A 56177-nucleotide genomic window follows, 5' to 3' on the forward strand; every position below is an offset into this window, starting at 1 on the left:
GCGCGTGCAACGCCGGAGGGCGCGGCGCAGGTGCTCGCCGGCGACGGCATGCGCCCCGCCTGGCTCCCCGGCACCTTCGACCGGGTGCTGGTCGACGCGCCGTGCTCGGGGCTCGGCGCGCTCCGACGACGTCCCGAGTCGCGCTGGCGTCGTACGCCCGAGGACGTCGAGGAGCTCGTCGGGATCCAGCATGTGCTGCTCGACTCGGCGCTGGAGTCGGTGCGACCGGGCGGCGTGGTGGTCTACGCGACCTGCTCGCCCGTGGTCGCGGAGACCAGCGACGTCGTGCGGGCCGTGCTGGCCCGCCGCGGCGACACCGACGAGGTGGAGCGCTTCCAGCTGTGGCCGCACCGCGACGGCACCGACGCGATGTTCGCGGCCACCCTGCGCCGACGGGCCTGACCCGGAGGGGACAACGTCGTCAGTCGTCCTGCAGGTGGCGGCAGACAGCGTGCGCCGGCCCCTCGGGGCTGGGATGTGCCGCCACCCTCAGGGCTCAGGTGGAGCGCATCGGCCACCAATTGGGGTGACTTCCGCGCCTGGGCGGTTCACATCCTTTGCTTTGACCAGCATGATGGACTCAGCTCGGCGCACCGGAGGGGTGTGCCGTGTCACGGGGAGCAGGAATCCATGCACGTGCGCAGCATCATGACGGCCCTGGCCGCCACGACCTTGACCCTGACCGTGGGCACGACCCTGGTCAGCAGTCCCGCCCACGCCGCGGGCGGCTCACGCACGCTGTCCGGGCCCGCCACCGGCGACTCCGACGTCTACCTCACCTATGTCGGGTGCGCCGACCTGCTCGCCAACGCGACCGCGCCCGCCTCACGCATCAACCTCGGTCCCTACGCCGCCCCGCTCGGCCGCCGGTCGCTGGGCCTCGTCCCGACCGCCGCCGGCAGCGCGGCCGGACCCTACGCCTCGTTCGACTCGCTCGCCGGGCTGGACTCGTCGGTCGCGGTCGCGGCCACCGGCGGCAGCTCGGGCGTCTCGTGGGTCATGGCCGTGAGCCGGCAGAGTCCCGCCGGCACCGCCTGGCGCGGGCGGGCGGCCGTGTCGGCCCCTGCCGGGTCCTGGACCACCGTGTCCTCCTCCGCACTCACCTACGACTGGGCGCTCGTCGACCTCTCTTCCGGCGCCACCGTCGACCGGGCCGGCTCAGCCACGCCGGCGCAGTTCGCCGCCGAGCACGGCGACGGCCCCGGCTTCGCGGTCACCGGCTTCGGTTGCGACGGCAAGGCCTTCAACCTCGACGCCGTCCGGGCCTCCGGCTCGACCTTCGACTTCGAGGGCGTCTCGCTGTCGACGAGCGTAGCGGCCGGCAGGCAGCAGGTGAAGCCCGACGAGGAGGTCGAGCTCACCGGACGCGTCACCGACGGGTCCGGACGCCTCACGGGCGACCCGCTCGTCCTGGAGTCCCGCTCGCCCGGTGGCCAGTGGGCCACGGTCGGCAAGCCCGTCCTCGCCTCGCGCGACGGCGTCGCGCGGGTCGTCGTACCCGTTGCGGAGACCACAGAGTTCCGCTGGCACCGTCCCGAGAGCCAGTACGCCGACGAGGGCTGGTCCGACGTCGTCACCGTGACCGTGGACAAGCCGCAGGAGACGCAGCCCGGCGACCAGCAGACCCAGCAGCAGGACGGGCAGCAGCAGCAGCCCGAGCAGCAGCCGTCGGAGACCTCCGGGCCGTAGTGACCCCCGCGACCGTCGGCGCCCGCGACTAGGCTCCTTGACATGGCGTCGCCGTTCACCGAGATCGAGGTCGACGACCGCGTCGTCAAGGTCACCAACCCCGACCGCGTCTACTTCCCTCCCACCGACGCGGCGCCGAGCGGCGCGACCAAGCTCGACCTCGTCGAGTACTACCTCGCCGTCGGCGACGGGATCGTGAACGCCCTCTTCGAGCGTCCGTGCATGCTGCACCGCTTCCCCAAGGGCCTGGCGGGCGACAAGGTGCACCAGAAGCGCCTGCCGGCCGGAGCACCCGAGTGGGTCGAGACCGTCCAGCTGTTCTTCCCCCGGTGGAAGCGCACCGCCGACGAGCTGTGCGTGACCGAGCTGGCGAGTGTCATCTGGGCGGTGCAGATGTCGACGGTCGAGTTCCACCCGTGGAACAGCCGGCGCTCCGACACCGAGAAGCCCGACGAGTGGCGCATCGACCTCGACCCGGGTCCCGGGTGCGACTGGGCCACCGTGCAGCGGGTCGCCCACATCGCCCACGAGGTGCTCGACGAGCTCGGTGCCGTCGGCTTCCCCAAGACCAGCGGCGGGTCGGGGATGCACGTCTACGTGCGGATCCCGCCCGACCACGGCTTCCAGGACGTACGCCGCGGCGCGCTGGCGTTCGCACGCGAGGTCGAGCGGCGGGCCGGGGGAGAGGTCACGACGGCGTGGTGGCGCAAGGACCGCGACCCCTCCCAGCTGTTCGTCGACTACAACCAGAACGCGCGCGACCACACGATCGCCGCCGCCTACTCGGTCCGGGGCGTGCCCGAGGCCCGGGTGTCGGCGCCGATCCGCTGGGACGAGGTCGACGACTGCGTGCCCGACGACTTCACCATCTTCACGATGCCCCAGCGGTTCGCGGAGATCGGCGACCTGCACGCCGGCATCGACGACAAGCCGTTCGACATCGCCCCGCTGCTCGAGTGGGCGGCCCGCGACGAGGACGAGGGCGCCGAGGCGCCGCCGGAGCCCGAGGAGTCCTAGGCGCCACAGTCCGCGCACAGGTCGTCCTCATCGTCCTCTCACGCACGCGCCCTAGCCTCGGGCCATGCAGCAGAACAGGTCGGCCCAGCCGCGCACCGGTCGGGTCGCAGTCGTCGTCAACACCGCAGCCCGCCGCGGGGCGCGAGCCCTCCCGCTCGTGGAGGCAGCAGCTCGCGGTGTGTCGGACGACGTGACGGTGCACCCCGTGCACGGCGGGCTCGAGCTCCTCGAGGCGCTGGCGGTCGCCGTCGAGTCCGAGCCCGACCTGCTCGTGGTCGGTGGGGGCGACGGCACGATCGGCTGCGCGGCCGCAATGGTCGCCCACTCCAGCACCGCGCTCGGCGTCCTGCCGCTCGGGACCGCCAACGACTTCGCCCGCACGCTCGGGGTCCCCGACGACCTGGCGGCGGCGGTCGACACACTGGTGCACGGCCACGTCGTCGACGTCGACCTCGGGCGGGTCGACGGGCGCGCCTACCTCAACGTGGCCTCGGTCGGTCTCTCCGTCGCCGTCACCCAGAGGCTGACCCCGGCGATGAAGCAGCGGCTCGGCCGCTTCGCCTACCCGGCGGCCACCCTGGCGGCGTACCGGTCCCACCGGCCGTTCGCCGCCCGCCTGGAGCTCGACGACGGCACCACCCTCGAGCTCGCCGACCTCATGCAGGTCGCCGTCGGCAACGGGCGGCACTACGGAGGCGGGCTCACCGTCGCGCCTCACGCCTCGATCGACGACCACCTCCTCGACGTGTACGCCGTCGAGCAGGGCCGGCTGCGCGACCACCTCTCGGTCGCGCGGCTGCTCCGGACCGGCCACCTCGTCGAGCACGACCGGGTGCACCACCTCACCACCCGGCGCCTGCGCCTGGTCACCGACGAGCCGCTCCCGGTCAACCTCGACGGCGAGATCGCGGCCACCACCACGGCGACGTTCGAGGTCGACCGCAACGCGCTCCACGTCGTCGTACCCGCCGGGAGCAGTGCCGCGCGTCTCGACGGTCCCGGGAGTCACTAGGCTCGCCCTGTGGGCATCCAGATCACACCGAGCATCCTCAACGCCGACCTGTCGCGCCTCGCCGACGAGGTGGCCCGGATCCCCAGTGCCGACTGGGTGCACGTGGACGTCATGGACAACCACTTCGTGCCCAACCTGACCCTCGGCCTGCCCGTCGTCGAGGCACTCAGCAAGCACGCCTCCCAACCCATCGACGCGCACCTGATGATCGAGGACGCCGACAGGTGGGCACCGTCCTACGCCGAGGCGGGGTGCGGGTCGGTCACGTTCCACGCCGAGGCGGCCAAGGCGCCGGTGCGGCTCGCCCGCGAGATCCGGTCGCAGGGCGCCCGCGCGTCGATGGCACTCAAGCCGGCGACGCCGATCGAGCCCTACGAGGCGCTGCTGCCCGAGCTCGACATGGTGCTCATCATGACCGTCGAGCCCGGCTTCGGCGGCCAGAAGTTCCTCGACCTGTGCCTGCCCAAGATCCGCACCGCCCGCGCGCTCATGCGCAAGCACGGCGTCGAGACCTGGCTGCAGGTCGACGGTGGCGTGTCGCTGGAGACGATCGAGCGGTGCGCCGAGGCCGGGGCCGACGTCTTCGTCGCGGGCTCGGCCGTCTACTCAGCCGACGACCCCGACGCGATGGTGGCCGAGCTGCGGGCGAAGGCGGCGGCGGCCGCGTCGTGAGTCGCCCGGCGACGGTCGACGACATCCACGCGACCGCGCGTGCGATGCCGCACGTGACCGTCGCACGCCCGGAGAAGTACCCCGTCTACCAGGTGGGCAGCAAGTCGTTCGTGTTCTTCCGGACCCCACGACCCGACGCCGTGGACCCCGAGACGGGGGAGCGCTACGACGACGTCGTGGTCATCTGGGTCGGCTCCGAGGGGGACAAGCAGGCGCTGCTGCAGGACGAGCGGCTGCCGTTCTTCACGACGCCGCACTTCGACGGTCACGCGTCGGTGCTGCTGCGCACCTCCCGGGTGGGGGAGATCGAGCGGGAGGAGCTCGTCGAGGTCATCGAGGAGGCCTGGCTCGCGCAGGCCTCGGACCGTCGCGGACGCGCCTGGCTCGCGTCGCGCGACCTCGAGCCGTAGGGACCGTTCCGTAGGTTGGGTGCATGACCGAGTCCGTGTGGGACTACCCCCGCCCGCCGCGGGTGGACCCGAGCAACGAGCACGTCGTGGTCACCCACGGTGGCCTCGTCGTCGCCGACACCACCGCGAGCGTGCGGGTGCTGGAGACCAGCCACCCGCCGACGTACTACCTGCCGGCAGCCGACTTCGCCGAGGGGGTGCTCCGCCCGGGGCAGGGCGCCTCGTGGTGCGAGTGGAAGGGGCAGGCGGCCTACTACGACCTCGTGGTCGGCGACGACGTGCTCCCGGCCGTGGCGTGGACCTACCCGACGCCCTCGAAGGGCTTCGAGTCGCTGGTCGGCCACGTCGCGCTCTACCCGGGCCGGGTCGACCGCTGCACCGTCGACGACGAGGTGGTCCAACCCCAGCCGGGCAGCTTCTACGGCGGCTGGATCACGTCGCGGGTCACCGGACCGTTCAAGGGTGGACCGGGCTCCAGCGGCTGGTAGCCGCCCGGCCCGGGCCCTGTTCAGTGCAGCCCGCGGTCGTTGACCTGCTGGCTGCGGAGGTGGGACCCGTGCCGCGCGTGGTCGTCCACCCGTCGCTGGTCGGCCACCAGTGTCTCGCCCTCGAGCTGGTCGGCGCGCGTCTGCACCCGCTCGAGGCGCGCGCTCCAGGTGTCGACGTCGCGTGCCACGTCGTCCAGGCGCGCCGCCGGCAGCACGATCGCGTCCCCCTCGCTCCGGATGCCCGGCTCGACCGACGCGAGCCCCTCCGCCTCGTACGCCGTCAGCGGCCGGGTCAGCCTGATCCGGACGGGATAGGTCTCCTGGTCGACGTCGGCCGGGTCCACCGCGAGCTCCACGATCCCGAGTGCCGGCCTGTGCCTGCGTGTCATCTGCGTCGTCCCCTCAACCGGGACCGGGGTGGCCCCGCTCCTTCGAGTCGAGCACCGTGGGGACGGCGGCGTCCATGGGGTCCGCACCCCATGCCGGTCGGAATGCCGGTCGAACGGGGTCAGCCGGCGAAGAGGGTCAGCCGCTGCCGGATGATCTTGCGGCGCAGCACCACGCGTCGCTTGCCGTCGTTGCCGATGCGGAGCCGGTCGAGCTCCCAGCCGCCGTGCTCGGCGCGCTCGACGAGCACGCGGGTGACGACGTTGCGGGAGAAGTCCTGGGGCAGCACGAGCGTCTCGAACTCCCACTCCACCCCGCGGCCCGGTGGGCGGCGCTGGATCCTGGCCATCGTCTCTCCCTCTCTCCTCGAAGGGGTGCGGTTCAGTCTGCCGACACGTCGTCGAGGGCGTCGACGATCTCCGGCGGCAGGGTCAGCTCCTCGATGCCGAGCGCTCCCTTGAGCTGCGCGGCCGTGCGGGCACCGACGATCGGGGCGGCGACCCCGGGCCGGTCGCGTACCCACACGAGCGAGACCTCCAGCGGCGACCAGCCGAGACCGTCGCCGGCGCGCGCGACGGCCTCCACGATCCCGCGGCCGCGCTCGTCGAGGTAGGCCCCGACGAACCCGGCGAAGTGCTCGGTGGCGGCGCGCGAGTCCGACGGGGTGCCGGTGCGGTACTTCCCGGTGAGCACGCCGCGGCCGAGGGGCGACCAGGGGAGGACCCCGAGCCCGAGGGCCTGAGCGGCCGGGACGATCTCGTGCTCGACGTGGCGGTTGAGGAGCGAGTACTCGACCTGGGTCGACGCCAGCGGCACCCGCCCGGGGACGGCCCGCTGCCAGGTCGCGGCCTGCGCGGTCTGCCATCCGGTGTAGTTGGAGACGCCGACGTAGGACGCGCGGCCCGAGGTGACGGCGAGGTCGAGGGCGCTGAGCGTCTCCTCGACCGGGGTCTCATCGGTCCACACGTGGACCTGCCAGAGGTCGACGTGGTCGACCCCGAGCCGCTTCAGCGAGGCGTCGAGGGTGGTCAGCAGGCTGCCGCGGGAGGTGTCGGTGACGCGTGCGCCCGTACGCCGGTGGATGCCGGCCTTGGTCGCGAGGACCACCTCGTCGCGGGCGACGACGTCGCCGATGAGCGTGCCGATCAGCTCCTCGCTCGCACCGTCGCCGTATCCGGCGGCGGTGTCGACGAGCGTGCCCCCGGCCTCGGCGAAGGCGATCAGCTGGTCGCGCGCCTCGTGCTCGTCGGTGTCACGGCCCCAGGTCATCGTGCCGAGGCCGAGCCGGGAGACCTTGAGCCCGGTCGCGCCGAGGGAACGCTGCTGCATGGTGGTGAGGGTAGCCACGGGTGGTGCGCGGACCGCACGGGACGCGCCCGTAGGCTCCCGCCCTGTGATCGATCTCCTCAAGGCAGTGGTCCTCGGCGTCATCCAGGGGCTGACCGAGTTCCTGCCGATCTCGAGCAGCGCGCACCTGCGGATCTTCCCCGAGCTGTTCGGCTGGGGGGACCCGGGGGCGGCGTTCACGGCCGTCATCCAGATCGGCACCGAGCTCGCCGTGCTGATCTACTTCCGCAAGGACATCTGGCGCATCGGCAGCGCGTGGGTGCGCTCGCTGTTCAAGGCGGAGTACCGCGGCACGATCGACGCGCGGATGGGCTGGTACATCATCATCGGCTCGCTGCCGATCGTGGTGCTCGGCGTGCTGCTCAAGGACGTCATCGAGCGCGACTTCCGCAACCTGTGGATCACCGGCACGACGCTGATCGTGATGGGCATCGTCCTCGGCATCGCCGACCGCGTCGGGCGCACCGACCGGACGCTGGGCAAGCTCACGCTGAGGGACGCGGTGCTGATGGGTCTCGCGCAGGCGCTCGCCCTGGTCCCCGGCGTCTCGCGCTCGGGCGCCACGATCTCCATGGGCCGCTTCCTCGGCTTCGACCGCGAGGCCGCGACCCGCTTCGCCTTCCTCCTCGCGATCCCCGCTGTCGTCGGTGCCGGGCTCTTCGAGCTCAAGGAGATCCCGCACGGTCACAACGACTTCGGGTGGGGTCCCACCATCACCGCCACGGTGGTCTCGTTCGTCGTCGGCTACGCCGCCATCGCCTGGCTGCTGCGCTACGTCAGCACGAACTCGTACACGCCCTTCGTGATCTACCGGATCCTGCTCGGCGCGGGCACGCTCATCCTGCTCGGAGCCGGCGTGCTGACCGCCTGAACGTGTCGGCCAGCAGCACCAGCGCCACGACCTGGGTGACGGCGACGACGGCCACGAGGGCCGGCAGCGAGCGGTCGTAGAGCCAGCCGGCGGTGACGCCGCCGACGATCGCGAAGAGTCCCTGGATCCCCGCGAAGACGCCGTAGGCCGTCGCGCGGCGCGGCGCGTCGACCAGGTCGGCGACCACCGCCTTGACCGTCGAGTCCTGGACGCCCTGGGCCGCGCCCCACGCGACGACGCCGCCCAGGACCGCCACCATGGCCGAGCCGAGGGCGAGGGCCGGCACCAGCGCCACCAGCACCGGCACGAGGAGCAGCACCCGCGGGCCGGTGCGGTCGTAGACCGAGCCGACGGCGAGCGCCGCGACCGCCTCGACGCCCATCGCCGCGGCGTACACCACGGGGACGGCCGCGACGGGCACCAGGTCGTCGACGGCGAGGTGGTAGCCGATGATCCCGAAGGTGACCAACGCACCCGTCGTCAGCGACGCGGCGAAGGCGTAGCGGAAGAAGTCGGCCGGCAGGCCCGACCCGACGGCGTCCGCCCACCAGCTGCGGCTCGGTGGCGGGTGCTCCTGGGCGGCAGGCGGGGGCGTGTCGTCGTACACGCTGGGGTCGGGGACGCGGCGGCGCAGGGTGAGCAGCAGGACCATCGCGACGGCGCCGGGGACGGCGAGCACGGCCATGCCCCACCAGAGGGACGCGACCGCGACGACCGCGGCCACCACGAGCGGTCCGGCGAACGCCCCCACCTGGTCGAGGGCCTTGTGCACCCCGAAGCCGCGCCCACGGCCGACGGCGGTCGCGACGTGGGCGAGCAGCGCCGACTTCGACGGCGACCGGACCGCCTTGCCGAGGCGCTCGAGCAGGATCATCGTGGAGGCGAAGGCCAGCCCGGCCGCGCCGAGCCGCGGCGCCAGCGCTATCAGCGGGACGCATACCGCGGTGAGTCCGTAGCCGACGATCGTCAGGGACCAGTAGCGGCCCGTCCGGTCGGCGATCGGGCCGAACGCCAGGCGCAGGACGAGCGCGATCGCCTCGCCGGCTCCCGTCACGAGCCCGACGACCAAAGCGGACGCACCGAGGGCTGCGAGGACGGGGCCGTAGACCGAGCGGGCGCCCTCGTAGACCATGTCGGCGGCCAGGCTGACGAAGCCGAACCACCAGACCACCCGCCACGCAGTGGGAGCGGTCGAGGTTCGGGTCACAGCCACCCGGACTTCTTGAACAGCGCGAACAACCCGGCGGCCACCCCGATCATGAGGACGATCGCGAAGGGGTAGCCGTAGGTCCAGTGCAGCTCGGGCATGTGGTCGAAGTTCATGCCGTAGATCCCGGCGATCAGGGTCGGCACCACCACGAGGGCGGCGCCGGCGGAGATCTTGCGCATGTCCTCGTTCTGCTGGACCGAGATGCGCGCCAGATGGCCGTCGAACGCGGTCGACAGCAGGACGTCGAGGCTGTCGATCACCTCCGAGACGCGCTGGAGGTGGTCGGCCACGTCGCGGAAGTAGGTCGCGGTCTCCGCCGTGATGGGGATGGGGGTGCGGATCGTCGGGACGGTGTCGGAGTGCAGGGAGAACTTCCGCATCGGCTCGCGCAGCGGCAGGACCGCGCGGCGGACCTCGGCGATCTCGCGCTTGAGGACGTAGATCCGGACGGAGTCGTCGGTGCGGCCGGGGGAGAACACCGACTCCTCCACCTCGTCCACGTCCTCCTCCAGCGCCGCCCCGACCTTCTCGTACTCGTCGACGACGCGGTCGCAGATGGCGTACATGACCCCCATCGGGCCGTGCTCCAGCACCTGCGCACGTTCCTCGAGGTCGTGGCGCGAGTCCGAGAGGTTGATGCCCTCCCCGTGGCGGACCGTCACGATGAAGTCGCGACCGACGAACATGTTGATCTCGCCGGTCTCCACCGCGTCCTCCTCGTCGACGTACCAGAGCGTCTTGAGCACGAGGAACAGCGTGTCGCCGTAGTGCTCGAGCTTGGGCCGCTGGTGGGAGTCGCCGGCGTCCTCGACGGCCAGCGGGTGCAGGTCGAAGGTGCGGGCGATCAGCTCGAGCTCGTCGGGGCTGGGGTCGTGGATGCCGATCCACTGGAAGTCACCCGGGTCGCACGGCACCCGTGCGTGCCCGAGGCTCTGGTCGTCCCCGTTGCCCAGTGGCACCCGCTTGCCCCGGTGGTAGAGGGCGTTGTCCACGATCACAAGGCCGAGGCTAGCCCCACTAACCTCTGGAGAATGCCCACCGTCATCCTTGTTCGACACGGCCGCTCGTCGGCCAACGCCACCGGAGTCCTCGCCGGCCGGCTGCCCGGCGTCCACCTCGACGACGCCGGGGTGAAGCAGGCGGTCGCGGTGGGGGAGCGGCTCGCAGGCGTACGACTCGCTGCCGCGGTCACCAGCCCCCTCGAGCGCTGCCGCGAGACGTGCCGCGAGATCACCACCCGGCAGCCCGAACCGCTGCGGGCCGGGAGCGACAAGCAGCTGTCGGAGTGCGACTACGGCGAGTGGCAGGGACGCCCGCTCAAGGACCTCGCCAAGGAGAAGCTCTGGAAGACCGTCCAGGCGCAGCCGTCGGCGGCCACCTTCCCCGGAGGGGAGTCGATGCGGGCGATGCAGGACCGCGCGGTGGCAGCCGTACGACGCCACGACGCGCGGGTGGCGGCCGAGCACGGCGACGACGCCGTGTGGCTCGCCGTCAGCCACGGCGACGTGATCAAGTCGATCCTCGCCGACGCGCTCGGCACCCACCTCGACCTGTTCCAGCGCATCCACGTCGACCCCGCGTCGGTGTCGATCGTGCGCTACACCGAGTCACGGCCGTTCGTGATCGGCACCAACACCCACGCCGGCGACCTCGCCTGGCTGACCCCGCCCAGGAAGCCCCGACGCACCACCCGCAGCCGGCGCGCGGACGCCGAGGTGGGTGGAGGCGCCGGACCCCAGACAGGCACGCCCTAGGGTGAGTGACATGCCCGTCGTGCACCGCTTCGACCCACCCGAGCGCTTCGTCGCCGGCACCGTTGGCGAGCCCGGCCAGCGCACGTTCTTCCTCCAGGCCCGCGAGGGCGCCCGGCTGGTCAGCGTCTCGCTCGAGAAGCAGCAGGTGCAGGCCCTCGCCGAGCGCATCGACGAGCTCCTCGACGAGCTGATGCAGGCCGCGGGCGGCGACGTGCTGATCCCGGCGATCGCGCCGCGCGACCTCACCGACACCCAGCCCCTCGAGCAGCCGATCGAGGAGGAGTTCCGCGCCGGGACGATGACCCTGTCGTGGGACGGCGCCGACGAGCGGGTGGTGATCGAGGTCTTCCCCTTCACCGAGGCCGCGGTCGTCTCGCCCGAGCAGCTGCAGGAGGACCTCGAGGACCTCCTCGAGCCCGAGCCCGACGAGATCTTCCTGGTCCGGCTCACCGCCGCCGCGGCGCGCTCGTTCGTGGAGCGGTCACTGTCCGTGATCGGCGCGGGGCGCCCCGACTGCCCCTTCTGCGGCGAGCCGATCGACCCGGACGGGCACCTCTGCGTCCGTGCCAACGGCTTCCGGCGCCGTGATCCCTGACAGCACCCTCCCGGCCGGTTTCCCCACCGGGGAGCTGACCCTGCACGGACGCGTGCTGCCGGCGTCCAACGCCACCTTCGTCGGCGAGGTCGGCGGCGTCCGGGTCGTCTACAAGCCGATCGCGGGGGAGCGGCCGCTGTGGGACTTCCCCCACGGCACGCTGGCCGCCCGCGAGGTGGGTGCGTACGCCGTCTCGGAGGCGCTCGGCTGGGACATCGTGCCGCCGACGGTCCTCGGCGACGGACCGCACGGCCCGGGCATGGTCCAGCTGTGGCGTGACGAGGTCGAGGACGCGGCACCCGTCGACATCGTCGGCGAGGGCGAGGTCCCGGCGGGCTTCCGCCACGTCTTCGACGGCCTCGACGCCCACGACCAGGCGGTGTCGCTGGTCCACGAGGACAGCGAGCCGCTGAGGCGGATGGCGCTCTTCGACGTCGTGGTCAACAACGCCGACCGCAAGGGCGGGCACGTCCTGCCCATGCCCGACGGCCACCGGCACGGCGTCGACCACGGGCTGACCTTCCACGTCGAGCACAAGCTCCGCACGGTGCTGTGGGGCTTCGTGGGCGACGCGATCAGCGCGGAGGAGGCCGACGGGCTGCGGGTGCTCGCGGCGGCGCTCGACGGTGAGCTGGGCGCGACGCTCTCCGGGATGCTGACCGACGACGAGGTCGAGACCACGAGGCGGCGGGTCGCCCGGCTGCTGGCGCGGGGGACGTTCCCCGGCCCGCGCTCGTCGTCGTACCCCGTCATCCCCTGGCCCCCCTTCTGAGACCGGCAGCTGTCGGCGAGGAACCAGCCGGCGGCGCGGCCGGGCCAGATCGAGTAGGCCCGCGCCTGAGGAACGAAGGCGCGACCAGGGGCGTATCGAGATCGAGACGGGAAGCGGCGGCCGGCGCCTCCCGGGCGGCGGATAGGCTGCGCGTCATGCGTGCCTGGTCGTCGCCCGACGTTCCCTCACTGCCCGTGACGGGCCCCGTCGTGCGGGTGCACGACACCGCGAGCGACGCCCTCGTCGAGACCCGGCCCGAGGGTCCGGCTCGGATGTACGTCTGCGGGATCACCCCCTACGACGCCACCCACATGGGGCACGCCGCGACCTACGTCGGCTTCGACCTGCTCAACCGCGCCTGGCGCAACGCCGGCCACGAGGTGACCTACGTCCAGAACGTGACCGACGTCGACGACCCGCTGCTGGAGCGCGCCAGCAAGGTCAACGTCGACTGGGCCGAGCTCGCCCAGCGCGAGACCCAGCTCTTCCGCGAGGACATGGAGGCGCTGAGGGTCCTGCCGCCCGCGCACTACACCGGGGCGGTCGAGTCCATCCCGCAGGTGATCGAGCTGATCCAGCGACTCGACGAGGCCGGTTCGGTCTACCGCGTCGACGACGACCTCTACTTCTCGGTGACCGCCGACGACACCTTCGGCGCGGTGTCCGGGCTGGACCGCGACACGATGCTCGAGATCTTCCCCGAGCGCGGCGGCGACCCCGACCGTGAGGGCAAGAAGGACCCGCTCGACTGCCTGCTGTGGCGTGCCGAGCGACCGGGCGAGCCGGCGTGGGACAGCCCGTGGGGCCCCGGCCGGCCCGGCTGGCACGTCGAGTGCTCCGCGATCGCGCTGGACCACCTCGGGTCCACGTTCGACGTGCAGGGTGGCGGCAGCGACCTCGTCTTCCCGCACCACGAGATGTCGGCCGGTCACGCGCAGGTCGCCCACCCGGGCGAGCGGTTCGCGCGCACCTACGCCCACGCCGGGATGGTCGCCTACGACGGCGAGAAGATGTCGAAGTCCAAGGGCAACCTCGTCTTCGTCTCCGCGCTGCGGATGAGCGAGGTCGACCCGATGGCGATCCGGCTGGTGCTGCTGCGCCACCACTATCGCAGCGACTGGGAGTGGACCGACGACCAGCTCTGGGACGCCGTCGACACCCTCGCCACCTGGCGTCGCGCCCTCGCGCTCGGCAACGGTGCGCCCGCCCTCCCGTACGTCGAGCGGGTGCTGGCCGCGCTGGCCGACGACCTCGACGCCCCGACGGCCGTCGCCGCGATCCAGGAGTGGGTCGAGGCGACCCTCGGCACGACCGGCCTCGCCGACACCTCCGACCCGGAGGCCGCGGCGACCATCCACCGGCTCCTCGACGCCGCCCTCGGCCTCTCGCTCTGACGTACCCCCTCCTCGCCGCCCGAGCGGTGCGTGAGGCAGGTTCTTGGGCGGCAGAAGGTGTCTCACTCACCGCTGCCCGGCGTGTCGGCGTACGACGCGCAGACGCGCGGACCCTCAGTCGGTGTCGCGGCGCTTGAGGTAGCGCTCGAACTCGCGGGCGATGGCCTCGCCGGAGGCCTCGGGGAGCTCGGCGGTGTCGCGGGTCTCCTCGAGGGCGCGGACGTAGTCGGCGACGTCCTCGTCCTCGGCGGCGAGCTCGTCCACGCCGCGCTCCCAGGCCCTGGCGTCATCGGCGAGGTCGCCGATCGGCATGGGGGCCTGGAGCAGCTCCTCGAGCTGGCCGAGGAGGGCGAGCGTCGCCTTGGGGCATGGCGGCTGGGCGACGTAGTGGGGGACCGCCGCCCAGTAGGAGACGGCCGGGATGTCGAGCTGGGCGCACGCGTCGTTGAAGACGCCGAGGATGCCGGTGGGCCCCTCGTAGGTCGACTGCTCGAGGACGAGGCGGTCGACGAGCTCGGGCTCGGTCGCGGTGCCGGTGACCGGGATGGGGCGGGTGTGCGGCGTGTCGGCGAGGAGGGCACCCATCGTGATCACGAGCTCGGCGCCGAGGTCGTCGCAGGCGGCGAGGAGCTCGGCGCAGAACTGGCGCCACTTCATGTTGGGCTCGATGCCGCGTACCAGGATGACGTCGCGGTCGAGTTCCGCCGGGCGCGCGACGGCAATGCGCGTGGTTGGCCAGGTGAGCCGTCGGTAGCCGTTGACGTCGGTTCCGATGATCGGCCGGTTGACCTGGAAGTCGTAGAACTCCTCGGGGTCGATCGCGCCGATGACCTCGGCCTTCCACTGCTCGATGAGGTGGTCCACCAGACCAGACGCCGCGTCGGCGGCGTCGTTCCAGCCCTCGAAGGCGGCGATCACCACCGGGGAGACCAGATCCTGCACGTCGTCGAACTCGATCACCTGCCCAGCCTAGGGCGCCGCGCCCAGCAGCCCGTGGTGATTTCACCGGCCGACGCGCCGGGTGCCACCATGTGGGAAGCCTGTCCGAGTGTCGGACGACGTTCCTAGGCTGGCCGTACCGCCGCCCGAGAGGAGCCACCACCAGTGGAGCCGCAGCACCGCCCTGATGCCACCGCCGCCCTGACGGCGATCCTGAGCGAGCGGATCATGGTGCTGGACGGTGCGATGGGTACGGCGATCCAGCGCGACCGTCCTGACGAGGCGGGCTACCGCGGTGAGCGCTTCGCCGACCACCCGAGCGACCTCATCGGCAACAACGACCTGCTCACGCTGACGCAGCCCGACCTGATCCGGGCGATCCACGAGGACTACCTCGCCGCCGGTGCGGACATCATCGAGACCAACACGTTCAATGCCAACGCGATCTCGCTGTCCGACTACGGCCTCGAGGAGCTCGACTACGAGCTCAACCACCAGTCGGCCACGCTGGCCCGCCAGGCCGCCGACGCGGCCGCGACGGACGATCGCCCGCGCTGGGTGGCCGGCGCCCTCGGCCCGACGACCCGGACGGCCTCCATCTCGCCCGACGTGAACGACCCGGGCGCGCGCAACGTGTCGTTCGACCAGCTCGCCGACGCCTACCTCGTCGCCGCACGCGGTCTCGTCGACGGCGGCGCCGACCTGCTGATGATCGAGACGATCTTCGACACCCTCAACGCCAAGGCGGCGATCTTCGCCGTGGAGACGCTGTTCGAGGAGCAGGGTCGCCGCTGGCCGGTCATCGTCTCCGGCACGATCACCGACGCGTCCGGTCGTACGCTCTCGGGCCAGGTCACCGAGGCGTTCTGGGACTCGATCCGCCACGCCCGCCCGCTGGCCGTCGGCCTCAACTGCGCCCTCGGCGCCCGCGACATGCGCCCCTACGTCGCCGAGCTGTCGCGGCTCGCCGACTCGTTCGTCAGCGTCTACCCCAACGCCGGCCTGCCCAACGCCTTCGGCGAGTACGACGAGACGCCCGACCAGACGGCCGCGGTCCTCGCGGAGTTCGCCGACGCAGGCTTCCTCAACCTCGTCGGCGGGTGCTGCGGCACCACGCCCGGCCACATCGCCGCCATCGCCGGCGCGGTCGAGGGCAAGGACCGTCGCGAGCCCGTGACCATCGAGCCGGTGATGCGACTGTCCGGTCTCGAGCCGCTGACCATCACCGAGGACAGCCTCTTCGTCAATGTCGGCGAGCGCACCAACATCACCGGCTCCGCCCGCTTCCGCAAGCTGATCAAGGACGGCGACTACGACGCCGCCCTCGCCGTGGCTGCGCAGCAGGTCGAGTCGGGCGCACAGGTCATCGACGTCAACATGGACGAGGGGATGATCGACGGGGTCGCGGCCATGGACCGCTTCCTCAAGCTCATCGCGGCCGAGCCCGACATCAGCCGCGTGCCGGTGATGGTCGACTCCTCCAAGTGGCAGGTCATCGAGGCCGGCCTCAAGTGCGTGCAGGGCAAGGCGATCGTCAACTCGATCTCCATGAAGGAGGGCGAGGAGCCGTTCCGCGCGCACGCCCGGCTGTGCCGCAAGTACGGCGCCGCTGTCGTCGTGATGGCGTTCGACGAGGACGGCCAGGCCGACAACCTCGACCGGCGCAAGGCCATCTGCGAGCGGGCCTACCGGATCCTCGTCGACGAGGTCGGCTTCCCGCCCGAGGACATCATCTTCGACCCCAACGTCTTCGCCGTCGCCACCGGCATCGAGGAGCACGCCACCTACGGCGAGGACTTCATCGAGGCCACCCGCTGGATCAAGCAGAACCTCCCCGGCGCGAAGGTCAGCGGCGGCATCTCCAACGTCTCGTTCTCCTTCCGGGGCAACAACCCGGTCCGTGAGGCGATCCACGCCGTCTTCCTCTTCCACGCCATCCGCGCGGGTCTCGACATGGGCATCGTCAACGCCGGCGCGCTCGTCGTCTACGACGAGGTCGACGCCGAGCTGCGCGAGCGCATCGAGGACGTCGTCCTCAACCGCCGTGCCGACGCCGCCGAGCGGCTCCTCGAGATCGCCGAGCGCTTCAACATCGCCGCCGGCGCCGAGGAGGAGGTGCAGGACGAGTGGCGCAGCCTGCCGCTGCGCGAGCGGATCGCCCACGCGCTGGTCAAGGGGATCGACGCCCACGTCGAGGACGACACCGAGGCTCTCCGCGCGGAGATCGCGGCGGCCGGCGGTCGTCCGATCGAGGTCATCGAAGGTCCGCTGATGGACGGGATGAACGTCGTCGGCGACCTCTTCGGCGCTGGCAGGATGTTCCTCCCGCAGGTCGTCAAGAGCGCCCGCGTCATGAAGAAGGCCGTGGCCTACCTGATCCCCTTCATCGAGGAGGAGAAGGCCAAGGACCCCGCCCTCGCGGCCCAGAAGGACACCAACGGCACGATCGTCATGGCGACGGTCAAGGGCGACGTCCACGACATCGGCAAGAACATCGTCGGCGTCGTCCTGCAGTGCAACAACTACGAGGTGATCGACCTCGGTGTCATGGTCCCGGCCCAGAAGATCCTCGACGCGGCGCAGGAGAACGGCGCCGACATCATCGGCCTGTCCGGCCTGATCACGCCGTCCCTGGACGAGATGGTCAACTTCGCCTCGGAGATGCAGCGGCTCGGCCTCGAGATCCCCCTCCTCATCGGCGGTGCGACCACCTCGCGCGCCCACACCGCGGTCAAGATCGACCAGAAGTACGACGGCCCCGTGGTGTGGGTCAAGGACGCGTCCCGGTCGGTGCCCACCGCAGCGGCGCTGCTCAGCCCGACCGGTCGCGCAAAGCTCATGAGCGACGTCAAGGCCGACTTCGACTCCCTGCGCACGCGCCACTCGGCCAAGAACGACCGGCCGATGGTGACGCTGGAGCACGCCCGTGCCAACGCGACCCAGGTCGACTGGTCGGGCTACCGCCCGCCCAAGCCCCACATGCTGCTCCAGCAGGACCGCGCGGTCTCGCCGCTCACCGGCGTGCGCGCGAGCCAGCACGTACGGGTGCTCCGTGACCAGGACCTGGCGACCCTGCGGCGTTACATCGACTGGCAGCCGTTCTTCAACGCCTGGGAGATGAAGGGCGCGTTCCCCGACATCCTCAACAACCCCAGCTCCGGACCTGCGGCCCGCAAGCTCTACGACGACGCGCAGGCGATGCTCGACCAGATGATCGAGGAGAAGTGGATCCGCGCGCACGGCGTGGTCGGCTTCTTCCCGGCCAGCTCGGTGGGCGACGACGTGGAGCTCTACCTCGACGACGAGCGCAGCGAGGTGCACGCCACCCTGCGCCACCTCCGCCAGCAGGGCCAGCACCGCGACGGGGTGCCGAACCGGTCGATCGCCGACTACGTCGCCCCCAAGGAGACCGGCCTGCGCGACCACGTCGGAGCCTTCGCGGTGACCGCCGGTGACGGGCTCTCCGACCGGGTGGCGGCCTTCCGCGCCGACCTCGACGACTACAACGCCATCCTGCTCGAGTCGCTCGGTGACCGGCTCGCCGAGGCATTCGCCGAGCGGCTCCACGAGCGGGTGCGCAAGGAGCTGTGGGGCTACGCGCCCGACGAGCACCTCGACAACGTCGGGCTCATCAAGGAGCAGTACGACGGCATCCGGCCGGCGCCGGGCTATCCCGCGTGCCCCGAGCACACCGAGAAGCAGACGCTGTGGGAGCTCCTCGACGTCGAGGAGCACACCGGCATCAAGCTCACCGAGTCGATGGCGATGTGGCCGGGTGCGTCGGTCAGCGGCTTCTACTACTCCCACCCGCAGGCCCAGTACTTCGTGGTGGGGCGGCTGGCGCGCGACCAGGTCGCCGACTACGCCGAGCGCAAGGGCTGGACGCTTGCCGAGGCCGAGCGGTGGCTCTCGCCCAACCTCGGCTACGACCCCGAGGACTGACCGGGCCGGCGTCATCCCGCCCTCGGCCATGCATGTGGGAGGGCGATCTCGGGAACGGGACCCAGGGGCGACCTGCCACGCACGGCGGCGGGTCGCTCGACAGTGGACGGGGTAGCAGATGGAGGAACACCGAGTGAGTGAGGCCGGCAAGGTCTCGGTGGTGCTCGTCGACGACTCCGTCGACGTGCGGACCCTGGTGCGCATGCGGCTCGAGTCCTCGGGGCTGTTCGACGTCAAGGGCGAGGCCGCGGACGGCGAGCAGGCCATCGCGCTCGTGATCCGGGACGAGCCGACGCTCGTGCTCCTCGACGTCTCCATGCCCAGGATGGACGGTCTCGAGACCCTGCCGTCGATCCTCGCGGTGCGGCCCGAGACCGCCGTGGTGATGTTCAGCGGCTTCGGTGGCACCCACCTCGCCGCGGAGGTCCGGGAGCTGGGCGCGATCGACTTCATCGAGAAGTCCATCCCGCTGGAACAGCTCCCCGAGCGCCTCCTGCAGAGCCTGCAGGTCACGAGCCCGGAGCCCGTCACGCGTCCACCGCCGCCGTCGCCGTCGCCCACCGACGCTCCTGCCGAGCTGCTCGGGGTGGATGCGGACGCCACCCGGCTCGAGCAGGAGATCCTGGACGAGCACCTCGAGGGCTTCCGCGCGCTCTTCGACCGGGCCGCGATCGGCATGGCGACCATGACCGTGCACGCCACGATCGTGCGGGCCAACGACGCGCTCGCCGACCTCATGTCGTGCGAGCCGAGGGAGCTGGTCGGGGTCGACTACGGCCGCCTGACCGGTGGGCTGGGCGACGTCCTGGACCACCGCCTCGAGACACTGCGGACCTCGCAGGAGAACGTCGCCACGTTCGAGCACCGCATCCCCGGACCGCCGGGAGCGACGGACGTCCGCACCGCCCTCGTGACGCTCGTCCCGATCCGGGACTCGGTCGGCCAGATGCTCTACGTGTTCGCGCAGGTGCAGGACATCAGCGCCCAGCGCACCGTCGAGGACGAGCTGCACCGCACCGAGGAGAAGTTCCGGTTCCTGGTTGCCGCGGTCGAGGAGTACGCCGTGTTCATGCTCGACACCCGAGGACGGGTGATGAGCTGGAACGCAGGCGCGCGCCGGATCAAGGGCTACCGCGCCCACGAGATCATCGGGAGCGACTTCCGGGTCTTCTACCCCGAGGAGCAGCAGCTGACGGGGCACCCGCAGCACAACCTCGAGGCAGCGCTGCGCGACGGGTCGTTCGCCGAGGAGGGCTGGCGCGTGCGCCAGGACGGCACCCGGTTCTGGGCCAGCGTCGTCATCAGCCCGGTCCACGACGACCGGGGCCTGCACATCGGGTTCGCGAAGGTCACCCGCGACCAGACCGAGCAACGACAGAACGCCGACGACCGGGTGGAGGCCATGGCCGAGCAGGCGCGCCTGCTCGCCGTCACGGCCCACGAGCTGCGGAACCCCACGGCCGTCATCGACGGCAGCGCCCATGCCCTCCAGGTGTCGGAGGGCCAGATGTCGCCCGGCGAGCGCGACCAGCTCTTCCGCGGCATCCGGAGCAGTGCGGAGCGACTGCGCCGGCTCGCCGCCGACCTCACCGCTGCCTCCCAGCTGCAGGGCTCTGGGATGGAGTTCCGGAGGCAGAGCGTGTCGCTCCCGGACCTGGTCCGGGGCGCCGCAGCCCGCCGGGAGGCCGCCAGTCCCACCGCCCACGTCGGGGTCGACGTGCCTGACGGCACCGTCCTCCAGGCCGACGAGGTGCGCCTCGCCCAGGCGATCGACAACCTGCTGGACAACGCCATCCGCCACGGCGCCCCGCCCTACGCGATGGGCGCGCAGGTGCGTGGCGACCACGTCGAGCTCCGGGTCACGGACGCGGGCCTTGGCGTTCCTGACGAGCTGGTCTCCCGCCTGTTCGACCGCTTCGCCGCGGCCGGAGCCACCAGCGGGACCGGCCTGGGCCTGTACCTCGTGCGAGAGATCGCGAGGGGCCACGGCGGCGAGGTCGTCTACCAGCCGCCGGTCCGCGACAGCCCGACGACGTTCCTCATCCGGGTGCCCGTGGCCGCGAACGCCTGACGGGCGTCCGGGTCACAGGACGACGGCCGCCAGCATCACGAGCGGCAGCGAGACCACCGAGGCGACCGAGGTCACGAGCGTCAGGGTCTTGAGCGTGCCCTTGGTCGACAGGCCCAGCAGCGACTTGAACATCCAGAAGAAGTTGCTGTTGACCTGCAGGGCGAACATCGCGCCCGACGCGATGGCGAGGCCGACGGCGATGGGGGAGATGGCCAGCGAGTCGAGGATCGGGGCGATGATGCCGGCCGCGGTGATCGCTGCCACCGACACGGAGCCGATCGCCAGGTGCAGGACCGCGGCGATGAACCACGCCAGCAGGATGCTCAGCACGACGGGAGCGCCCTCGTCGGCCTGGAACAGGTCGCCCAGCACGCTGTCGAGCCCGGTCGCCTCGATGACCGCGCCGAGCGAGCCGCCCACACCGGTGATGAGCAGGATCTCGCCGGTCGTGTGGAACCCGTCCTCCATCGCCTCGTTGGTGTGCTCGCGGCCCGACGAGGCGCGCGAGAGGAAGTAGGCCCCGAGGAGACCGATGAAGAGCGCGATGTTGGCGTCGCCGAGGAAGGCGATGAAGGCGTTGGACCAGCCGCCGAGCTCGGCGAACGCACCGAAGGCGATGAGCAGCAGCGGCACCAGGATCGGCAGCATCAGGACCACGAGCGGGAGCTGGCGTACGCCCTCCTGCTCCCGCGCGGCGGTCGCCTCCGCCTCGCTGCTGGCCACCGCCTCCTGCGAGGAGTCCGCCTCGCCCGTCAGGTAGGCACGATCGGCCGCCTCCTGCTCGGCCATCGCCTCGTCGACCTCCTCGTCCGTCTCCGGGTTCCAGAAGCCGCCGGCCGAGAACAGCAGGCGCATCAGCAACGTGGAGACGAGGGCTGTGATCAGACCGATCACGACGCCGTAGATGAGCCAGTCACCGAGTCGGATGTCGAGCAGGCCGGCGATCGAGATCGCGGCGAGGCCGGGGATGACGAAGACGTAACCGGCGAAGATGCCGCAGCCCAGCGCGGAGGCGAGGACGGGGAGCCCGACCTTGCCGATGAACGGGGACGCCGACCGGGCGACGGGTGCGGCGAGGACGACCTGCACGTCCACGTAGATCGACGGCATCACCACCGCCAGCATCGACGTCAGGGCGTACGGCAGCCGCGCCGAGCCGACCCGCTGCACCAGGAGCGCGACCAGGCGACGGAACGCGCCCGTGGAGTGCAGCAGCGAGCCGATCAGCACACCGAAGCCGATCAGCAGGCCGACCTCCGCCATGATCCCGCCGAAGCCCGTGGTGATCGCCTCGATGGTGCCGGCGAAGCCGACACCGCTGGCCAGTCCGAGGTACAGGGATCCGAGGATCAGCGAGATCACCGGGTCGATGCGGACCTTGATGATGAGTGCGATGACCAGCACGATCGCGATCGTGGTGTGCAGGGCGACCATGGGCTCTCCAGAGAAGTCGTCGTCCCCGAGAGGCTCCCGAGTGGCCTCCTGTCTACCCGTGCCGGGCGGGGATTGACCACCCGGTGTCGAGTGCTGGGCGCCGTCGGGTGGCACCGCCGGCGCTGGATAGGGTCGGGCGCGTGACATCACACCGCAGCCGGGTCGGCGAGGTCGCTGGCGCTCCCACGCCCCTACCGGCCGCGGTGCTCTGGGACATGGACGGCACGCTCGTCGACACCGAGCCCTACTGGATCGCCACCGAGTACGCGATGGCGGAGAAGTACGGCGGCTCCTGGTCGGAGGAGCACGCGATGAACCTCGTCGGCAACGCGCTGCTCGAGTCCGGCGACTACATCCGCGTGCACATGGGGATCGACCGCACGCCGCAGCAGATCGTCGACGAGCTGCTCGACGGCGTCGTCGCGCGGGTCGAGGTGGAGGTGCCGTGGCGACCCGGGGCGCGCGAGCTCCTCACCGACCTGCACCGGCAGGGCGTGCCCTGCGCCCTCGTCACCATGTCGTGGCAGCGGTTCGTCGACCCGATCCTCGCCCGGCTCCCCGACGACGCCTTCGCGACGGTCGTGACCGGGGACCGCGTCGAATTCGGCAAGCCGCACCCCGAGCCCTACCTCACCGCGGCCGCCGAGCTGGGCGTCCACCCGGGGCAGTGCCTGGCGATCGAGGATTCCAACACCGGCGCCAAGTCGGCCGTCGCTGCCGGGTGCACCGTGCTGTGCGTGCCTCACCACGTGCCGATCCTCGAGGGGGAGGGGCGCGTCTTCGTCGACACCCTCGACGGCCTCGACGCGGCGTCGCTGGGCCGGCTGCTGCCGCCCTCGCTGCCCGCCTAGGGGTAGCCGCCGAGCTCAGTCCGCGGACTCGTCGGTCGACGCGTCCGACGCCGGGGCCCTAGCGGCCTCGGGCAGCGGCGGGATCGTGCCGCCCTTGGTCGGGCAGAACTCGTGGAACGAGCACCAGTCGCAGAGGCGGGACGGGCTCGGGCGCCAGTCGCCGGTCTCCTGGGCGAGCCGGATGGCGCGCCACACCGCCTCGACCTTGCGCTCGGTGGCGCGGAGATCGTCCTCGTCGGGCTCGTAGCGCAGGATCTCGCCGTTGCCGAGGTAGACCAGCTGCAGCACCGACGGCACGACGCCGCGCAGCCGCCAGAGGACGAGCGCGTAGAACTTCATCTGGAACAACGCCTTGGCTTCGTAGCCCTCGCTGGGGGCCTTGCCAGACTTATAGTCGACCACCCTGATCCGGCCGTCCGGCGCCACGTCGACCCGGTCCACGAACCCGCGCAGCAGCAGCTTGGAGTCGAGCAGCGCCTCGACGTAGAGCTCGCGCTCGGCCGGCTCGAGGCGGCGCGGGTCCTCGAGGTCGAAGTAGCGGTCGAGCACGGTGCGGCAGGAGGTGAGCCACGCGGCGAGGTCGGGGCCTTCACCGCCGAACATCTCGGCCAGTCCGGGATCTGCCTCGAGCAGCAGCTCCCAGGTGGGCACGAGCATGTCGCCGGCGCGTTCGGGCGTGCGCTCCGCCGCCGGTGCGTCGAAGAGGTCCTCGAGGACCTTGTGCACGACGGTGCCGCGGACGGCGTCGGGGGACGGCGGCTCGGGCAGCCGATCGATGGTGCGGAAGCGGTACATCAGGGGGCAGGCCATGAAGTCGCCCGCCCGGCTGGGCGAGATCGCCCCGAGCACGTCGACCCCGTCGACGGGCGTCGAGATCCGCTCGGCGGGGGACTCAGGCGCTGTCGTGGTGGCAGGAGCCGGGAGGGGGATCGACATGACGCGGCTCAGCCTAGGCGCGGCCACCGACAGCAGAAGCACGGCGGCGGACGACTCGTGCGGGCAGGCCTCCGCTGTGGGCGGGGTTCGTTAGGGTCGAGGCGTGTCCGAACCCACCGATCCAGCGTCCGCCGACGGCGACCAACGGCGCCCGCCGCGCCCGCGCGGCACGCTGCGCATCGGTTCGATCGTCGGCATCGACGTCCTCATCACATCCTCCTGGTTCGTCGTCGCCCTTCTGATCTCGCTGGCGTTCGGGCCGCGCATCGAGGCTGCCCAACCCGGTCTGGGGTTCTGGAAGTACGTCGCCGGCTTCGTGTTCGCGGTCGTGCTCTACCTCTCCGTCCTGCTCCACGAGGCGTCCCACGCGGTCGTCGCCAAGCGCCTGGGCTACGGCGTCAACTCGATCACGCTGCACTTCCTCGGCGGCATGACGGAGGTCGACGGGCAGTCGCGGCGCCCTCGCCACGAGTTCTGGATCGCCGTCGTCGGTCCGCTCACCTCGATCGCGGTCGGCGCCGTGTCCGGTGCCGTGGCCTACGTCATGTCCGACGGGCTCGTCCGCGAGGCGATCATCCTGCTCGCCGGCGCCAACCTGCTGATCGGCGTGCTCAACCTCGTGCCCGGCCTGCCGCTCGACGGCGGGCGCGTGCTCAAGGCGCTGGTCTGGGGTGCCTCCGGCAACCAGCACCGCGGCACCATCGTCGCCGGGTGGGGCGGTCGCATCACGGCCCTGGCGCTGCTGGCCTGGCCGCTGGTGCAGGAGCAGGTCATCGGTGAGCCGCCGAGCATCCTCGACCTCGTCCTCGTGTTCATCCTCGGCCTGTTCCTCTGGACCGGCGCGACGGCTGCGATGGCCCACGCCCGGCTCCGGCAGCGCCTCCCTGCCCTCGTCGCGCGCCCGCTCGCTCGTCGTACGCTCACCGTCCCCGAGGACCTGCCCCTCGCCGAGGCCGTGCGCCGGGCGCAGGAGGCCGAGGCGGGCAGCATCGTCACCGTCACACCCGACGGCACGCCCGTCGGCATCGTCAGCGAGGCGGCGGTCACCGCGATGCCGGCCGAGCGGCGTCCCTGGGTGGCGGTCTCGGCGGTCGCCCGCACGATGGAGGAGGGGCTCACGCTGCCCGCCACCGTCGCGGGGGAGGACCTCATCCTCGCCATCAGTCGACGACCCGCGGAGGAGTACCTCCTCGTCGAGGCCGACGGCCGGATCTACGGGGTGCTGTCGACCGCCGACGTCGACCGCGCGTTTCGCGACAACGGTCGCCGCTGAGGGAAATCGGCCCTTGGAACACTAGGGTTCGCGCCATGTCCGAGCCTTCTCCCGACGTCCCCGCCGAGGCCTGGTCCGGCGTCCACCGCGGCCCCCTGCGTGAGGGCGAGTGGGTCCGCCTGGTCGACAACAAGGGTCGCAAGCACAACTTCGAGCTCGTCGCGGGCAAGCGGTTCTTCTCCAACAAGGGCCACCTCGACCACGACGACATGATCGGCCGCGAGGAGGGCTTCACGCTCGTCTCCTCGGCGGGCGGGCAGTACCTCGTCTTCCGCCCGCTGCTCAACGAGTTCGTGGTCTCCATGCCGCGCGGCGCGGCCGTGGTGTACCCGAAGGACGCCGCCCAGATCGTGGCGCTCGCCGACATCTACCCCGGCGCACGCGTCGTGGAGGCCGGTGCCGGGTCGGGTGCCCTCACCTGCTCGCTGCTCCGCGCCGTCGGACCGTGGGGCCGCGTCACGTCGTTCGAGCTCCGCGAGGAGTTCGCGGACGTCGCCCGGCGCAACGTCCACCAGTTCTTCTCCGCCCCCGAGGGCCAGACCCACCCGGCCTGGGACCTCCGGCTCGGCGACCTCAAGGAAGGCCTGCCGGCGCTCGGCGGCCAGGTCGACCGCGTCATCCTCGACATGCTCGACCCGTGGAACTGCGTCGACGCGGTCGCCGACGCGCTCGTGCCCGGCGGCATCGTCTGCGCCTACGTCGCCACCACCACCCAGCTCTCCCGCGTCGTCGAGACCCTGCGCGTCCACGGCGGGTTCACCGAGCCGCAGCCGTGGGAGTCCCTGGTGCGCGACTGGCACGTGGAGGGCCTCGCCGTGCGCCCGGGGCACAAGATGATCGGGCACACCGCGTTCCTCGTCACCGCGCGCCGGATGGCGCCGGGGGAGCAGCCGCCCCGCAAGACCCGGCGTCCCGCACCCGGCGCCTACGGTCCGGACTACACCGGCCCCCGGCCCGCGGACATCCCGCTGGTCGAGCCCGGGCACGTCGCCGACGACGAGTGAGCGGCATCGAGGTCGTCGACTGGTCGCCGCGGTGGGCCGAGCAGTACGCCGACGTCGCCGCGGTCCTGCGCGAGGCCCTGGCCGCCATCTCACCGGCCAAGGTCGAGCACGTCGGGTCCACGTCGGTCCCGGGGCTGGCGGCGAAGCCGATCCTCGACATCGACGTCGTCGTCGAGGCTCAGGACGTGCCCGGCGCGATCGCGGCGCTCGAGTCGGTCGGTTACGTGCATCGCGGCGACCTCGGCGTCGCCGGCAGGGAGGCCTTCCACGCGCCTGACGAGCCGCGGCGCAACGTCTACGTCTGCACCGCCGGCACCCTGAACGTGCGCAACCACCTGGCCGTCCGCGACGTGCTCCGGTCCCACGACGACCTGCGGGAGGCGTACGCCGCCGTGAAACAGGCGCTGGCGGCCGACCCGGAGATGGACATCGACACCTACCTCGCCGGGAAGTCGGCCGTGCTGCAACAGGTGCTCGAGGCGTCGGGGGAGATGACGCAGGCGGAGCTGGACACGATCCGGCGTCTCAACGGCGGTTGACGCACGCCTCACGCCTGCGTTGCGAAACGGTGATCAACACGGCGAGATATTCACTTCCGTCCCGTGGATCCATAGGTAGTGTCACTGAGCAGGAGGTGCGAGATGACTGAGCCGACCCGCGAGCAACTTGCCACTCAGGTGCGCTACCTGGAGGACGAGGTCACCGACCTGCGCCGTCGTCTGGAGGACCTGCCCGGTCAGTCGCGCGGCCTGGAGACCCGGCTGGCCGACGCGCAGCGGTCCCTGGCGGCTGTCTCGAGCCAGAACGAGCGGCTCGCCCAGACGCTGCGCGACGCGCGCGACCAGATCACCACGCTCAAGGAGGAGGTCGACCGGCTGGCGCAGCCGCCGGCGGGCTTCGGCACGTTCCTCGGGCGCAACGACGACGACTCCGTCGACGTCTTCACCGGCGGGCGCAAGCTGCGCGTCAGCGTGAGCCCCGCCGTCGAGCTCGACGGCCTCGTGCGCGGCCAGGAGGTCATGCTCAACGAGGCCCTCAACGTCGTCGCCGCCCTCGACTTCGAGCAGGTGGGCGAGGTCGTGATGCTGAAGGAGATCCTCGCCGACGGCGAGCGCGCCCTCGTGATCGCCAACGCCGACGAGGAGCGCGTGGTCCGGCTTGCCGAGCCGCTGTGCGCCGAGGACGTCACCATCCGGGCCGGTGACTCGCTGCTGCTCGACACCCGTGCCGGCTACGTCTACGAGGTCGTCCCGAAGTCGGAGGTCGAGGAGCTCGTCCTCGAGGAGGTGCCCGACATCGACTACACGCAGATCGGCGGGCTCACCACCCAGATCGACGCGATCCGCGACGCCGTCGAGCTGCCCTACCTCCACCCCGAGCTGTTCAAGGAACACGAGCTCAAGCCGCCGAAGGGCGTGCTGCTCTACGGCCCGCCCGGTTGCGGGAAGACGCTGATCGCCAAGGCGGTCGCCAACTCGCTGGCCAAGAAGGTCTCCGAGCGCACCGGGGCGTCGGGGAAGTCCTACTTCCTCAACATCAAGGGTCCCGAGCTGCTCAACAAGTACGTCGGCGAGACCGAGCGCCACATCCGCCTGGTCTTCCAGCGGGCGCGCGAGAAGGCCTCGCTCGGTACCCCGGTCATCGTGTTCTTCGACGAGATGGACTCGCTCTTCCGCACCCGCGGTTCGGGCGTGTCCTCCGACGTGGAGAACACGATCGTGCCCCAGCTGCTCAGCGAGATCGACGGCGTGGAGGCTCTCGAGAACGTCCTCGTGATCGGTGCCTCCAACCGCGAGGACATGATCGACCCCGCCATCCTGCGCCCGGGTCGCCTCGACGTGAAGATCAAGATCGAGCGCCCCGACGCCGAGTCGGCGCGCGACATCTTCTCGAAGTACCTCACCCCGAGCCTGCCGCTGCACGCCGAGGACCTCACCGAGTTCGGCCAGGACCGCATGGCCACCGTCAACGCGATGATCCGCGCGACGGTGGAGCGGATGTACACCGAGTCGGAGGAGAACCGCTTCCTCGAGGTCACCTACGCCAACGGCGACAAGGAGGTCCTCTACTTCAAGGACTTCAACTCCGGCGCGATGATCCAGAACATCGTCGACCGGGCCAAGAAGATGGCGATCAAGGACTTCCTCGACAGCGACCTCAACCCCGCCCAGCGAGGCCTCCGGGTCCAGCACATGCTCCAGGCGTGCGTGGACGAGTTCAAGGAGAACGAGGACCTGCCCAACACCACCAACCCCGACGACTGGGCGCGGATCTCGGGCAAGAAGGGCGAGCGGATCGTCTTCATCCGCACGCTCATCACCGGCAAGCAGGGCACCGAGCCCGGTCGCTCGATCGACACGGTCGCCAACACCGGCCAGTACCTCTGAGCTGCGGATGAGCCACGGGGACGACCTCGGCCACGGCGACATCGAGGCCGCCCTCGAGGCTCGGCGCGAGCTCGGTGCCCGCTACGACGCCGAGCTCGTGGACGGCTTCGCCGAGCGCATCGAGCGTGCGGTGGAGCGCCGAGCGGCCGAGCGGGGCGAGCTGCAGCAACGTCGTACGGCCGCCGTGGCCGGTGCCGGTGGCCGCCAGCTGGCCCTCGGCATCATCTCGCTGGTGGCGTTCATCCCGATCAGCATCGTGCTCGGCGTGAACGACCAGTTCCTGGCGCTGCTGGTCACGCTTGCCGGGATCGTCGCCGTCAACGCCGCGCATGCGTGGCAGTCCCGCGGCGACTGAGCAACACGTCGGCCCGGACACCCCTGGGAGGGTGTGGTCGCGGTGCGTGCGCGCACTAGGTTGACGGGATGCGAACCATTCTGATCATCGTCGTCATCGTCGTCATCGTGCTGTTCCTCGTCGGGTTCCTCCGCCGCGGACGCTGACCATCCGCCCCACGTCGTCTCAGCCGGCCACGAGCCGGTAGACGTACGTCCACGGCCGGGAGAGGGCCGGTCCGGGCAGGTAGTCCTGCTCCCGGTCCTCAACCCGCCACCCAGCGGACGCGAGCAGGTCCGGCACGTCGCGGGTCAGGTGGCAGCCGGCAAAGACGGTTCGTTGCACGGGCTCCATCCGACGCTGCCACCGGCGTACGGACTCCTCGGGAGCGAGACCGTGCTCGAGCGCGTGCAGCCGCCCGCCGGCGCGCACCACCCGCCGTGCCTCCCGCAGCGCCAGCAGGGGGTCAGGCACCGTGCACAGGCTGAAGGTCACCAGCGCGCTGTCGTGCGAGTCGTCCGGCAGGTCGAGCCGCTGGCCGTCGAGCCCGGCCCGGACGACCGGGACGTCGCTGGCGGACCGCCGGCCCTCGGAGAGCTCCCAGGCCAGGTCCGACGGCTCGATCGCGGCCACCGACGTCAGCCCGCCGGGATACCAGGGGACGTTGAGCCCACTGCCGAAGCCGATCTCGAGCACCCGTCCGGTGAGCCCGGCGCAGACGGCCCTGCGCAGCTCGTCCAGCTCGGGGCCCCGCAGGCTCCGGTCGGTCAGGCGCGGCAGCACGCGCTCGTCCCACACCCGTAGGCTCATCGCATGACCTCCACCCCGCAGTGTTCTTCGCTTCCCCCGCTGCGCTCCTCCATCGAACAACACGGCGGGGGCCCCGGATGAGCGTACGGCGCGTGATGGGCACGGAGGTCGAGTACGGCATCTCGGTGCAGGGACAGCCGTCGGCCAACCCGATGGTCGCGTCCTCCCAGATCGTCAACGCCTACGCCAGCTCGACGGTAAAGGCGCGGCGGGCGCGCTGGGACTTCGAGGAGGAGTCGCCGCTGCGTGACGCGCGCGGCTTCGACATGGCCCGGCAGGTGGCCGACCCGAGCCAGCTCACCGACGAGGACCTCGGCCTGGCCAACGTCATCCTCACCAACGGTGCGCGGCTCTACGTCGACCACGCGCACCCGGAGTACTCCTCACCGGAGGTGACAACGCCGCTCGACGTGGTCCGGTGGGAGAAGGCGGGGGAGCAGGTGATGCTCGACGCGTCGCGGATGGCGGCGCAGGTGCCGGGCAGCACCCCGATCGTGCTCTACAAGAACAACACCGACAACAAGGGCGCGTCCTACGGCGCCCACGAGAACTACCTGATGCGGCGCTCGACGTCGTTCGCCGAGATCGTCCGCCACCTGAMGCCGTTCTTCGTCTCCCGCCAGGTCGTCACCGGCGCGGGCCGCGTCGGCATCGGGCAGGACGGGCGCGACACGACGCCCGAGCGCGGCTTCCAGATCAGCCAGCGCGCGGACTACTTCGAGGTCGAGGTGGGGCTCGAGACCACCCTCAAGCGGCCGATCATCAACACCCGCGACGAGCCGCACGCCGACCCCGCGGTCTACCGCCGACTCCACGTCATCCTCGGCGACGCCAACCTCGCCGAGGTCTCGATCTACCTCAAGACCGGCACCACGTCGCTCGTGCTCGCGATGATCGAGGACGGCTTCATCGACCGCGACCTGAGCGTCGAGGGGGCCGTCAAGGCGCTGCGCGACGTCTCTCACGACCCGACGCTGCGGCAGCTCGTCACCCTGCGAGACGGGCGCCGGCTCACTGCCGTACAGCTGCAGCTGGAGTACCTCGACCTCGCCCGCAAGTACGTCGAGGACCGCTACGGCGCCGATGCCGACGAGCAGACCGTGGACGTCCTCGCCCGCTGGGAGTCGGTGCTGACCCGGCTCGAGCGCGACCCGATGGAGTGCGCCGGGGAGCTCGACTGGGTCGCCAAGCTCAAGCTGCTCACCCAGTACCGCGACCGCGACGACCTCGACTGGGACGACGCCAAGCTGCACCTCATCGACCTGCAGTACGCCGACGTACGACCCGACAAGGGGCTCTACCACCGGCTCGCCGCCGCCGGTCGCATCGAGCGGTTGCTCGACGACGCGACGATCGAGGCGGCCATGCACGACCCGCCGGTCGACACCCGCGCCTACTTCCGCGGCCGCTGCCTCGACAAGTACGCCGACTCGGTGGCCGCCGCGTCGTGGGACTCGGTGATCTTCGACCTCCCGGGCCGCGAGTCGCTCCAGCGGGTCCCCACCATCGACCCCCTCCGCGGCACCCGCGCCCACGTCGGCGAGCTGATCGACCGGAGCGACTCCGCCCAGGCCCTCGTTGCGGCGATCACCCGCTGAGGGCCTGACGGCGTCCGCGGAGCACGACGCGCCCGTCCGCCGACGGTGAACGTCCTTGTGGCGTCGGCGGGAGTGGATAGGGTCGAGGCATGGCCCAGGAGCAGAAGCAGCCGCGCAAGTCCTCGCAGGAGGACACGGCGACCGAGGAGGTCGTCGAGTCCGACGTCGCCGAGCGCAAGGAGATGATCGACGAGGACGTCGACGCGATCCTCGACGAGATCGACGAGGTCCTCGAGACCAACGCCGAGGACTTCGTGAAGTCGTTCATCCAGAAGGGCGGTCAGTGAGCCGCATGAGCGACTCCCGACTGCCTGCGTCCTACATGACCCCCGGGACGTCGAGCTTCGCCGACTTCCTGGGCGCCCAGGCGCCCGACCTCCTGCCGTCGCGGCGCGCGGTCCCCACCGGTGACGCCGGCAACCTGGCCCCGCACGGCACCACGATCGTCGCGGCCACCTTCGCCGGGGGCGTCGTCATGGCCGGCGACCGGCGCGCGACGATGGGCAACATCATCGCCCAGCGCGACATCGAGAAGGTCTTCCCGGCCGACGAGTTCTCCGTGGTCGGCATCGCCGGCGCCGCGGGTCTCGCCGTCGAGATGGTCCGGCTGTTCCAGACCGAGCTCGAGCACTACGAGAAGATCGAGGGCACGACGCTGTCGATGGACGGCAAGGCCAACCGGCTCGCCGCCCTCATCCGCGCCAACCTCGGCCTGGCGATGCAGGGCCTCGCCGTCGTGCCGCTCTTCGCCGGCTACGACCTCGTCGCCGACCAGGGCCGCATCTTCAGCTACGACGTGACCGGCGGACGCTACGAGGAGACGGCCTTCCACTCCGTCGGGTCCGGCTCGCTGTTCGCCCGCGGTTCGCTCAAGAAGCTCTACCGCGACGACCTCGACGCCGAGGGCGCGGTCACGGCCCTGGTCCAGGCGCTCTACGACGCCGCCGACGACGACTCGGCCACCGGCGGCCCCGACCTGACCCGCCGGATCTTCCCGGTGGTCCACGTGATCACGCCCGACGGTGGCCGGCGGCTGCCCGACGAAGAGGTCTCGGCCATCGCCGACCGGATCATCGCCGCCCGGATGCAGCGCCCCGACGGCCCGGCCGCGGCCCTGACCTGAGTGACCAAGGAGCTTCAGTGAAGAGCGAGCGAAGCGAGCACGCGACCGAGCGCAGCGAGGTCGCCATCAAGAACAGCCATGCCCTGGCATGCTCATGTGAGGCCGGAGGCCGAGCATGAGCATGCCGTTCTACGTCTCGCCCGAGCAGCTGATGAAGGACCGGGCCGACTTCGCCCGCAAGGGCATCGCCCGCGGTCGTTCCGTCATCGCCGTGCAGTTCGCCGACGGGGTCCTGTTCGTCTCCGAGAACCCCTCCCAGGCGCTGCACAAGGTCAGCGAGATCTACGACCGGATCGCCTTCGCGGCGGTCGGTCGCTACAACGAGTTCGAGAACCTCCGCATCGCCGGCGTACGCCTTGCCGACATGCGCGGCTACGCCTACGACCGGCGCGACGTCACCGGCCGCGGCCTCGCCAACGCCTATGCCCAGACCCTCGGCACGATCTTCTCCTCCGGCGGCGAGAAGCCCTACGAGGTCGAGATCTTCGTCGCCGAGGTCGGTGACGCGCCCGAGGACGACCAGCTCTACCGACTCACCTACGACGGCCAGGTGGCCGACGAGCACGGCTACGCCGTGATGGGTGGGGCGGCCGACACGGTCGCAGGCCACCTCGCCGACCACTACGTCGGCGGCGGCTCGCTGGAGGAGACGCTCCGCATCGCGGTCGCGGCCCTGGGCCACAGCGAGTCCGAGGACCGGGTGATCCCGGCCGGCGACCTCGAGGTCGCGGTCCTCGACCGCACCCGCACCCAGCCCCGGAAGTTCCTCCGGCTGCGCGAGTCCAGGCTCGTCGAGATCCTCGGCGGGCGCGGTGTCGAGCGGGCCGACGAGGCGGCACCGGAGGACGCGCTCGCCGGGTCCGGTCCGCGGCAGTCCGGTCAGGACGACCCGGCCGATCCCACCGACCAGGTCTCCGGGGCCACACTGCCCCTCGAGGACCCGATCACCGGCGAGCCGCCCGTGGCCCCGCCGCCAACCGCGCCCCCGGTCGCACCCCCGGTCGCACCGCCCCCGCCGGCCCCCGAGCCGACGCAGCCCCCGACGCAGCCCCCGACGCCGGGCACACCCCCGCCGCCGACGGAGCCGGGTGAGGTCTGATTGACCCGAGGCCCCAGCGGTCCTCGGCGAGCCTCAGCGCAGGTTGAGTCCCGGCCACTCGGCCGTCGGTTCGGTGGGGATGCCGTTGAGGCGCCGGCGGTAGCGGACGGACGAGTCGAACTCGGCCAGCGCGCTCCACAACCGCTGGTGCGCGGCCCAGGGGAGGGGACCCGAGGGACGCGCGTTGCCCTCCGGACCGAACTCGTGCCAGGCGGCGCCGAAGCCGATCCAGGCGGGCGTCCAGTCGAAGGCGTCGTCCCACGCACCTTGCCGCTGCTCGATCAGCCGCTTGCGGAGCTGGAACTCCATCCGCGGCCCGTCGACGACGACGGGTGCCGTGCGCACGGGCCACAGCCACATGTCGTCGGTCATGACCCTCAGCTCCAGGTCCTGGACGACGTCCGGCGCAACCAGCACGGTCGCGACGAGGTGGCGAGGTCCCATGGGGGAACGCTCGCCCGAGTGACGGCCGGCCGTCAAGGGCGACCTGTCAGGAAGTCGACGACGCCGTCCTCCTCGCCGCCTGCCGCCTGTCGATGGCGCTCGTGGCCAGCGAGGCACCTGCCGCGGCGACGCCCATCCACAGGCGTGGACGGCGTACGCCCCGCCTGGTGAGGGCGCCCTCGGCCCACGCGTCGGCCGACTGACCGCCACGGCTCATCCCGGCGACCGCGGCGCCCAACCCGACGGCGATCCCGGCCTTCGCCGCAGGACCCAGCGTGAACGGAGGCGCATCCCGCTCCTCCCGCTCGACGAGCTTGCCGGGTGTGTGCAGGAAGAGGCCGACGGTGCCGGCGGCGAGCGCTCCCATCCCACCGTGCAGCGCCCAGCGGGTCGGACGCGACCAGCGCTGCACCGGCATGTAGGTCGTGGCAACGCCGGTGAGCACGGCGCTCACGACCTGTGCGGGCCACGACTCGAGCCGAGGGTCGGGTCGGACGTCGGGACGGGAGTCAGGAGCCTGCTCATCCATGCCCGCAACCTAGGCAGCCGAGGCAAGTTTCGGCGCGGAGTGGGGGTCCCGACGTGGTCCGCGGTCCTAGGGTGGGTCCATGGACCGGCGGATCTTCGGCATCGAGAACGAGTACGGCGTCACGTGCACGTTCAAGGGGCAGCGCCGGCTGAGCCCCGACGAGGTCGCCCGCTACCTCTTCCGCAAGGTCGTCAGCTGGGGCCGCTCGTCCAACGTGTTCCTGCGCAACGGGGCGCGGCTCTACCTCGACGTCGGCAGCCACCCCGAGTACGCCACCCCGGAGTGCGACGACATCGTCGACCTCGTCACGCACGACAAGGCGGGCGAGCGCATCCTCGAGGGCCTGCTGCTCGACGCCGAGGCGCGCCTTCACGAGGAGGGCATCGCCGGCGACATCTACCTGTTCAAGAACAACACCGACTCCGCTGGCAACTCCTACGGCTGCCACGAGAACTACCTCGTCGGCCGCGCGGGGGAGTTCAGCCGGCTGGCCGACATCCTGATCCCGTTCCTGGTGACCCGGCAGATCGTCGTCGGCGCCGGCAAGGTCGTGATGACGCCGCGCGGGGCGTCGTACAGCGTGAGCCAACGCGCCGAGCACATCTGGGAGGGCGTCAGCAGCGCCACCACCCGCAGCCGGCCCATCATCAACACCCGCGACGAGCCGCACGCCGACGCGGAGCGGTTCCGGCGCCTGCACGTCATCGTCGGCGACTCCAACATGAGCGAGACCACCACGATGCTCAAGGTGGCGTCGTGCGACCTCGTGCTGCGGATGATCGAGGAGGGCGTGGTGATGCGCGACCTCACGATGGAGAACCCGATCCGCGCGATCCGCGAGATCAGCCACGACCCCACCGGCCAGCGCAAGGTCCGCCTGGCCAACGGCCGCGAGGCCAGCGCGCTGGAGATCCAGGCCGAGTACCTCGGCAAGGCCCGCGACTTCGTCGACCGTCGCCAGATCTCCACCCCGACCATCGAGCGGGCGCTCGACCTGTGGGAGCGCGGCCTCAAGGCCGTCGAGTCCGACGACCTCGGTCTCGTGGACCGCGAGATCGACTGGGTCATCAAGCTCAAGCTGATCGAGCGCTACCGCGCCAAGCACGGCATGTCCCTCGGCGACGCCCGCATCGCGCAGCTCGACCTCGCCTACCACGACATCCACCGGGGCCGCGGGCTCTACTACCTGCTCGAGAAGCGCGGCGCGGTCGCCCGCGTGAGCAGCGACCTGAAGATCTTCGAGGCCAAGAGCGTGCCGCCGCAGAACACCCGCGCGCGCCTGCGCGGCGAGTTCATCCGTCGCGCGCAGGAGCGGCGCCGTGACTTCACCGTCGACTGGGTGCACCTCAAGCTCAACGACCAGGCGCAGCGCACGGTGCTGTGCAAGGACCCGTTCAAGGCGTACGACGAGCGGGTGCAGCGCCTCATCGACGGCATGTGACCTCCCCGTGACCTGCCCGCGCGGTCGTCGCGGTGGTGTCGCGGCGGTGTCGCGGCGGTGCGCGTGGGGTGTGCTGGATAGGGTGTCCGGGCAACGCCGACCGATCGAACAGGTGAATCCGTGTCTCGTGTACGTTCCGCTGCCCTCAGCGGTGTCCTCTCCCTCAGCATGCTCGGCCTTGCCGCGTGCGGCTCCGGCTCCAGCGACCCGCAGGAGGGCGGCGAGTCCCTCAGCTCGGTGACCATCGAGGGCGACCAGGGCTCGGAGCCGAAGGTCACCTTCGACGGCCGCCTCGACGGCTCGAAGGACGAGACCGAGGTCCTCGTCGAGGGCGACGGCGAGGAGGTCGCCGAGGGCGACACCGTGAAGGCCAACTGGTGGATCGGCAACGGCTTCACCGAGAAGAAGGCCCAGAGCACCTGGACCAAGGACGGTGCCCCGCAGTCGGTGGAGATGTCGGAGGACATCCTGCCGTTCCTGCGCGAGACGGTCATCGGCAACCAGGTCGGCGACCGCGTCGTGCTGCTCACCAGCGCCGAGGAGGCGTTCGGTGAGGGCGGGCGCCCCGACATCGGCATCGGCAACAAGGACGCCGTCCTGGCGGTCGTCGACATCCTTGGCCGGTCCGAGACGGTGCCGCCGCTCGACGGCCCGCAGGGCGAGGACAAGAAGCCCGCGGGCTGGGCGCCGGAGCTGGTCGAGAAGGACGGTGTCATCACCGGCCTCGACTTCAGCACCGCCCACAAGCCCAGCGGCAAGCTGATCGCCACCACCCTCGTGAAGGGCGACGGCGCCAAGGTGAAGGCCGGCCAGACCCTCACCGTCAACTACCTCGGCCAGGTCTACGACGCCGACAAGCCGTTCGACGAGTCCTACAGCGGCGAGCCGGCCGAGTTCCCGATCGGTGTCGGCCAGGTCATCCCGGGCTGGGACGAGCGCCTCGTGGGTCGCACCGTCGGTTCGCGCGTGATCCTGGAGATCCCGCCGGCAGACGGCTACGGCGAGCAGGGCAACGAGCAGGCCGGGATCAAGGGCACCGACACCCTGTTCTTCGTCGTCGACATCCTCGGCGCTTCCTGACCCGACCGACTGGCGCAGGGAGAGGGGGACAGGAATGGTGCAGCCACGGGCAGAACGGCTGATGAACCTCCACATCCTGCTGCTCGGCGCCAAGCGCTTCATCGGCAAGGACGCGATCCGCGAGGCGTGCTACCCCGAGCACGCCCGCGGGCCGGCCGGCGACGAGGCGTTCGAGCGTGCCTTCGAGCGCGACAAGGACGCCCTGCGCCAGATCGGCGCCGTGATCGAGGTCGGGAGCGCTGACGCGTTCTTCGACGACGAGATCGGCTACCGCATCCCGACCGAGCAGACCTCGCTCCCCGAGATCCGGTTCGAGTCCGACGAGGCGGCCGTGCTCGGCCTGGCCGCCCAGGTCTGGCAGCAGGCGACCCTCGCGAAGGCGACGGGCCGGGCGCTGGCCAAGCTGAAGGGGCAGGGCGTCGAGATCGACCCGTCACGCCTCGAGGTCGTCGCCCCGGCCATCACCGCCGACGAGCCGGCCTTCGAGCCGCTCTGGGACGCGGTCGGCAAGCGTCGCCAGGTCAGCTTCCCCTACCAGCGCGCCGACGAGACCGCGCCCACCACCCGACGGGTCCAGCCCTGGGGTCTCGCGCGCTCCTCGGGCCGCTGGTACGTCGTGGGCTTCGACGTCGACCGCGGTGGCGAGCGCGTCTTCCGGCTGTCCCGCATCGTCGGCACCGTCCGTGCCAGCGGCAAGTCCGGGGCGTACGACGTCCCGCCGGGCACCGACGTGCGCGAGGTCGCCCGGCGGCTCTCGCCGTCGTACCCCTCCGTCCGGGCCGAGATCCGGGTGCGGCAGGGCACCGGCGTCGGCCTGCGCCGGCGAGCGGAGTCGTTGACGCCGATCGCCGACCGTCCCGGGTGGGACGCCGTGGTCGTCCAGGGGCCCGTGCACGAGCTGGCCGACGAGGTGCTCACCTACGGCGCCGACGTGGTCGTGGTGGCGCCGCAGTCCCTGCGCGACGACGTCGTCGCCCGGCTCCGCGCCGTGGCCTCATCGCGTGAGTCGTCATGACCACGCAGACCGGCGACACTGCGCCCGACCAGGTGGCGCGCCTGCTCGCGCTGGTGCCCTACCTCCTGGCACGCGGCGAGGTGCGCCTCGAGGACGCCGCCGCCCACTTCGGCACCGACGCGGACCAGATCGAGCGCGACCTGCGGCTGCTGTTCATGACCGGGGTGTCGCCCGGGCTGCCCGGCGACCTCATCGAGGTCGACCTCGAGGCACTGGAGGGCGACCGGATCATCCGGGTCGACAACGCCGACTACCTCGCCCGGCCGGTGCGCTTCTCGCCCGCCGAGGCCACCTCGCTCGTCGTGGCCTTGCGCACGATGGTCGACACCGCCCCCGCTGAGGCACGCGAGGTCATCGAGCGGACCCTGGCCAAGCTCGAGCAGGCCGCCGGCCAGGACGGCGAGGGCCTGCTCCGCCTGCACGTCACGCCGACGCCGCTCGAGAGCAGCGCCGTCGTCCCGGTGCTGGAGTCGGCGCTGGCCCACGGCCACCAGGCCGAGATCACCTACCACGTGCCGTCCCGCGACCGGGAGTCCCGCCGCGTCGTCGATCCCCGCGGGCTGGCCCGGGTCGAGGACCTGCTCTACCTCGACGCCTGGTGCCACACCGCCGGGGGCGACCGCGCCTTCCGGGTCGACCGCATCGTGGCCGCCACGGAGCTCGACAGCCCCGTCGCCGACCCGGGCGCCCGCGCCCGCGACCTCACCGGCGGCTGGTTCACCGACGCCGAGACCACGACCGTCACCCTGCGCCTGGCACCCCCGGCGCGCTGGGTCGTCGAGTACTACCCGGTGACCGGCCGGCGACCGGGTCCCGACGGCACGATCGACGTCGACCTCGAGGTGGCCAGCGAGGAGTGGGTGAAGTCCCTGCTCCTGCGCCTGGCGCCCCACGCCGAGCTGCTCGCACCGGCCGCGTACGCGGACGCTTTCACGACCGCGGCCCGGGCGGCACTCCGCATGTACGAGGACGACGGCGTAGACTCCGACTGACCCCCAGCACGTGATGCACCACACCACCAATGACGGAGTGACCCACATGATCAACCCGATGATCGGCATGCCGCAGGGCCTGGAGTGGCTCGTGATCCTGGCGATCGTGGTGCTCGTGTTCGGTGCCGCCAAGCTCCCCGACCTGGCCCGCAGCTCGGGTCAGGCGCTGCGCATCTTCAAGACGGAGACCAAGAGCCTCCRCGACGACGAGGACGACGACAAGACCCCGGAGCAGCGCGAGATCGAGGCCCGCAACGAGGCCCGCGACCCGGCCGCGGGTGGCGAGGTGCGCAACGACACCTCCGGTGAGGTGCTGCGCGAGCGGCGCGACGACACCACCGCCTGATCGCCGGAGTCCAGATTGAGGATCGCCGGTCTCGTCGGCCTGTTCAAGGGGCCGTCGTCCGACGCCGTCGGCCCCGACGGACGGATGGCACTCGCCGACCACTTCCGCGAGTTCCGCGCGCGGCTGCTGCGCTGCCTGCTGGTGTTCGGCGTCGCGCTCGCGGTGGCGATCGTCTTCCGTCACGCGATCTACGACGCGGTCTACGGCCCCTACCAAGAGGCCCAGAAGACACTGGCGCCCGGCACGTCGATCGCCACGACCAGCGGCGCAGGCGCAGGCCTGCTCCTCTGGCTGACCCTGTGCGGCTTCGCCGCCGCCATCGTGACCGCGCCCTACTGGCTCTACCAGATCTGGGCGTTCGTGCTGCCCGGGCTCTACGCCCAAGAGCGGAAGATGAGCCGCGTCTTCGTGGCCGTCGCCGGACCGCTCTTCCTCACCGGCATCGTCCTGGGCTACGTCACCCTGCCGATCGCGCTCGAGGTGCTGATCGGCTTCAACCCCGACGGCGTCACGAACCTGATCGACTTCAACGACTACCTGCAGTTCTTCACCCGCACGCTCTTCGTGTTCGGGCTGGCCTTCAACATCCCGGTCTTCGTCGTGCTGCTCAACTTCGCCGGCGTGGTGAAGGGGTCCGCCCTCAAGGCCTACCGACCGTGGATCGTCATCGGCACCTTCATCTTCGCCGCCGTCGCGACCCCCTCGGCCGATCCCTTCACGATGACCCTGATGGCGGTCCCGATGGTGCTGCTGTTCTTCGCCTCCGAGGCCATCGCGCGGTTCAACGACAAGCGCCGCGCCCGTCGCGCTCCCAACGCCGGCCTCTCGCCGGACGAGCTGTCCTCCATCTGAGGCACCCCAACCGGTTCTGACAGGGTGGACCCATGCAGGCCACCCTCACCGACATCGACCCGTTCGACCTGCCGGAGTGGCTCGGCACCGGCGACGTGGTCTGGCGCGCCGACGAGGGCCTGCAGACCGGGCACCTCGTCCGCGGTCGGCTGGCGGCGGACCCGTCCGACCACCCGGCAGGGGCGTCGCAGGAGATCGTGTGCGACCTGCTGGCCGTCGACGAGGCCTACCCGGAGCCGGTCGTGGACGACGCGACCCGGCTGCGGGTCCACCAGGCGTGGCGCCACGGGCAGGTCGTGATCGGCGAGCACGGCTCGCGCATGGTCCTGGCCGTCCCGGGGACCCGCTTCGGCCCCGAGCTGGTGCTCGACGCCCTCGGCCGGCTGGCCCGGGCAGTCGGAGCACGCGCCGAGCGGTACGCCGTCCTGCTGCGGCTGGGCTGACCGCCACCGCCACCCGGGGGTCCGGGAGAGTCGAGCCGCCCGGTCGGTGCCGGGGGATAGGTTGGCGCCATGCACGACCCGGCTGCGCCCGACCGCCTCGTGCGGGGGCGGGAGATCGCCCTGCTGACCAACCCGACGTCGGGTCGCGGGCGGGGAGCACGCCACCGCGACGTCGCCCTGGCCCGGCTGCGGGAGAGCGGCTTCGTCGTGCGCAACCTCGCGGGTCGCGACGCCGACGAGGCGGCCGACCTGGCGCGCGCGTGCGTCGCCGACGGGGTCGAGGCGCTCGTGGTGTGCGGCGGCGACGGCCTCGTGCACCTCGGGGTGCAGGCTGTGGCCGGCACCGGCGTACCCCTGGGCGTGATCCCCAGCGGCACCGGCAACGACTTCGCGCGCTACCTCGACCTCCCGCGCACCGATCCCGTGGCGGCCGCCGACCGGGTCATCGCCTCGCGTCGGCGCACCATAGACCTGGCCCGCAGCGGCGACCGGTGGTTCGTGACCGTGCTGGCCGCCGGGTTCGACGCGATCGTCAACGAGCGTGCCAACGCGATGACCTGGCCCCGTGGCCAGATGCGCTACAACCTCGCCACGCTCGCGGAGCTCCGCACCTTCCGCCCGATCCCCTACGTGCTGCAGCTCGACGGCGAGACCGTCGAGCACGAGGCGATGCTCGTCGCCGTGGGCAACGGACCGTCGTTCGGGGGCGGGCTCCGGATCACCGAGGGCGCCCTCCTCGACGACGGGCTGCTCGACGTCGTCGTCATCACCCGGATGAGCAAGCCCAAGCTGGTCCGCTCCTACCCGCGGCTGTTCACCGGGACGATCGACGGCGTGGCGGAGTACGTCCACCGGCGGGTGCGGACCGTCACCGTGGCGGCGCCCGGCATCGTGTCGTACGCCGACGGCGAGCGCTTCGGCCCGCTGCCCCTGACCGTCGAGTGCGTCCCCGGCGCGCTGGACGTGATTGCATGAGGAACTGATGAGCGAGCACGACGACCAGCCCACGCCCGCCGAGCGCTACGCCGCGTTCCAGCGCGAGAAGCCCTTCCCGATGCTCAAGGACTTCGAGGGCCTCTACGGCTTCGAGCTCGACGACTTCCAGCTCCGCGCCTGCCGGGAGATCGAGGACGGACGCGGCGTGCTCGTCGCTGCCCCGACCGGGTCCGGCAAGACGGTCGTGGGCGAGTTCGCCATCCACCTGGCGCTCCAGACCGGGCGCAAGGCCTTCTACACGACGCCGATCAAGGCCTTGTCCAACCAGAAGTACCACGACCTGGTCAAGCGCTACGGCGCCGACAAGGTCGGCCTGCTGACCGGCGACAACGTGATCAACGGCGAGGCACCGGTGGTCGTGATGACCACCGAGGTGCTGCGCAACATGCTCTACGCCGGGTCGCGCACGCTGCTCGGCCTCGGGTTCGTGGTCATGGACGAGGTGCACTACCTCGCCGACCGGATGCGCGGGGCGGTGTGGGAGGAGGTCATCATCCACCTCCCGGAGTCGGTGACGCTCGTGTCCCTCTCGGCGACGGTCTCCAACGCCGAGGAGTTCGGCGAGTGGCTGGCCACCGTCCGCGGTGAGACCACGACGATCCTGGAGGAGAAGCGGCCGGTGCCGCTGTTCCAGCACGTCATGGTCGGCCGCCGCTTGCTCGACCTCTTCGCCTCCTCCGACGTCGACGCCAGCGCCGGCTTCGTGAAGGAGGGCGCGCCGGTCAACGACGAGCTGACCCGCATCGCCCGCGACGACTGGGCGAGCTCGCGGCTGATGCGCGACCGGCGTTCGCCGCGCAAGGGCAAGCCCGGGTCGCCCAAGAACCCCCGATCGGTGGGCAACGGACGCCGGGTGTGGATCCCGAGCCGCGTCGAGGTCGTCGAGCGCCTCGACCGTGAGGGCCTGCTGCCGGCGATCGTGTTCATCTTCAGCCGGGCCGGGTGCGACGCGGCCGTGACCCAGCTCGTGCAGGCCAACACCCGCCTGACGACCGCCGCCGAGCGCGACGAGATCTTCGCCCGGGTCGAGGAGGCGTCACGCACCCTGCCCGAGGAGGACCTCCACGTCCTGGGCTACCACGAGTTCCTCGACGGGCTGACCCGCGGCGTCGCCGCGCACCACGCCGGGCTGCTACCGGCGTTCAAGCAGGTCGTCGAGGAGCTGTTCCAGGAGGGCATGGTCAAGGTCGTCTTCGCCACCGAGACCCTGGCCCTCGGCATCAACATGCCCGCCCGCACTGTGGTGATCGAGAAGCTGTCGAAGTGGAACGGCGAGACCCACGCCAACCTGACGCCGGGGGAGTACACCCAGCTCACTGGTCGCGCGGGGCGGCGTGGCCTGGACATCGAGGGCCACGGCGTCGTGCTCTACCAGCCGGGGATGAACCCCGGTGAGGTCGCCGGCCTCGCCTCCACCCGCACCTACCCGCTCCGCTCCTCCTTCCGGCCGTCCTACAACATGGCGGTCAACCTCGTGCACCAGTTCGGCCGGGCGACGTCGCGTGAGCTGCTCGAGCAGTCCTTCGCCCAGTTCCAGGCCGACAAGGCCGTCGTCGGGCTGGCCCGGCAGGTGCACAAGGCCGAGGAGGCCCTCGACGGCTACCGCGAGGCCGCGACGTGCCACGTCGGCGACTTCATGGAGTACGCCGCCCTGCGCCGGCAGATCTCCGACCTCGAGAAGGGGGCCGCGCGCGAGCGTCGCATGGACCGCCGCGAGGAGGCGATGCGGTCGCTCGGGAAGCTGCGCCCCGGCGACGTGATCCACGTGCCCGCCGGCAAGTTCAGCGGCCTCGCGGTCGTGATCGACCCGGGCCACTCCGGCGACGAACCACGCCCCTACGTCCTCACCGCCGACCGCCAGGCGCGGCGACTCGCACCGATGGACTTCCCGACCCCGGTGGAGGCCATCGGGCGGCTGCGGATCCCCAAGTCGTTCAACGGGCGCAACCCGGCCATGCGGCGCGACCTCGCGACGGCACTCCGGTCCAAGGCCCACGACCTCGACGCGCCGGGGGAGCGGCGCGCCAAGCAGCGCGACTCCTTCGGCGACACCCCGACCGACCGGGAGGTCGCACGCCTGCGCACCGAGCTCAAGGCGCACCCGTGCCACCAGTGCCCCGAGCGCGAGGACCACTCGCGGTGGGCGGAGCGCTGGTTCAAGCTCCAGCGCGACACCGAGACCCTGAAGCGGCGGGTGGACAACCGCACCAACACGGTCGCGCGCACCTTCGACCGCGTCTGCGACGTCCTGGCCGCGCTCGGCTACCTCGAGGGCGACAAGGTCACCGAGAAGGGTTCGCACCTGCGGCGGATCTACACCGACATGGACCTCGTCGCCGCCGAGGCGATACGGGCCGGGCTGTTCGACGGGCTCGCCCCCTCCGAGCTGGCCGCCGTGCTGTCGGCGCTGGTGTTCGAGGCCCGGCGCGCCGACGACGCCACCTCGCCCAAGATGCCCGGTGGCCAGGTGCGGCCCGTGCTCGGCGAGCTCGTACGCCTCTGGGGCCAGCTCGACGCGCTCGAGCGGGACCACCACCTCGACTTCCTCCGCGAGCCCGACATGGGCTTCGCCTGGGCGGCGTGGCGCTGGGCCGAGGGCGACGCACTCGACGACGTGCTGATGGTGACCGGGCTGTCCGCCGGCGACTTCGTGCGCTGGATGAAGCAGCTGCTCGACCTGTGCGGCCAGGTGGCCGACGCGGCGGGCGAGAAGGAGCTGCGCGAGACGGCGCGGGCGACCGCCCGGCTGCTCAAGCGCGGCGTGATCGCCTACAGCGTGCTGGCCGACTGACGCGCGAGCGGGTCGACGGGCTCGCTGCGGTGCGGGGTCGGAACCGGCCGGGCCGGGATGTGGAAGGCTTCCGGCCATGGCCACCGGCGACCGTCTCCTGCTGCTCGACACCGCCTCGCTCTACTTCCGGGCGTTCTTCGGCGTGCCCGACTCGGTGAAGGCGCCCGACGGCACGCCCGTCAACGCCGTGCGCGGACTGATGGACTTCATCAGCCGCCTGGTGGGGGAGTACGACCCGACCCACCTGGCGTGCTGCTGGGACGACGACTGGCGCCCGCAGTGGCGCGTCGACCTGCTTCCGTCCTACAAGGCCCACCGGGTGGTCCGCGAGGTGCCGGGACCGAAGCCGGACGTCGAGGAGGTGCCTGACCCGCTCGAGACGCAGATCCCGATCATCCTGTCGGTGCTGGAGGCCTACGGCATCCCCGTCGTGGGGCACCCCGAGATGGAGGCCGACGACGTGATCGGCACGCTCGCCACCGACGCCGGCATGGCGGTCGACATCGTGACCGGCGACCGCGACCTCTTCCAGCTCGTCGACGACGGCGCCCAGGTGCGGGTGCTCTACGTCGCCCGCGGCGTCAGCAAGCACGAGCGGGTCGACAACGCGTGGGTGCGCGGCAAGTACGGCGTCGACGCCCACCAGTACGCCGACCTCGCGACGCTGCGCGGGGACGCCTCCGACGGCCTGCCCGGGGTCGCCGGCGTGGGGGACAAGACCGCGGCGACGTTGCTCAACAGGTTCGGCACCATCGACGCCGTCATCGCCGCGGCCGGCGACCCCGACTCCGACATGGGCCCCGGACCGCGCGGCAAGATCAAGGCGGCCGCCGACTACCTCGCCGTCGCGCCGCGCGTGGTCGCCGTACGCCGTGACCTCGACCTCGGCGGGCACGACCTGACCCGTCCCCGTACGCCTGCCGACCACGACGCGGTCGTCGCCCTCGATGCGCAGTGGGGGCTCGGCTCGTCTGCCGTGCGCCTGGTGGAGGCGCTGTCCGGCTCGCACTAGTGTGTCGCGCGTGAGCTCCTCCGAGGTCGAGTCCAAGGACCGGCAGATCCTCGCGCTGCTGGCCGCTGACGGGCGCATGTCCTTCACCGACCTGGGCAAGGCGACCGACCTGTCGACGTCCGCGGTGCACCAGCGTGTCAAGCGTCTCGAGCAGCGCGGGCTGATCACGGGCTACGGGGCGACCGTCGACCACGACCAGCTCGGTCGACCGCTGACGGCCTTCATCTCGATCACGCCGATCGACCCGTCACAGCCCGACGACTACCCCGACCGGCTCAAGGGCATCACGGAGATCGAGTCGTGCTGGTCGGTGGCCGGCGAGGAGTCCTACATCCTCAAGATCCGCGTCGCCACGCCGCTCGCGCTGGAGGAGCTGCTGGCCCGGATCCGCGCGGTCGCGAGCGTCTCCACCCGCACCACGATCGTGCTGTCGACACCTTTCGAGAACCGCCCCGTCGAGAACCGTCGCGTCGACTGACCGCGGGATGGTCGACCGTCGCACGCTGCTGCTCGACGCGGCCCTCGAGCTGGTCGGGACCCAGGGGATGCGCGGGCTGACGCACCGCGCCGTCGACGCGGCCGCCGACCTGCCTGCGGGGTCGACGTCCAACTACTTCCGCACCCGTGAGGCGCTGGTCCTCGGCATCGTCGAGCGGTTCATCGTCCGCGAGCGGGAGATGGCCACCTGGCCGCGCGACGAGGTCGACCCGACGCCGGCGGGCGTCGCCGAGGCGCTGGGCCGCTTCGTCGACCGCGCGCTCGGTCCCGACCGGATGGTGACGCTCGCCCGCTACGCCATCCTCGTCGAGACCGCACAGAACCCCGGACTGCGCGCCGGGATGGCGTCCGGTGCCGACCAGGTCGACACGTGGTCCCTCGACCTCGTCACCCGCGCCGGCTCCCTCGACCCGCAGCGCGACCTCGGCGTCCTCGCCAACTACGTCACCGGGCTCGTGCTCCACGAGCTGGCGCTGCCTTCGCCCGACCTCGATGCCGCGACGCGGATCCGTGCCGTGATCGACACCCTGGGCTGGCCCGGCGCCGATCGCTCTTGACCGCCGTCTCACTACAGGCGTAGTTTCCAGGGATGCGAGGTCCCTGGCCGTGATGGTCACCGCCGCGGTGCGGGACCTGACCCGCGCTCACCGACAGGGCTTCATCGAGACCCTCGAGGGGCTCACCCCCGACCAGTGGGAGAGGCCTTCACTGTGCAGCCAGTGGCGGGTGGTCGACGTCGCCGCCCACCTCGCGTGGGCCCCCGTCCTGGGCGTGCGTGCCGGCGCGGCTGCCATGGTCCGGCACGGGTTCTCGATGAACCGGATGATCGCCCGATCGGCCGTCGGGTGGTCCGAGCGCGGCGGAGACGCCGTCCTCGCCCAGCTGCGCGACAACGCGCGGACCGGCGCGACCCCGATCGGCATGCCCCCGGTCGCCGCCCTGGCTGACGCCGTCGTGCACGGGCTGGACGTACGCCGGCCCCTCGGGCTCCCGGGACAGGTGCCCGTCGAGTCGCTCGCCCCGCTCGCCGGGTTCGTCCTCGGCACGCCCTGGCCGATGAACGTCGTCGTCGGCGGGAGCGCGCGACGCCGGGTCGCCGGCGTACGCCTCGTGGCGAGCGACACCGACTGGACGTGTGGGTCCGGCCCGGACGTCCTGGCGCCGGCCGAGACCCTCCTGYTGGTCCTCTACGGCCGCCCCGTCGCTCCCGACGAGCTCACCGGCACCGGCGCCCCGGCCCTCCTCGCCCGGCTCTAGCAGACCTCTGCGTGCGGCAGCGATCCCCGGTCGGCCGGGGATCGCTGAACTTGTCAGGCCGTGCACGGGCCGACAACCTCCAGGAAAGCCTGACAACCCTGGGTCAGGCCGCTTCCGTACGGAACAGCCGGCGGATCCGGGCGGCTGTCTCGTCCGGACGGTAGAGGTCCGCCCAGACCAGGCGGATGCACCGCCATCCCGTGAGCTCGCAGATGAGCGACTCGCGTGCCTTCTCGCGGAGCACGCAGTCCGTCACGCTCTCGCCCAGGCGCCGGCGCTCCTCGTACTTGACCCTGCCATCGAACTCGAGGAACACACCCAGCGTCGGCCACGCCAGGTCCACGCGCGCGATCTCGCGTCCATGTGCGTCGTGGATCGCGTAGTTCGGGATCGGAGCCGGCAGCTGTTGGGCCCAACAAAGGAACCGTGAACGCGTCTCGCCGACGGACTCCGACCGTCCGTCCGCCAGCCGCAGGACCAGGTCGGTGGTGAGCGTCCGTGGCCACTCGGTCATCGATGCGTACCGCTCGCGCAGCAGCTCCGGCGTCGTGAGCTTGCGGTGCAGCAGGTGGTCGATCTCGACGAGCGCGTGCTCGACGTCCAGGACGGTTGTCAGCTCGAGTGCGGTCCTGGTGGCACTCATCGTCGTGACACCGTCGAGGTGGACGACGTCGCCTGGCTGGAGCCGGCCTCGGTGCTGCACGATGCCTGCCTCCGCGCGACCTGCCCGGTGGTCCGCCCGCGTGAGGTGGACCTGCGTCATGTCCAGGTCCCACATCGGAGCGCCGTACTCGTTCGCAGCACTGATGTGGCTCAGCGCGACGTCGGTGCGCGCCTGTCGCAGGGCAGCGCGGCACAGCACGGCGTACCGGCCGTTCGGGCTCAGGTCAGCCCGGGCATCGCCCATGACGTAGGCACCTCTTCGCACACGCACCCACGCGCCGGACTTCACGAGCATCGAGATGGCGTGGTCGTGGTAGCCGAGCGTCAGGGCTTCGTGGCGGGTGAAGACGCCATGGTCCGAGATGAGCTTGCGCAGCCGGGACTCCATCGCGCCACCGTCGCATCGCCTGGCGTGCTGCGTGGGCCGAACCGCGTCCGCCTGTGGATACAAGCACGATCGTCTGACCTGTGGACAGCTCAGGGCTCTGAAGGGCGTACGAAACCGCGCCTCAGCCGCGCGACCCCACGACGTTGTCAGGCTCTTCCGTACGTTGTCAGGCCGTGCACGGGTCGACAAGCTCAGCGATCCCCGGCTGACCGGGGATCGCTGAAAGGAAGACGGGTGACCGGCGGAGGACCTACCAGGCCTGGAGGGCGGCGGTGCGGCGGGAGGCCTCGGCCATCTCGGCGGCCTTGAGCGACGCCTCGTCGAGGCGCCCGTGCTGCTCCCACCACTGCTGCCCGGACTCGGGGAGGGTGTGGATCGGGTCGTAGTACTCGTAGTAGCGCGACAGGGCCTCGACGTCGTCGGCCTCGATCGAGGTGCGGTAGTTCTTCGTCCAATAGGAGATGCCGTGCTCGGTGTCGTAGTCGGCGTTCTGGTGCACCCAGCGCTTGCCGACGAACGGCACGTCGCACACGATGCGCGGCGTCGCGAAGCCCGGCAGGTAGCCCATGATGTGGTGCTGCAGGCGCTGGGCGTCGGCGAGCGAGACCCGCCAGTGCTCCGAGAACGGGATCATGTCGCACATGTAGAAGTAGTAGGGCATGATCTGCGCGCCGTCGAGGAGCCGGAAGCACAGGTCGAGCAGGGTGTGCGGGTCGGCGTTGACGCCGTCGAGCAGCACCCCCTGGTTGCGTACGTCGCGCAGGCCGGCGTCGAGCATCGCCCGCGAGGCCTCGGCCACGATCGGCGTGATCGAGTTCGCGTGGTTGGCGTGGGTGTGCATCGCCAGCGAGACGCCGCGCGAGCGGGCGACGGCGGCGACGCGGGCGACGCCCTCGACCACGTCGGGCTGCAGCCAGTGCTGCGGCAGGCCGATGAGCGCCTTGGTCGCGAGCCGGATGTCGCGGATGTTGTCCACCTCGAGCACCGACATCAGGAACGCCTCGAGGCGCGGCCACGGCATGTTGGCGACGTCGCCACCGGAGACCACGACATCGCGCACGGACGGCGTACGACGCAGGTAGTCGATCATGTCGCCGAGCCGGTCGTTGGGCTTGCCGGCGAACTTCAGCTTGTCGATGACCGCGGTCGAGTTGCCGACGAGGTCCATGCGGGTGCAGTGGCCGCAGTACTGCGGGCACGTCGGCAGCAGCTCGGCGAGCACCTTGGTGGGGTAGCGGTGGGTGAGGCCCTCGGTCGCCCACATGTCGTGCTCGTGGAGCGAGTCGCGCGCGGCGTGCGGGTGGGAGGGCCAGTCGGTGCGGCGGTCGCTGAAGACCGGGACCATGTAGTGGCGCACCGGGTCGGCGTAGAACGCCTCGGTGAGCGAGCCCGGGCCCGCCGGCGTCACGGTCGGCACCATCGTGTTCATCATCTGCGGCGGCACGAGCATCGACATCGTGGCCCGCTCGGCCTGGTCGCGCTCGAGGTCGGCGTAGAAGCGCTCGTCGATCAGATCGCCCATCAGCTCCCGCAGCTGCTTGACGTTCTTGATGCAGTGGGCGCGCTGCCACTGGACAGAGGCCCAGTCCGCGGCGGTCACGTCGGACCAGCCCGGGAAGCGCGTCCAGTCGGGCTCGACGAGCTCGACCCGCTGGTAGGGGTAGGGCTGGCCGGTGGCGAGTGCCCCCTCCAGCGAGGTGGCGGTCTCGATGCTCATGGGTTCTCCTCGCGGTGGCCCCGGACCGCGGTGAGCGGCGGGGGTCAGGTCTGACGGCGCGCCGGTTGTGTGTGCGGCGACACATCTGGGAGAGTACGTGGAGAACATGCGGCGAGTCCAATGCCACGCCGCAAGATTTGCGGTTCTACGCGACGAACCTAGAAGGATGCCCTGCATGAACACCTCCTCGGACATCCAGGCGGACGTCCGCACCAGCGACCCGACCGGCCTGCACCGTGTCCTCGACGACGGCGCCGTGCTGCCCCAGGCCGCCCGGCGGCTCGACACCCGCGCCGAGCTCTGGCCCGACGAGGTGCGCATCCGCGTCGAGCGGCTCAACCTCGACGCCGCGTCGTTCCGCCAGCTCGAGCGCAAGCACACGAAGTACGGCGAGAGGCACGGCGACGCCGTCCGCGCTGAGGTGCTCGACATCGTCGCCACCCGCGGCAAGATGCAGAACCCCGAGACCGGCTCCGGCGGGATGCTCGTCGGCACGGTCGAGGAGGTCGGTCCCGAGTCGCCGCTCGGCCTCGCGGTGGGGGACCGCGTCGCGACCCTGGTCAGCCTCACGCTGACCCCGCTCGTCATCGAGGACGGCCTGGCCCGATGGGACGGCGACAGCGAGCAGGTGCCGTGCGACGGCTACGCCGTGCTGTTCGGCCGCTCGATCGCCGCCGTCATCCCCGACGACCTCGACCCGGCCCTCTCGCTCAGCGTGATGGACGTCTGCGGCGCTCCGGCTCTCACCGCCCGCGTCGTGGAGGAGTACGTCGCCCGCGGGCACGCCCCGGTCGTCGCGGTCATCGGGGGAGCGGGCAAGTCCGGCTCCCTCAGCCTGGCCGCCGCCCGCAAGGCCGGCGCCTCCCGCACGATCGGCGTCGTGCCCCACGAGGCCGAGCACGACCTCCTCACCGCCGCCGGCCTCGCCGACGCCGTCGCGGTCTCCGACGCCCGCGACCCGATCGCGCTGCGGGACGCCGTCACCGCCGCCGGCGGGCCGGCCGACGTCACCGTCGTGTGCGTCGACGTCCCCGGGTGCGAGGGCGGCGCGATCCTCGCCACCGCCGAGGGTGGCACCGTGATCTTCTTCTCCATGGCCACCAGCTTCAGCGCCGCCGCCCTGGGCGCCGAGGGCCTGGCCGCCGACGTGCGGATGCTCGTCGGCAACGGCTACGTCCCCGGCCACGCGGCCTACGCGATGGAGCTGCTGCGTGGCGACGCCGGTGTCCGCGGACTCTTCGAGCGGAGGATCTGACATGGCCCGCCCCACGAGCGCGCTCGGCATCGACCGCGGCGACGTACGCCGTGCCCGCACGCTGGCCCGCCAGGTCGGCAAGCCGATCGTCGACCTCGCCCAGCGCCACACGACGGTGAGCGTCGAGCGCGCCACCCTGCGCCTGGCCGGGCTCGGCGGCGCCGACCCGGACGGCACCCCGTGGGTCAACCGGCTCGCCGACGTCGTACGCGCCGACGTCGGGCTCGAGCACGGCGTCAGCCTGCCGGTGTGGGACGCCCTGCTCCGAGGCGAGGGTGACGACCTGCTCACGCTCGCCCAGAAGGCGGCCGCCGGCTCGGTGACGTTCCGCGTGCCCGAGGGCAAGGACGCGAAGCGCGCGAGCACTGCCGCCCGCAAGGCGGTCGGGGCCGGCATCAAGCAGGTCGACCGGCAGCGTGTCGCCCGCGAGCGGATGATCGCGAAGGTCGGCGACGCCCCGAGCAAGCCCTGGATCTACCTCATCGTCGCCACCGGCGACATCCACGAGGACATCCCGCAGGCGCAGGCCGCCGCCCGCGAGGGTGCCGACGTCATCGCCGTGATCCGCTCGACCGGCCAGTCGCTGCTCGACTTCGTCCCGGAGGGCGCCACTCGCGAGGGCTTCGCCGGCACCTACGCCACGCAGGAGAACTTCCGCCTGATGCGGGCCGCCCTCGACGAGACGTCGAGGGAGCTCGGTCGCTACGTCCGCCTCACCAACTACGCCTCCGGGCTGTGCATGCCGGAGATCGCGGCGCTCGCCGGGCTCGAGCGGCTCGACATGATGCTCAACGACTCGATGTACGGGATCCTCTTCCGCGACATCAACCCGATCCGCACCTTCGTCGACCAGCGCTTCAGCCGCCAGGTCCACGCACGCGCGGGGATCATCATCAACACCGGCGAGGACAACTACCTCACCACCGCCGACGCGATCGAGGCCGCCCACACGGTCACGACGAGCCAGCTGCTCAACGAGTACTTCGCCAAGGAGGCCGGGCTCGAGGACTGGCAGCTCGGCCTGGGCCACGCCTTCGAGATCGACCCTGAGGTGCCCGACTCGTTCCGACTCGAGCTGGCCCACGCCATGCTCGCCCGCGAGCTGTTCCCGGACGCGCCGCTCAAGTGGATGCCGCCCACCCGGCACATGACCGGCGACATCTTCAAGGGCTACCTGCTCGACGGCTTCTTCAACCTCGTCGGCGCCATGACCGGCCAGGGCATCCTGCTCGTCGGCATGATGACCGAGGCCGTCGTGACGCCGTGGATCTCCGACCGCGACCTGGCCCTGCAGAACGTCCGCTACGTGATGAACGCCGCCGGCAACCTGCGCGAGGACTTCCACCCCTCGCCCGACGGCTTCATCGCCTCGCGCGCCCGGGAGGTGCTGGGCGAGGCGGTCGGCCTGCTCGAGGACATCAAGGCCGACCGCAGCGTGCCGGGGGAGCCGCCGCTGCTCTCGGCGATCGCCGACGGCACCTTCGGCCTGATGAAGCGCCCGGCCGACAAGGGCAGGGGCCTCGACGGCGTCGCCGAGAAGGCGCCCGACTACTACAACCCGGCGACCGAGATCCTGGAGGAGAAGTGAGTCTGATCCGACCGTATGGCGACACCACCGGCGACGGCATGGTGCAGCTGTCGTTCACCCTCCCGATCGAGCACTCCAAGGTCGCCGAGGGCGCTGCCGCGCAGCTGGCCAACAAGATGGGCATGGACCCGGCCCTGGTCGTCCACGCCAAGCCGATGGGGGAGGGCTTCACCTTCTTCGTCGTCTACGGCCGGGTCAACCACCTCGTCGACCCCAGCACGGTCGAGGTCGTGGAGCGCGACTACCCGCTGCTGACGCCCAAGGAGGCCAACGCCGCGATCAAGCGGTCGATGCGGCGCCGCCTGGTGGTCGTGGGCGGCTGCATCGGCACCGACGCCCACACCGTCGGCATCGACGCGATCCTCAACATCAAGGGGTTCGCGGGGGAGAAGGGCCTGGAGTACTACCGCGAGCTCAAGGTCGTGAACCTCGGCGCCCAGGTGTCCGTCCCGCAGCTGGTCGAGGCCGCCCGCGAGGAGAAGGCCGACGCCGTGCTTGTCTCGCAGGTGGTCACCCAGCGCGACGCCCACCTGCTCAACACGCGTGAGATGTCCGCGGCCTTCCGCGAGGCCTACCCGGCCGCCAAGCGCCCCCTGCTCGTCGTCGGCGGACCCCGCTTCGACGAGACGATGGCCGGCGAGCTCGGTGTCGACCGCGTCTTCAGCAGGGGTACGACGCCGGGCGAGGTCGCGTCGTTCATCGTCCACCGACTCACCCAGGAGAAGGCCTCATGAACGACGACCGCACCGGCACCGTGGTCACCCACCGCCGCTACGTCCCCTACTCCCACGCGCACTACGCCGGCAACCTCGTGGACGGGGCCTACAGCCTCGGCCTGTTCGGCGACGTGGCCACGGAGATGTGCATCGTCCTCGACGGCGACGAAGGGCTGTTCGCGTCCTACTCCGACGTCCAGTTCCGGGCGCCGGTCCGGGCCGGCGACGTCCTCGAGATCACCGCGACGCTGGTGAAGGAGGGGACCCGCAGCCGGGTGATGGACTTCGCCGTGAACGTCGTCGGGAGGGGCGCTCCGAGCGACGCCGCACCGGGGCGCGCGGAGGTCCTGGACCCGCCGGTGGTCGCCACGACCGCCACGGGCACGGTCGTCGTCCCGCCCGCACCGCGCGACTGATACCCCATCGTCGGCGTGTCATGCGCCGACACGCCGACGGGGCTGAGATTTGTCGGACGAGTTTCGCCCGGCCCCCGGTCCGTTGACCTGCAGGAACGCACGTCGTCGCAGGTCAGGGGCGTGTTGACACCTCCTCGCGAGGACGAGAGGGTTCCGGGGTCCGCCTGTGCAGCTCGCGGGTGGCGCCTTCGGCAGAGCGGAGACGAGCGTGGGGCACGCGGAGCCAGCGGTGCCCACCGCCCGTCGACCGGTCGACGGCGCCCCGCGGGGGCTGGATGCGGGAGGGACCACAGGGCCGTAGACAACTTCGCGCGCTCGTCAGCCAGACGAGTGCGTGTTGGTCCGAAGCCCCCCGGTTCCTCCCGCACCGCTGCAGGCGCTCGATGCTCCCCATCGGGCCGTCGGCTACGGTCTGTGCGTGTTGCTCCGCTGCCTCCTCGCCCTCGCCGGCGGGCTCGTGCTGGCGGCGGCGTTCGAGCCGGTCGGCTACTCGTGGCTGATGCCCCCCGCGATCGCGGTGCTCGTCCTGTGCGTGCGCGGCCTGGAGCCGCGTCGGGCGTGGCTCCCGAGCCTGGTCTTCGGGGTGGGTTTCGTCTACGCCGTGATGGTCTGGATGCGCTCGGTCGGCACGGACGCCTGGATCGCGATGTGCGCCATGGAAGCGGCCTTCTTCGTGCCCCTCGGCATCGGGATCTCGTGGAGCATGCGGGTGCGCGCGTGGCCGGTCCTCGCCGCGCTGTGGTGGGTCGGGATCGAGACGTTGCGCAGCGGATTCCCCTTCAGCGGGATGCCGTTCGGCCGGCTGGTCTACGCGACGGCCGGCACCCCGTGGGCCGACGCCCTGCCGTGGATCGGCATGGTCGGCGTCAGCTTCCTCGTCGCGCTGACGGGCACGACGCTCGCGTGGGTCGTGCTGCAGGTGCGCTCGCCCACCCGGACGACGTACGCCGTCGTGGCCGGGCTGGCCGTGGTGACCCTCGCGCCCGCGCTCGTGCCGTTCCCACTCGAGCGCAGCGGCACGGCCACGGTCGCGGCCGTGCAGGGCGACGTGCCCGGCACGGGCCTCAACGTGCCGGCCGTCCACCGCGAGGTGACGGCCAACCACGTGCGGCTCACCGAGGACCTCGCCGACGCGGTCGCCGCGGGGGAGAAGCCGCTCCCCGACTTCGTGGTCTGGCCGGAGAACTCCACGGCTGTCGACCCGTTCCTCGACACCGAGGTCCACGCCGGCATCGTCGCGGCCTCCGACGCGATCGGCGTGCCGATCCTCGTGGGCGGCACCAACAGCAACCCGCTCGACGACACCCAGGTGCTCAACCAGGGGATCGTCTACCAGCCGGGCCTCGGCAGCGGTGACCGCTACACCAAGCGGCACCCGGTGCCCTACGGCGAGTACATCCCCTTCCGCGGCAGCAGCTGGATGCCGTCGACCTACGGCCGGCTCACCGAGGTCCCGCGAGACATGGTCCGCGGCACCAGCCTGGAGCCGATCCGGATCGGCGGCCTGCGCGTGGCCGATGCGATCTGCTTCGACGTGGCCTACGACGAGGGCATCGCCGGCCAGGTGTCGCGAGGCGCCGAGCTGGTCACGGTGCAGACGAGCAACGCGATGTTCAGCCGCACCGGCCAGCTCGCGCAGCAGTTCGAGATCAGCCGTCTGCGGGCGCAGGAGACCGGACGCTGGGTGGTCGTGGCCGCGATCAACGGCATCTCCGGCGTCGTACGCCCTGACGGCACCGTGGTCGCCTCGGTCCCGGCGCGCGGGCAGGAGGTCCTCGTGGAGGACGTCGGCCTCAGCACGACCCGCACCCTCGCCGTCCGGCTCGGCGTCTGGCCGGGACGACTCGTGATGCTCTTCCTCGTCCTGCACACAGCGGTGGTGCTCATCACCTATCGTCGTCGCCGGCAGCGCGACCGCGTCGGCCACGAGCTGCAGCAGCCCCTGCAGCCCCCGCAACCAGTGGAGCGAGGTACGCCCGCGTGAGTGTCGACGGCCTCGGCCGCTGCGTGATGGTCGTCCCGACCTACAACGAGTCGGAGAACCTCGAGTGGATCGTCGGGCGGCTGCGTGCCGCCCAACCCGGCGTCGACGTGCTGGTCGTCGACGACAACAGCCCCGACGGCACCGGTGACCTCGCCGACCGCCTGGCGGCCGCCGACCCGGCCGTGAAGGTCGTGCACCGCACCGAGAAGGCGGGACTGGGCGCCGCGTACCTCCACGGCTTCGACGTAGCGCTCCGCGCGGGCTACGACGTCATCGGCGAGATGGACGCCGACGGCTCCCACCAGCCCGAGCAGCTGCAGCGGCTGCTCGACGCG

At 71.5% G+C, this 56177-nt stretch carries 55 protein-coding genes and 1 pseudogene (1 of these 56 running past the window's edge); 43 read left to right on the forward strand and 13 right to left on the reverse strand.

Annotated elements, in window-relative coordinates; translation table 11 throughout:
* The 7 genes and pseudogenes from ACXJKB_RS15930 to ACXJKB_RS15960 all read left to right on the forward strand — a co-directional run.
* Positions 1-402: pseudogene (locus ACXJKB_RS15930) on the forward strand (hypothetical protein); the annotation flags it as partial.
* Between the two features lie 228 nt (positions 403-630).
* Positions 631-1689 (forward strand): hypothetical protein, encoded by a 1059-nt coding sequence (locus tag ACXJKB_RS15935; protein WP_457190028.1) that lies wholly within the window; start codon positions 631-633, stop codon positions 1687-1689.
* Positions 1690-1731: 42 nt separating this feature from the next.
* On the forward strand, positions 1732-2706 hold the full coding sequence (gene ligD / locus ACXJKB_RS15940) for a non-homologous end-joining DNA ligase (protein WP_457190030.1): 975 nt from the start codon (positions 1732-1734) through the stop codon (positions 2704-2706).
* Between the two features lie 64 nt (positions 2707-2770).
* Positions 2771-3718, forward strand: coding sequence for a lipid kinase (locus ACXJKB_RS15945; protein ID WP_457190032.1), 948 nt, complete (start codon positions 2771-2773; stop codon positions 3716-3718).
* A gap of 9 nt (positions 3719-3727) precedes the next feature.
* Complete coding sequence (gene rpe / locus ACXJKB_RS15950) at positions 3728-4390, forward strand: ribulose-phosphate 3-epimerase (protein WP_457190034.1); 663 nt, start codon at positions 3728-3730, stop codon at positions 4388-4390.
* Between the two features lie 44 nt (positions 4391-4434).
* Complete coding sequence (locus ACXJKB_RS15955) at positions 4435-4800, forward strand: hypothetical protein (protein WP_457190156.1); 366 nt, start codon at positions 4435-4437, stop codon at positions 4798-4800.
* 23 nt (positions 4801-4823) lie between these two features.
* A complete protein-coding gene (locus ACXJKB_RS15960; protein WP_457190036.1) occupies positions 4824-5288 on the forward strand; it encodes a DUF427 domain-containing protein in 465 nt (154 codons plus the stop codon).
* A gap of 20 nt (positions 5289-5308) precedes the next feature.
* Here ACXJKB_RS15960 and ACXJKB_RS15965 read toward each other — a convergent pair whose 3' ends face one another.
* The 3 genes from ACXJKB_RS15965 to ACXJKB_RS15975 all read right to left on the reverse strand — a co-directional run bounded on the left by ACXJKB_RS15965 (position 5309) and on the right by ACXJKB_RS15975 (position 7004).
* Positions 5309-5677: a hypothetical protein gene (locus ACXJKB_RS15965; protein ID WP_457190038.1), complete on the reverse strand. Its 369-nt coding sequence runs from the start codon at positions 5675-5677 to the stop codon at positions 5309-5311.
* A 119-nt stretch (positions 5678-5796) separates the two neighbouring features.
* Positions 5797-6024, reverse strand: a complete 228-nt coding sequence (locus ACXJKB_RS15970; RefSeq protein ID WP_191195666.1) for a DUF5703 family protein — start codon at positions 6022-6024, stop codon at positions 5797-5799.
* 32 nt (positions 6025-6056) lie between these two features.
* Positions 6057-7004, reverse strand: a complete 948-nt coding sequence (locus tag ACXJKB_RS15975) for an aldo/keto reductase (protein ID WP_457190040.1) — start codon at positions 7002-7004, stop codon at positions 6057-6059.
* A 67-nt stretch (positions 7005-7071) separates the two neighbouring features.
* Between ACXJKB_RS15975 and ACXJKB_RS15980 the strand changes: the two genes are divergently transcribed.
* Positions 7072-7893: an undecaprenyl-diphosphate phosphatase gene (locus tag ACXJKB_RS15980; RefSeq protein ID WP_457190158.1), complete on the forward strand. Its 822-nt coding sequence runs from the start codon at positions 7072-7074 to the stop codon at positions 7891-7893.
* Here the strand turns inward: ACXJKB_RS15980 and ACXJKB_RS15985 are convergent.
* Together ACXJKB_RS15985 and corA are read right to left on the reverse strand one after the other, a co-directional pair.
* Positions 7859-9106 carry an MFS transporter gene (locus ACXJKB_RS15985; RefSeq protein ID WP_457190042.1) on the reverse strand — a complete coding sequence of 416 codons (1248 nt, stop codon included), beginning with the start codon at positions 9104-9106 and terminating at the stop codon, positions 7859-7861. The genes ACXJKB_RS15980 and ACXJKB_RS15985 overlap by 35 nt on opposite strands.
* Positions 9097-10101 carry a magnesium/cobalt transporter CorA gene (gene corA, locus ACXJKB_RS15990; RefSeq protein ID WP_457190044.1) on the reverse strand — a complete coding sequence of 335 codons (1005 nt, stop codon included), beginning with the start codon at positions 10099-10101 and terminating at the stop codon, positions 9097-9099. Before corA ends, ACXJKB_RS15985 begins: the two co-directional genes overlap by 10 nt.
* Before the next feature lie 33 nt (positions 10102-10134).
* Between corA and ACXJKB_RS15995 the strand changes: the two genes are divergently transcribed.
* The 4 genes from ACXJKB_RS15995 (at position 10135) to mshC (ending at position 13618) form a co-directional block, all read left to right on the forward strand.
* The gene (locus ACXJKB_RS15995) at positions 10135-10857 is read left to right on the forward strand and encodes a histidine phosphatase family protein (RefSeq protein ID WP_457190046.1); all 723 of its coding nucleotides are present in this window, start codon (positions 10135-10137) and stop codon (positions 10855-10857) included.
* 10 nt (positions 10858-10867) lie between these two features.
* Positions 10868-11452: a DUF3090 domain-containing protein gene (locus ACXJKB_RS16000; protein WP_300053277.1), complete on the forward strand. Its 585-nt coding sequence runs from the start codon at positions 10868-10870 to the stop codon at positions 11450-11452.
* A complete protein-coding gene (locus tag ACXJKB_RS16005; RefSeq protein WP_457190048.1) occupies positions 11442-12224 on the forward strand; it encodes an SCO1664 family protein in 783 nt (260 codons plus the stop codon). Before ACXJKB_RS16000 ends, ACXJKB_RS16005 begins: the two co-directional genes overlap by 11 nt.
* Positions 12225-12379: 155 nt before the next feature.
* A complete protein-coding gene (gene mshC, locus ACXJKB_RS16010; RefSeq protein ID WP_457190050.1) occupies positions 12380-13618 on the forward strand; it encodes a cysteine--1-D-myo-inosityl 2-amino-2-deoxy-alpha-D-glucopyranoside ligase in 1239 nt (412 codons plus the stop codon).
* Between the two features lie 114 nt (positions 13619-13732).
* Here mshC and ACXJKB_RS16015 read toward each other — a convergent pair whose 3' ends face one another.
* Positions 13733-14578: a PAC2 family protein gene (locus ACXJKB_RS16015; RefSeq protein ID WP_457190052.1), complete on the reverse strand. Its 846-nt coding sequence runs from the start codon at positions 14576-14578 to the stop codon at positions 13733-13735.
* A 207-nt stretch (positions 14579-14785) separates the two neighbouring features.
* Between ACXJKB_RS16015 and metH the strand changes: the two genes are divergently transcribed.
* Together metH and ACXJKB_RS16025 are read left to right on the forward strand one after the other, a co-directional pair.
* A complete protein-coding gene (gene metH / locus ACXJKB_RS16020; protein WP_457190160.1) occupies positions 14786-18499 on the forward strand; it encodes a methionine synthase in 3714 nt (1237 codons plus the stop codon).
* Between the two features lie 133 nt (positions 18500-18632).
* Positions 18633-20570 carry a PAS domain S-box protein gene (locus ACXJKB_RS16025; RefSeq protein WP_457190054.1) on the forward strand — a complete coding sequence of 646 codons (1938 nt, stop codon included), beginning with the start codon at positions 18633-18635 and terminating at the stop codon, positions 20568-20570.
* A 12-nt stretch (positions 20571-20582) separates the two neighbouring features.
* Here the strand turns inward: ACXJKB_RS16025 and ACXJKB_RS16030 are convergent, their stop codons facing one another.
* Complete coding sequence (locus tag ACXJKB_RS16030; protein ID WP_457190056.1) at positions 20583-22004, reverse strand: GntP family permease; 1422 nt, start codon at positions 22002-22004, stop codon at positions 20583-20585.
* A 140-nt stretch (positions 22005-22144) separates the two neighbouring features.
* Between ACXJKB_RS16030 and ACXJKB_RS16035 the strand changes: the two genes are divergently transcribed.
* Positions 22145-22855: an HAD family hydrolase gene (locus ACXJKB_RS16035; RefSeq protein WP_457190058.1), complete on the forward strand. Its 711-nt coding sequence runs from the start codon at positions 22145-22147 to the stop codon at positions 22853-22855.
* A gap of 15 nt (positions 22856-22870) precedes the next feature.
* On the opposite strand, the gene ACXJKB_RS16040 is transcribed toward ACXJKB_RS16035, so the two are convergent.
* Positions 22871-23791 carry a RecB family exonuclease gene (locus tag ACXJKB_RS16040; protein WP_457190060.1) on the reverse strand — a complete coding sequence of 307 codons (921 nt, stop codon included), beginning with the start codon at positions 23789-23791 and terminating at the stop codon, positions 22871-22873.
* A gap of 103 nt (positions 23792-23894) precedes the next feature.
* On the opposite strand from ACXJKB_RS16040, the gene ACXJKB_RS16045 reads away from it, so the two are divergent.
* From ACXJKB_RS16045 to ACXJKB_RS16065, 5 genes are all read left to right on the forward strand, one after another.
* Entirely contained in the window at positions 23895-25064 is a 1170-nt protein-coding gene (locus ACXJKB_RS16045; protein ID WP_457190062.1) for a site-2 protease family protein, read from the forward strand.
* A 35-nt stretch (positions 25065-25099) separates the two neighbouring features.
* Positions 25100-26068, forward strand: coding sequence for a tRNA (adenine-N1)-methyltransferase (locus ACXJKB_RS16050; protein ID WP_457190064.1), 969 nt, complete (start codon positions 25100-25102; stop codon positions 26066-26068).
* Positions 26065-26607, forward strand: coding sequence for a GrpB family protein (locus ACXJKB_RS16055; RefSeq protein WP_457190066.1), 543 nt, complete (start codon positions 26065-26067; stop codon positions 26605-26607). The genes ACXJKB_RS16050 and ACXJKB_RS16055 overlap by 4 nt, the downstream gene beginning before the upstream one ends.
* A gap of 102 nt (positions 26608-26709) precedes the next feature.
* Positions 26710-28455, forward strand: a complete 1746-nt coding sequence (gene arc, locus ACXJKB_RS16060) for a proteasome ATPase (RefSeq protein WP_457190068.1) — start codon at positions 26710-26712, stop codon at positions 28453-28455.
* Between the two features lie 7 nt (positions 28456-28462).
* Positions 28463-28810, forward strand: coding sequence for a hypothetical protein (locus tag ACXJKB_RS16065; RefSeq protein ID WP_457190070.1), 348 nt, complete (start codon positions 28463-28465; stop codon positions 28808-28810).
* Between the two features lie 165 nt (positions 28811-28975).
* Here ACXJKB_RS16065 and ACXJKB_RS16070 read toward each other — a convergent pair whose 3' ends face one another.
* The gene (locus ACXJKB_RS16070) at positions 28976-29599 is read right to left on the reverse strand and encodes a class I SAM-dependent methyltransferase (RefSeq protein WP_457190072.1); all 624 of its coding nucleotides are present in this window, start codon (positions 29597-29599) and stop codon (positions 28976-28978) included.
* 77 nt (positions 29600-29676) lie between these two features.
* Here ACXJKB_RS16070 and dop point away from each other — a divergent pair, with 77 nt between their 5' ends.
* The 4 genes from dop (at position 29677) to prcA (ending at position 33419) form a co-directional block, all read left to right on the forward strand.
* Positions 29677-31197 carry a depupylase/deamidase Dop gene (dop, locus tag ACXJKB_RS16075; RefSeq protein WP_457190074.1) on the forward strand — a complete coding sequence of 507 codons (1521 nt, stop codon included), beginning with the start codon at positions 29677-29679 and terminating at the stop codon, positions 31195-31197.
* Positions 31198-31286: 89 nt separating this feature from the next.
* The gene (locus ACXJKB_RS16080; RefSeq protein WP_457190076.1) at positions 31287-31484 is read left to right on the forward strand and encodes a ubiquitin-like protein Pup; all 198 of its coding nucleotides are present in this window, start codon (positions 31287-31289) and stop codon (positions 31482-31484) included.
* 5 nt (positions 31485-31489) lie between these two features.
* On the forward strand, positions 31490-32320 hold the full coding sequence (prcB, locus tag ACXJKB_RS16085) for a proteasome subunit beta (protein ID WP_457190078.1): 831 nt from the start codon (positions 31490-31492) through the stop codon (positions 32318-32320).
* Between the two features lie 115 nt (positions 32321-32435).
* Positions 32436-33419 carry a proteasome subunit alpha gene (gene prcA, locus ACXJKB_RS16090; RefSeq protein WP_457190080.1) on the forward strand — a complete coding sequence of 328 codons (984 nt, stop codon included), beginning with the start codon at positions 32436-32438 and terminating at the stop codon, positions 33417-33419.
* Positions 33420-33452: 33 nt separating this feature from the next.
* On the opposite strand, the gene ACXJKB_RS16095 is transcribed toward prcA, so the two are convergent.
* Both ACXJKB_RS16095 and ACXJKB_RS16100 read right to left on the reverse strand, forming a co-directional pair.
* The gene (locus ACXJKB_RS16095) at positions 33453-33863 is read right to left on the reverse strand and encodes a hypothetical protein (RefSeq protein WP_457190082.1); all 411 of its coding nucleotides are present in this window, start codon (positions 33861-33863) and stop codon (positions 33453-33455) included.
* Positions 33864-33909: 46 nt separating this feature from the next.
* A complete protein-coding gene (locus ACXJKB_RS16100; protein ID WP_457190084.1) occupies positions 33910-34392 on the reverse strand; it encodes a hypothetical protein in 483 nt (160 codons plus the stop codon).
* Between the two features lie 79 nt (positions 34393-34471).
* On the opposite strand from ACXJKB_RS16100, the gene pafA reads away from it, so the two are divergent.
* From pafA to ACXJKB_RS16165, 13 genes are all read left to right on the forward strand, one after another.
* A complete protein-coding gene (gene pafA, locus ACXJKB_RS16105; protein WP_457190086.1) occupies positions 34472-35833 on the forward strand; it encodes a Pup--protein ligase in 1362 nt (453 codons plus the stop codon).
* Positions 35834-35953: 120 nt separating this feature from the next.
* Positions 35954-36913 (forward strand): FKBP-type peptidyl-prolyl cis-trans isomerase, encoded by a 960-nt coding sequence (locus ACXJKB_RS16110; protein WP_300053334.1) that lies wholly within the window; start codon positions 35954-35956, stop codon positions 36911-36913.
* A 61-nt stretch (positions 36914-36974) separates the two neighbouring features.
* On the forward strand, positions 36975-37928 hold the full coding sequence (locus tag ACXJKB_RS16115) for a helix-turn-helix transcriptional regulator (protein ID WP_457190088.1): 954 nt from the start codon (positions 36975-36977) through the stop codon (positions 37926-37928).
* Entirely contained in the window at positions 37925-38920 is a 996-nt protein-coding gene (locus ACXJKB_RS16120) for a helix-turn-helix transcriptional regulator (RefSeq protein ID WP_457190090.1), read from the forward strand. Before ACXJKB_RS16115 ends, ACXJKB_RS16120 begins: the two co-directional genes overlap by 4 nt.
* A 46-nt stretch (positions 38921-38966) precedes the next feature.
* Entirely contained in the window at positions 38967-39266 is a 300-nt protein-coding gene (gene tatA, locus ACXJKB_RS16125) for a twin-arginine translocase TatA/TatE family subunit (RefSeq protein ID WP_457190162.1), read from the forward strand.
* Between the two features lie 15 nt (positions 39267-39281).
* The gene (gene tatC / locus ACXJKB_RS16130) at positions 39282-40118 is read left to right on the forward strand and encodes a twin-arginine translocase subunit TatC (protein ID WP_457190091.1); all 837 of its coding nucleotides are present in this window, start codon (positions 39282-39284) and stop codon (positions 40116-40118) included.
* A gap of 32 nt (positions 40119-40150) precedes the next feature.
* Positions 40151-40561: a hypothetical protein gene (locus ACXJKB_RS16135; protein WP_457190093.1), complete on the forward strand. Its 411-nt coding sequence runs from the start codon at positions 40151-40153 to the stop codon at positions 40559-40561.
* A 69-nt stretch (positions 40562-40630) separates the two neighbouring features.
* Entirely contained in the window at positions 40631-41536 is a 906-nt protein-coding gene (locus tag ACXJKB_RS16140) for a diacylglycerol kinase (protein ID WP_457190095.1), read from the forward strand.
* 7 nt (positions 41537-41543) lie between these two features.
* Complete coding sequence (locus tag ACXJKB_RS16145; RefSeq protein WP_457190097.1) at positions 41544-44348, forward strand: DEAD/DEAH box helicase; 2805 nt, start codon at positions 41544-41546, stop codon at positions 44346-44348.
* 76 nt (positions 44349-44424) lie between these two features.
* Positions 44425-45360, forward strand: a complete 936-nt coding sequence (locus ACXJKB_RS16150; protein WP_457190099.1) for a 5'-3' exonuclease — start codon at positions 44425-44427, stop codon at positions 45358-45360.
* A 10-nt stretch (positions 45361-45370) separates the two neighbouring features.
* On the forward strand, positions 45371-45838 hold the full coding sequence (locus ACXJKB_RS16155; RefSeq protein ID WP_457190101.1) for an Lrp/AsnC family transcriptional regulator: 468 nt from the start codon (positions 45371-45373) through the stop codon (positions 45836-45838).
* Between the two features lie 7 nt (positions 45839-45845).
* Positions 45846-46415 carry a TetR/AcrR family transcriptional regulator gene (locus ACXJKB_RS16160; protein ID WP_457190103.1) on the forward strand — a complete coding sequence of 190 codons (570 nt, stop codon included), beginning with the start codon at positions 45846-45848 and terminating at the stop codon, positions 46413-46415.
* 52 nt (positions 46416-46467) lie between these two features.
* Complete coding sequence (locus ACXJKB_RS16165) at positions 46468-47115, forward strand: maleylpyruvate isomerase family mycothiol-dependent enzyme (RefSeq protein WP_457190164.1); 648 nt, start codon at positions 46468-46470, stop codon at positions 47113-47115.
* Between the two features lie 103 nt (positions 47116-47218).
* On the opposite strand, the gene ACXJKB_RS16170 is transcribed toward ACXJKB_RS16165, so the two are convergent.
* Positions 47219-48166 (reverse strand): type IV toxin-antitoxin system AbiEi family antitoxin domain-containing protein, encoded by a 948-nt coding sequence (locus ACXJKB_RS16170; RefSeq protein WP_457190105.1) that lies wholly within the window; start codon positions 48164-48166, stop codon positions 47219-47221.
* A 250-nt stretch (positions 48167-48416) separates the two neighbouring features.
* Entirely contained in the window at positions 48417-49883 is a 1467-nt protein-coding gene (locus tag ACXJKB_RS16175; RefSeq protein WP_457190107.1) for a KamA family radical SAM protein, read from the reverse strand.
* 175 nt (positions 49884-50058) lie between these two features.
* Between ACXJKB_RS16175 and kdd the strand changes: the two genes are divergently transcribed.
* From kdd to ACXJKB_RS16205, 6 genes are all read left to right on the forward strand, one after another.
* The gene (gene kdd, locus ACXJKB_RS16180; protein ID WP_457190109.1) at positions 50059-51138 is read left to right on the forward strand and encodes an L-erythro-3,5-diaminohexanoate dehydrogenase; all 1080 of its coding nucleotides are present in this window, start codon (positions 50059-50061) and stop codon (positions 51136-51138) included.
* Between the two features lies 1 nt (position 51139).
* Positions 51140-52726: a lysine 5,6-aminomutase subunit alpha gene (kamD, locus tag ACXJKB_RS16185; RefSeq protein WP_457190111.1), complete on the forward strand. Its 1587-nt coding sequence runs from the start codon at positions 51140-51142 to the stop codon at positions 52724-52726.
* Positions 52723-53460, forward strand: a complete 738-nt coding sequence (kamE, locus tag ACXJKB_RS16190) for a lysine 5,6-aminomutase subunit beta (protein ID WP_191195630.1) — start codon at positions 52723-52725, stop codon at positions 53458-53460. Before kamD ends, kamE begins: the two co-directional genes overlap by 4 nt.
* Positions 53457-53858 carry a 3-aminobutyryl-CoA ammonia lyase gene (gene kal, locus ACXJKB_RS16195; protein WP_457190113.1) on the forward strand — a complete coding sequence of 134 codons (402 nt, stop codon included), beginning with the start codon at positions 53457-53459 and terminating at the stop codon, positions 53856-53858. Before kamE ends, kal begins: the two co-directional genes overlap by 4 nt.
* 418 nt (positions 53859-54276) lie before the next feature.
* Positions 54277-55842 carry an apolipoprotein N-acyltransferase gene (lnt, locus tag ACXJKB_RS16200; protein ID WP_457190115.1) on the forward strand — a complete coding sequence of 522 codons (1566 nt, stop codon included), beginning with the start codon at positions 54277-54279 and terminating at the stop codon, positions 55840-55842.
* A gap of 26 nt (positions 55843-55868) precedes the next feature.
* A protein-coding gene (locus ACXJKB_RS16205; RefSeq protein ID WP_457190166.1) for a polyprenol monophosphomannose synthase crosses the window boundary here: on the forward strand, positions 55869-56177 show its beginning. 414 nt of this gene lie beyond the right edge of the window; 309 of the gene's 723 nt are visible here — the first part of the coding sequence; its start codon is at positions 55869-55871; its stop codon lies off the right edge, out of view.

This window comes from Nocardioides sp. P5_E3 (genome assembly GCF_054049275.1).

What these genes read in the sequence shown, in the direction of transcription:
- ACXJKB_RS15935 (WP_457190028.1), top strand. Translation starts at nt 631, where the DNA reads ATGCACGTGCGCAGCATCATGACGGCCCTGGCCGCCACGACCTTGACC.
- ACXJKB_RS16040 (WP_457190060.1), bottom strand. Translation starts at nt 23,791, where the DNA reads ATGTCGATCCCCCTCCCGGCTCCTGCCACCACGACAGCGCCTGAGTCC.
- ACXJKB_RS16100 (WP_457190084.1), bottom strand. Translation starts at nt 34,392, where the DNA reads ATGGATGAGCAGGCTCCTGACTCCCGTCCCGACGTCCGACCCGACCCT.
- ACXJKB_RS16050 (WP_457190064.1), top strand. Translation starts at nt 25,100, where the DNA reads ATGTCCGAGCCTTCTCCCGACGTCCCCGCCGAGGCCTGGTCCGGCGTC.
- pafA (WP_457190086.1), top strand. Translation starts at nt 34,472, where the DNA reads ATGGACCGGCGGATCTTCGGCATCGAGAACGAGTACGGCGTCACGTGC.
- ACXJKB_RS16170 (WP_457190105.1), bottom strand. Translation starts at nt 48,166, where the DNA reads ATGGAGTCCCGGCTGCGCAAGCTCATCTCGGACCATGGCGTCTTCACC.
- ACXJKB_RS16000 (WP_300053277.1), top strand. Translation starts at nt 10,868, where the DNA reads ATGCCCGTCGTGCACCGCTTCGACCCACCCGAGCGCTTCGTCGCCGGC.
- ACXJKB_RS16175 (WP_457190107.1), bottom strand. Translation starts at nt 49,883, where the DNA reads ATGAGCATCGAGACCGCCACCTCGCTGGAGGGGGCACTCGCCACCGGC.
- ACXJKB_RS15955 (WP_457190156.1), top strand. Translation starts at nt 4,435, where the DNA reads ATGCCGCACGTGACCGTCGCACGCCCGGAGAAGTACCCCGTCTACCAG.
- ACXJKB_RS16140 (WP_457190095.1), top strand. Translation starts at nt 40,631, where the DNA reads ATGCACGACCCGGCTGCGCCCGACCGCCTCGTGCGGGGGCGGGAGATC.
- ACXJKB_RS16080 (WP_457190076.1), top strand. Translation starts at nt 31,287, where the DNA reads ATGGCCCAGGAGCAGAAGCAGCCGCGCAAGTCCTCGCAGGAGGACACG.
- ACXJKB_RS16095 (WP_457190082.1), bottom strand. Translation starts at nt 33,863, where the DNA reads ATGGGACCTCGCCACCTCGTCGCGACCGTGCTGGTTGCGCCGGACGTC.
- ligD (WP_457190030.1), top strand. Translation starts at nt 1,732, where the DNA reads ATGGCGTCGCCGTTCACCGAGATCGAGGTCGACGACCGCGTCGTCAAG.
- ACXJKB_RS16135 (WP_457190093.1), top strand. Translation starts at nt 40,151, where the DNA reads ATGCAGGCCACCCTCACCGACATCGACCCGTTCGACCTGCCGGAGTGG.
- prcA (WP_457190080.1), top strand. Translation starts at nt 32,436, where the DNA reads ATGAGCATGCCGTTCTACGTCTCGCCCGAGCAGCTGATGAAGGACCGG.
- ACXJKB_RS15995 (WP_457190046.1), top strand. Translation starts at nt 10,135, where the DNA reads ATGCCCACCGTCATCCTTGTTCGACACGGCCGCTCGTCGGCCAACGCC.
- ACXJKB_RS15975 (WP_457190040.1), bottom strand. Translation starts at nt 7,004, where the DNA reads ATGCAGCAGCGTTCCCTCGGCGCGACCGGGCTCAAGGTCTCCCGGCTC.
- prcB (WP_457190078.1), top strand. Translation starts at nt 31,490, where the DNA reads ATGAGCGACTCCCGACTGCCTGCGTCCTACATGACCCCCGGGACGTCG.
- ACXJKB_RS16160 (WP_457190103.1), top strand. Translation starts at nt 45,846, where the DNA reads ATGGTCGACCGTCGCACGCTGCTGCTCGACGCGGCCCTCGAGCTGGTC.
- ACXJKB_RS15965 (WP_457190038.1), bottom strand. Translation starts at nt 5,677, where the DNA reads ATGACACGCAGGCACAGGCCGGCACTCGGGATCGTGGAGCTCGCGGTG.
- ACXJKB_RS16115 (WP_457190088.1), top strand. Translation starts at nt 36,975, where the DNA reads ATGAACCTCCACATCCTGCTGCTCGGCGCCAAGCGCTTCATCGGCAAG.
- ACXJKB_RS15945 (WP_457190032.1), top strand. Translation starts at nt 2,771, where the DNA reads ATGCAGCAGAACAGGTCGGCCCAGCCGCGCACCGGTCGGGTCGCAGTC.
- kal (WP_457190113.1), top strand. Translation starts at nt 53,457, where the DNA reads ATGAACGACGACCGCACCGGCACCGTGGTCACCCACCGCCGCTACGTC.
- kamD (WP_457190111.1), top strand. Translation starts at nt 51,140, where the DNA reads ATGGCCCGCCCCACGAGCGCGCTCGGCATCGACCGCGGCGACGTACGC.
- arc (WP_457190068.1), top strand. Translation starts at nt 26,710, where the DNA reads ATGACTGAGCCGACCCGCGAGCAACTTGCCACTCAGGTGCGCTACCTG.
- ACXJKB_RS15960 (WP_457190036.1), top strand. Translation starts at nt 4,824, where the DNA reads ATGACCGAGTCCGTGTGGGACTACCCCCGCCCGCCGCGGGTGGACCCG.
- ACXJKB_RS16065 (WP_457190070.1), top strand. Translation starts at nt 28,463, where the DNA reads ATGAGCCACGGGGACGACCTCGGCCACGGCGACATCGAGGCCGCCCTC.
- ACXJKB_RS16145 (WP_457190097.1), top strand. Translation starts at nt 41,544, where the DNA reads ATGAGCGAGCACGACGACCAGCCCACGCCCGCCGAGCGCTACGCCGCG.
- mshC (WP_457190050.1), top strand. Translation starts at nt 12,380, where the DNA reads ATGCGTGCCTGGTCGTCGCCCGACGTTCCCTCACTGCCCGTGACGGGC.
- ACXJKB_RS16070 (WP_457190072.1), bottom strand. Translation starts at nt 29,599, where the DNA reads ATGAGCCTACGGGTGTGGGACGAGCGCGTGCTGCCGCGCCTGACCGAC.
- kdd (WP_457190109.1), top strand. Translation starts at nt 50,059, where the DNA reads ATGAACACCTCCTCGGACATCCAGGCGGACGTCCGCACCAGCGACCCG.
- ACXJKB_RS15970 (WP_191195666.1), bottom strand. Translation starts at nt 6,024, where the DNA reads ATGGCCAGGATCCAGCGCCGCCCACCGGGCCGCGGGGTGGAGTGGGAG.
- metH (WP_457190160.1), top strand. Translation starts at nt 14,786, where the DNA reads ATGGTGCTGGACGGTGCGATGGGTACGGCGATCCAGCGCGACCGTCCT.
- ACXJKB_RS16150 (WP_457190099.1), top strand. Translation starts at nt 44,425, where the DNA reads ATGGCCACCGGCGACCGTCTCCTGCTGCTCGACACCGCCTCGCTCTAC.
- ACXJKB_RS16030 (WP_457190056.1), bottom strand. Translation starts at nt 22,004, where the DNA reads ATGGTCGCCCTGCACACCACGATCGCGATCGTGCTGGTCATCGCACTC.
- ACXJKB_RS16120 (WP_457190090.1), top strand. Translation starts at nt 37,925, where the DNA reads ATGACCACGCAGACCGGCGACACTGCGCCCGACCAGGTGGCGCGCCTG.